Here is a 57130-nt window from a genome sequence, read left to right as displayed (position 1 = left end):
TACATGGTCAAACGCATGGTCGAGAACGTGGGCGGACGCATCGAGGTCCACAGCCAACTGGGGGCAGGGACCACCTTTTCCGTGTACCTACCCTACCCTTCCGAACCCGCGGCGCAAGTACCTTCCTCTAGCGAATAGCCTCTTCATATCCAAAGGAAAACGCCTGCGGCTGTTGTAGCATGCGGATCAACACGCTTTACCAGCCCAGCCATCCGTCTTTCTACTTGTGTAATCCGATCCAACCCATATAGCATGATATGAAAGCTATATATCCGCTAATTCCTTTATGGCTACTATCGTCCTGCCAAGATTCTACTTTCTCCAGCGAGACCATTGTTCATAAAGAAAGAGTTGTTCCTATTGCACCATTAGGAAATACAATCAAGGTGGTTAGGGACGATGCTCCGGCATTACCAAACAAGAAGTGCCCAATCGACACAATTGCGTTGTTAACAAATGCTCGACTTGAGTATTTACTCACGAAAACCTATAAGGAAAATTTAAAAGAGTATAAGAGAATTGAAAACATCCCCCCGCATGTGTTAAACTATTTAAAGTGCATTACCGGTGGTAATTTCTCCATCGCAGCTCAGGGGATGCCGTGGAATAGTACATGCAGCATTGATGAAGGGCTGCCAGATAGAAAATTAGATTACCTAGGCATTGGGAAAACTATCACGCTCATTACCTACTACACCGGAGGCTTCGGCAAAGTAAAGCATGCCATTATAATTGAAAGCAATAACGAAAATGTTAAGGACTTCTGGCATGGAGGAATAGATGATGTCACTAAGAATAAACTAGAAATTATAAACAACATCTATGATCGACAAAATCATGAGGATGCCATCAAGCGAGTATACTTCAACAAGCATTATATCTTAAATAAAGCCGATACGACAATTCCATCATTTGAAAAATCAAAAACTATCAGCCTCCACTTAGCAATTTAGTGGGCATCACTCGTTGCCTATTTTTAACAGCCTTTGACAACATCGAAAATATTAAGGCCTTCGGAGTACCGTGCTATAACTAGCGGTACCCCGAAGGCCTTTAAAGTTTAGAACAGGTCATTCGTGAGCTTACGCCCCTACCTGCTCCTCTAGCTTTACCGGCTCTACCCAGCGGCCATCCTCACGGATCAGGTTAATCAGCTCATCCACCGCCGCTTCTTCGGGCACCGATTTCTTGATAACCTCCTGCCCGCGGTACAGCGCAATCTTGCCGCGGCCCACTCCCACGTAGCCATAATCGGCATCGGCCATTTCGCCTGGGCCGTTCACGATGCAGCCCATGATGCCGATTTTGACGCCCTTCAGGTGGTCGGTGCGGCGGCGAATCATGGCCGTGGTTTCGGGCAGGTCAAACAGGGTACGACCGCAGCTGGGGCAGCTGATGTACTCCGTCTTGGACATGCGCGTACGTGCCGCCTGCAGAATGCCGAAAGAGAGCTGATTTAGCTGATCTAAGCGCAAAAGCCAGGTAGTCTGGTCGGCGTCGGACAGCTTTTCGGTGCTGAGCACCACGCCGTCGCCGAGGCCGTCGAGCAGCAGCCCGCCCACGTCGGTAGCGGCGTGGAGCTGGGTTTGCTCGGGCGCTTGCTCGGGGTACTGGCGGTTGATGATGACGGGGTTGGTCACCCCGTGGTTCATCAGCCGGAAGAACGCCCGGCGGATTTCGGGCATGGCGTGGGCGTTGTCCGAATACAGAATGATAACCGCCGTGCGGTCGGCCCGCAGCTTCTCGAGGGCCGGCGGCGTGAGCGACTCCTGCCTGTGGAACACGAAGTTGGCCTCGGGGTGCTTGGCAGTGGCTACGGCGTATTCGCTGTGAGTCAGTACCGGGAAGTGGTCTTGGCGCAGGCCACCATCCAGCCACGCCGAATAATCGACCAGCTCCTTCAAGCCGTTGGGCAACATGAAAGGCACCGGGCGCTGGCCGGTGTAAATGAAGTCGGCCCCGAGGTCGTTCATCTGGAATTTATCCAGGAAAGCCGAGTACAGGTGCCCCACACAGCGCAGATCGGCATAATCCAGCTGCGGCAGGCGCGACATATCGGCCAGCACGCGCGGCACATTTTGCCCGCCGATGTTCAGCACCTCGTGGGCGTGGCGGCGGTGGTACTGGAAGGGGTCGATGGGTACCTCCGTTACCGGCGCAATGGACTGGGCTTGGGCGGCGCGGTTGGTATACCGGTCGATGAGCATGCGGGCCACTGGGGCTTCGGCTTCGGGTGGCTCGGTAAGCGACACGCGTACGGTGTCGCCGAGGCCGTCCTCCAGCAGCGTACCAATGCCGACCGCCGACTTGATGCGGCCATCTTCGGCTTCGCCGGCTTCCGTGACGCCCAGGTGCAACGGGTACGGCTGCAGACCTTCGGCGGCGAGTTTCTGCACCAGCAGGCGGTAAGCCTGCACCATCACTTGGGTATTGGAGGCCTTCATCGAAAGCACCACGTTGAAGTAGTTCTCGTCTTCGCAGATGCGCAGAAACTCCAAGGCCGATTCCACCATGCCCAGCGGCGTATCGCCGTAGCGCGACAGAATGCGGTCGGACAAGGAGCCGTGGTTGGTGCCGATGCGCATGGCCGTGCCGTACTCCTTGCAGATCTGCACCAAGGGGCGAAACCGCTCCCGGATGCGCTCAATCTCGCCCTGGTACTCCGCGTCGGTGTACTCGATGGTCTGAAACTTCTTCTTGTCGACGTAGTTGCCGGGGTTCACGCGCACTTTCTCCACGATGCGGGCGGCCAGCTCGGCCGCGTTGGGCGTGAAGTGAATGTCGGCGATGAGCGGCACTGTGCAGCCGCGCTTGCGCAGCTCCTTCTTGATTTCGAGCAGGTTTTGGGCCTCCTTCATGCTCGGCGCAGTGATGCGCACGTACTCGCAGCCAGCCTCCACCATGCGCAGCGTCTCCTCCACCGAGCCCAGGGTGTCCATGGTATCGACGGTGGTCATGCTTTGCACCCGGATGGGGTGATGCCCGCCAAGCGGCAGGTCGCCAATATTGACGACGCGTGCCTCGCGGCGCTTGTATTCAGTAAGGCTGGGGCAATAAATCTTAGATGCGAAAGTCGAGCTCATGCGGGGTACCGAAGGGTCGGGGGCAAAACAGCGATGCGCGGGGCAAAGTTGCTTGCTGCAAAGGTACAGTAGCGCAGACTTAGCTACGCTTTCCTTTGGTTCAGTCCGCGTTAGTCAGAATAGCTCCCGGAAGAACAGTTTTATTTTGCTGCTGCCATTGCAAACGCAGGCTTAAGTTCAGTTCTATCGGCTCACTTCTCGCCTGCACGCTCAAACACGCTGCCCAGTGTATCCACCTGCACGCCCGGCGTTTCGTCCAGCGCGGCATTAATCATGGCTTGCGCCACGACGCGCCCGTGCGCCGGGCGAAACTGGCGCAGCGGTGGCAGCAAAGTCAACAGGCTGGCCACGGCTACACCTACTCGTTCGGCGGTGCGGGGCTCCGGGCGTGGGCCAGCTAAAGGTCCCGGCTGCAAAATGCGGACGCGCTGGAATGGTAGCTCCTTCACATCACGCTCCAACTCGCCCTTCATGCGGGTGTAGAAAATCTTGGAATTGGGGTTGGCCGAGGCCGACGACACCAACACGTACGTGGGCACGCCGTTGCGGGCCGCAGCTTCGGCGGTTTGGTACTGGTAGGTATAATCGACGCGGTACTGGTTGCGCTGGCTGCCGGCCTGCTTCAGCGTAGTGCCAAGCGTGGAAAAAAGCACGTCGCCTTGCAGCAGATGCTGCCATTGTTCCGGCTGATCGAAGTCTATAATATGCTCCTCCAACTTCGCCGGATTCTGGTAGCCGGTGGGGCGCCGGGCAAATACTTTAATGCGCTCAAAGCGCGAATCAAGCAGTAATTGGCGCAGTAGGTAGTCTCCCACCAAACCGGTGGCCCCGATGATAAGAGCAGTTTTCATGGGTTTGGATGAGGAAAGCTAGGGGCATTGCTTGTGTTGCTCATGCTTACCCGCTCGTACTGGATATGGTTATCGATTCTGCAACCGGGGTCCGAACCTTTATAGGCAAGAAAGGACCACTCAAGTAATTGTACAGCAAATGATCAGCTCTACTAGGTTGCTATGCCAAGCGCAGCCGAAGCACCAATGCACTTAAGCAGTTTCCAGAAAATTCAGGTTGGGCAAGACGTCGTTTTAGCATTAGCCCACTTACCGATTCACCCGCAGCACAATCTTGCCAATATGCTCACTGCTTTCCATAAGGCGGTGTGCCAGCTCGGCTTCGGACAGGGCAAACTTGCGGTACAGCACCGGCTTAAACCGCTTGTTGACCAGCAGCGGCCACACATGCCTTTCTACCTCCGCCGCCAGCATGGCTTTAAAGTCGGCTGAGCGCGGGCGCAAGGTACTGCCGGTGATGGTGAGGCGGCGGCGCATGACTTCTAGGGCGTTGAATTCGGCTTTGGGCCCGCGCATGGCATTGATGAACACCAAGCGGCCATCTTCCCGCAGTAGGTTTAGGTTTTTGGCTGTGTAGTCGCCGCCGATCATGTCCAGCACCACATCCACGCCTTGCGCTTGCAGCTCGGCTTCGAAGTCTTCGGTTTTGTAGTTAAAACACCGCGTGGCGCCCAAGGCTTCGCAGGCGCGGCACTTTTCATCGGTGCCCGCCGTGGCATACACCGGTGAGCCCAGCAGCTTGGCCAGCTGAATGGCCGTAGTGCCGATACCGCTGCTGCCGCCGTGCACCAGCAGCGTTTCGCCGGGCTGCAGGGCCCCGCGCTGAAATACGTTGTGCCACACGGTAAACACCGTTTCGGGCAGCGCGGCGGCTTCCGTCATGCGCCAGCCTTCGGGCACCGGCAAGCAGTGCCGCGCGTCCACCGCTACATAATCGGCGTAGCCGCCCGCGAAAAGCAAAGCGCACACTTCGTCACCTGTTTGCCAGCGGGTTACTTCACTACCCACCTGCTCCACCGTGCCGGCCACTTCCAGCCCAGGTACCATGCCGCTTACATCCCCGGCACCACCGTATTTGCCTTGGCGCAGAAACACATCGGGGCGGTTTACACCAGCCGCCAGCACCCTTATTAGCACCTCGTGCGGGGCCGGCTCGGGTCGATCAAGCTGTTGTATTTGCAGTACTTCGGGGCCGCCGGGTTGGGTTATCAGGATGGCTTGCATAAGTCAATTGGTAAGAGCAGTGCAGGTCGACGGGCGCGTGCACCTTGGAGGTTAAACCTGGTTGATATCTAAGCACTACATTTTAGAGTACGAGCAAAGAAAACACACGTAATGAAATGGTGCGGGGCTGCTTTACGCCGGGCACTATTTGATGGCTTTTCTGTTTCTTGGCACTGATGAACATGCCTTCCTTTTTTCCCCAATGGTTTAGCGCGGCCCGAGCCTTGGGCTTGCGGGCCTGGGAGTTGGGCCCGGTACTCCGGAAAGCCTACCAATCGGCCGTTGATTCGGTACAGGAAGTGCTGCGCGCCGAGGTGCAAAAAGGCAACACGAAGCTGGTGGCTGATTTTCTGCTCGACAAAGCCGCACCCGTCGCCAAGGCCATGCTCATCGACCGCATGTCGGCCAAGCTGCTTGCCCGCCTGCTGGCTAAAGTGGGCCTGCGCGGCGTGCTGGCCTCCAACGTAGCCGCTTGGGTGCTGCCTTTCGTCATCGAGAAAATCGTGAAGCTGGTGCTGCACACCGAGGCAGCTGCCCGCTTGCAGCAACACCCCACCGTCGCCAACGTGCGCCAAACCCTCGACGAGCTCAAAAACCGCTTGCGCCGCGCCGTCCTACCTGATTTTGGCTCCGGTGCCGAGGTATTCGACGGCCCCGAGCCACCGCGCATAGGCCCTTGATTACGCTTTTATTTTGGTCCTATTAACCCCACTGCACGGCGGCAATCGGCATCAGTTCTGTTTGGAGCTCTATATACTTTCGCTGGTACATCTAGCTTCGACGGCGGCTGTTTCCGCGGTCTTTGGGGCAGTGATTCCGACGGTGGCGCTGCCGACATTACCTGCTGCTCTTGTAATAGTGTCTGCCCGTTAGGATGCGGCGGCTGTGGCAGAGACTAGTCAGTTCATCAAAAAGTTAACAAAAAGATAATCACGTTTAACCTGTTTGCGGGCCACTTCGTGGGCGCTGGCGGGCAGAATGAGTCGACGACTTAAAGCGCCGGTCAACCAATTGGGAATATGTAAGGCACTAAGCGCTAAAGCCCCTGCTTAATGCTATAAAAACTCCGATTTGCGCATTTTTCACCAAACGAACGTTCGGAAAAAGTTGTGCAAACGTTTGCAGCCTCGGAAAAATCTCCTTAATCTTGGTGCACTAAATGAAAAAACCCGCCAGCTCCTACGTGCAATGTAGGGCCAACGGGCTTAGTGAGCGGGCCGGTCGAACTGCATTCCCACCCGAATTCGAACCGGCCTCGCTTGCAAGCTGCTAAGTTAATGCAAGAATAGCAGTTCGCGGTACTTTACCAGCGGCCAATCTTCATCGGCCACCAACAATTCCAGTTTATCGACCTGCCGACGGATGACGTCGAACAGCGGACGAATGTTTTCGCTGTACGCAAGGGCCCGCTCCCGGGTATCGTCCAGCTTGTTGGCTACTTTGCGCTGCTCTACCATTTCTCCCACCGTGGTTTTGATGGTGGCAATGCGGCGCGAAATCTCCTTGATGCTGTCGATGGTAACCTGCGTGTGTTCATCATCGAGGCCTAGCTCGCGCAAGCCGCGCACGTTGTCGATCAGCTTGCTTTGGTAAGCTACTGCCGTGGGGATGATGTGGTTGATGGCCAGGTCGCCCATTACGCGGCTTTCGATTTGCACGCGCTTGATGTAGTCTTCCAGCAAAATCTCGTGGCGAGCGTGCAGCTCCACGTGCGAGTAGATACCAAGGCGCTCGAACAGCTGTGAGGACTGCTCCGTTACGAAGGCATCCAGCGCGGGCGGCGTCGTGGGCACGTTGGAGAGGCCACGACCGGCAGCTTCTTCCTTCCACTCGTCCGAGTAGCCGTTGCCCTCGAAGCGGATGGCTTTTGAATCAATCACGTACTGACGCAGCACGTCGATGATGGCCATTTCCTTTTTGCGGCCGCCGTCGATCAGCGCGTCCACCTCCTGGCGGAAGGTTTCCAGCTGATCAGCCACGATGGAGTTCAGCACGGTCATCGACGACGAGCTGTTGGCCGACGAGCCCACGGCGCGGAACTCAAACTTATTGCCCGTAAAGGCAAACGGCGAAGTCCGGTTGCGGTCGGTGTTGTCGAGCAGAATGGGCGGGATCTTGTCGATGCCCAGCTTCAGGTACAGGTTGTCGCCTTTGTCGAGCGGCAGCTTGGCGTTGCGCTCCAGCTCATCGAGCACCTGCGTCAGCTGCGACCCTACGAATACCGACATAATAGCCGGCGGGGCTTCGTTGGCACCCAAGCGGTGGTCGTTGGAGGCCGAGGCGATGGAAGCGCGCAGCAGATCAGCGTGTGTGTGCACGGCCTTCATCGTGTTGATGAAGAAGGTCAGGAACTGCAGGTTTTCTTTTGGCTTGCGGCCGGGGCTGAGCAGGTTCACACCGGTGTCGGTGCTCAGGGCCCAGTTGTTGTGCTTGCCCGAGCCGTTGACGCCCGCGAAGGGCTTCTCGTGCAGCAGCACTTTGAAGTCGTGCTTATCGGCCACGCGGTCCATGATGTCCATCAGGAGCTGGTTGTGGTCGATGGCCAAGTTAGCATCCTCGAAGGTCGGGGCGCACTCGAACTGGTGCGGCGCTACTTCATTGTGGCGGGTGCGCAGCGGAATGCCCAGCTTGGTAGCCTCTTCCTCAAATTCCAGCATGAAGGCGTGTACGCGGGCCGGAATTGAGCCGAAGTAGTGGTCTTCGAGCTGCTGGCCTTTGGCCGGGGCGTGGCCAAACAGCGTACGACCAGTCATGACCAGGTCGGGGCGGGCCGAGTACAGAGCTTTGTCGACCAGGAAGTATTCCTGCTCGATGCCCAGCGTGGTAGTTACGCGCTGCACGTCCTTATCGAAGTACTGGCAGATGGGCAACGCCGCGCGCTCCAGGGCTACCAGCGACTTCAGCAAGGGGGCCTTGTAGTCGAGCGCCTCGCCGGTGTATGCCACGAAGATGGTGGGGATGCACAGCGTTTTGGCGCCGGCCGTCTCGATGATGAAAGCGGGCGAGGTGGGGTCCCAGGCGGTGTAGCCGCGGGCCTCGAAGGTGTTGCGAATCCCGCCCGAGGGGAACGACGACGCATCGGGCTCCTGCTGCACCAGCGCTGAGCCCTTAAAGTTTTCGATCGGACGACCGTCCGAGTTCAGGTCAAAAAACGAGTCGTGCTTCTCGGCAGTGGCGCCGGTCAGCGGCTGGAACCAGTGCGTGTAGTGCGTAGCACCCTTGCTCATGGCCCAGGTCTTCATGGCCCCGGCTACGGCATCCGCAACGGAACGCTCAACCGGCGAACCTTGCTTGATAGCAGATTGAAGCTTTTTGAAATAATCACCCGACATGGTGGCACGCATGGCCTCGAGGCCAAACACATTGCGGCCGAACGACTCAGAACGGCGTTCGGTAGACACGACCGGCATGGGTTTGCGCTGGTCGACCAGGTTTAGGGCTCTAAAGCGAAGCGTTGCCACAAAAAGGAGTTGTAAGGTAAACGGGGTACTATTTGATAGGCCAAAGGTATAGCACGAATATTTATTTATGCAACACCCCCTAATTTTTAGGGGTCTTTTTTCAGGAAACAACTTTGAATTTAAGCCCTACCCCCTTCTATTAACAGGGTCGCTTCGAAAAATTATCATAAAGACAACCTAGAGGTAACTCATTTGGAGCACTTTTGCTCCACTGCATGGCAGTTGCCGTCTGGTTACCTTTGCGGCTTCGCTCATTACTCGTGAGAAACCGCTTTTACTTTCAACCCTGGTACTTTCTATACTGGCTGCTGCTTTTCGCCATAGGGCGCGCGGCGTTTTTGCTGTACCACTACCCTCGCACCGCTGCCCTCAGCCCCGGCGACGTGGCCCGCACCTTTCTATATGGTGTGCGCCTCGATGGCTCGGCGGCAGCTTACCTCTGTCTACTGCCTTTTTTGTTGATGACGGCGGCCGGACTTGTTCCGCGCCTACCCGTGGGCAAGCTGATCGGCGGCTACACGGCCCTGCTGGGTACAGTGGTGGCCATGATGACGATATCCGACCTGGAACTGTACCGAGCCTGGGGCTTTCGGTTGGATAGCACCCCGCTACAGTACCTGGACTCGCCGGGAGAAATGGCCGCTTCTGCGGGCTCCTCACCCCTACTACTGCTCGCGCTACTGTTTGGGTTCCTGCTGGCGCTAGGTACGTGGCTGTATCGCCGGTTGTTGTCCCCTGTGCCGCCGCAGCCGCCTCGGTTTGCGCGGTGGCGGGCCGGACTGGTGGGCCTGCTATACACGGCATTGCTGGTGGTGCCGCTTCGCGGAGGGGTGCAGCAAATTCCGGTAAATCAGAGCGACGTGTACTTCTCATCCTCGCGGCCATTTGCCAACCACGCGGCTATCAACGTTCCCTGGAACGTGGCGCAGTCCCTGCCCCTGGGCGAAAAGCAGGGCAACCCCTACGATTACTTGGCCGATTCTACTGCTCAGCGGCTGGTAGCGCAGCTCTACCTGCCAGGCCCTGGTCCGGCGGCGCCGCGGCTGGTGCGCACACCGCAGCCCAACGTGCTTTTTATTATCCTGGAAAGCTTCACGGCCAAGCTCATCGGGCATCTGGATGGCGAGGCGGGCGTAACACCCACGCTGGATAGCTTAGCCCGCACCGGTGTCTCGTTCCGCAACATCTACGCCAGCGGTGACCGGAGTCAGAAAGGCATTGTGGCTTTGCTTAGCGGTTACCCCAATCAGCCCACCACCAACATCATCAAGTTTCCGCGTAAAACGCAGGAACTGCCTAACCTTGCCCGCTCTTTTGGTCAACGCGGTTACCAAACGGCCTTTTATTACGGTGGCGAACTGGCTTTTGCTAACATGAAGTCTTACCTGCTGGCCGGTGGTTACCAGCGCCTGGTAGAACGGCAGGACTTTGCCCGGCGCGACCAAAACTCCAAGTGGGGTGCCCACGACCATGTGCTCTTTGCTCGCGTGCTGCGCGACCTGAATCAACAGACACAGCCCTTCTTCACCACCGTCTTTACCCTCAGCAGCCACGAGCCCTTCGAAGTACCGGGCAAACCACGTTTTAAAGACGAAAACGAGCCGGAGTTCTTCCGCAATTCCGTAGCCTACACGGACCATAGCTTAGGTCAATTTTTGGCGGCGGCGAAGCAACAAGCCTGGTGGCAAAACACTGTTGTCGTATTGGTAGCGGACCACGGCCACCACCTGCCGGGCTACACCAACGTGCACGAACCGGAGAAATTCCACATTCCGCTGCTGCTAACTGGCGGCGCCCTCGCCCCGGCTTTCGCGGGTCGTTCGTTTACTACCTTTGGCAGCCAAACCGACGTGGCAGCCACGCTGCTGACGCAGCTAAACCTACCCACAAAGGGCTATATCTGGAGCCGCGACTTGCTGGCTCCTGATCCGGCGGCGGCGCCCGGCGGATTCGCTTTCTACTGTTATACCGATGGCTTTGGCATGGTAAGCCGCAACGGCGCGGTGACGATGGACAACGTAGCGCGACAAATCATTGACCGTGATTCTACTGTGAATGAGCAGCAGTTGCGCCAGGGCCAGGCATATCAGCAGAAATCGTTTGGGGATTATCTGCGGCGATAGGTGCTTTAACAGTTGATCATTCGGAGACCCACATAAGTTTTGTTTCACATGTCCGCTGAACTGCTTTTTGTCTACAATGCCAATTCCGGTGTGGGCCATGCTGTCTTGGACATGTTCCACAAGGTGCTTTCCCCAGACACCTACCCTTGCTCCCTATGCGGCATCACGTACAGCGCTACCAGCATGCGGCCGGAGTGGCGAGCGTTTCTGCGGACACTGCCGTTGCCTGCCCGTTTTCTGTATCGCGACCAGTTGCCAACTATCCCGCATTGCTGGCAGAGAAGCTACCAGCTATTTTCATCGAGCCTGAAGCAGGCGCGGTAGTCCTGCTTGTATCGGCAGCGGAACTGGGCAAGCTGGATTTACCGGGACTGATCAGCCTGCTTCGTCAGCGAATGGGCACCGATTAGCCGCTGCCCGCAGGCGCCACTGCGCCAAGCTTGCCGCGGCGCTAGCGCGTCTCGCTTTCGAGCAGCATGCCCATGCGTCCCATCTGGTAATCGCGCATGGCTTCCATGAGTTGCGTAGTGGTGTTCATCACGAAGGGACCCTGGCGGGCCACTGGCTCCTGTAGTGGAGTGGCGGCTCCCAAGAGCAGCACGGCATCAGTGGTAGCCCTGATTTCGACGGCGTTGCCATTCGTATCGAGCGGCACCAAATTGCGGTCGGTAGCAGCTTGGCCGTTGATGCGGACCTCGCCCCGCAACACATACACCAAAGCATTGCGCGAGCTGTCGACTTCCCATGCGTACGTACCGTCGGCCATCAGCCGGAGCAAAGCCAACTGCACTGGGAGCAACGGGCGCACGGGTCCTTGCGCCGGGTCCCAAGCGCCAGCAATTGCTGTTAGCTGCGCTTTTCCATCGGAGGAAACTACCACCGGCAGCGCTTCGGCGGGCAAGCCTTGGTAGGCCGGCTGCTCCATCTTCAGGCGGGCCGGCAGGTTGACCCACAGCTGGAGCAGCTCCAGCCGACCACCTTCGTGGCGCATCTCGCGGGAGAGGTTCTCAGCGTGAATGATACCCCGAGCCGCCGTCATCCACTGCACGCCCCTAGGTCCAATTACTTGGCGGTTGCCGCGGCTATCGACGTGAAGCACTTCGCCGGACAGCACCAACGTGACGGTAGCGAAGCCCCGGTGCGGGTGCGGGCCGAACGGCAGGCCGGCATTATACGGCTCCAATTCTAGCGGGCCGATGTGGTCGAGCAGCAGAAAAGGATCAATCTGCTCTACCTCACCAATGGGCAGCGCGTGATAAATCGGCAGGCCATCCACCTCGTTGGCGCGGGCAGTGAGGGGTACGAGGGCGGTACGGAGAGCAGGCATCGGCAAGGGGCTTGGGAAGCAGTAGTATAACAACGGGCGCCGGTTATATTCCTACGCGCTGCACATTTCCAACCGTGCTTTTGTCTGTAGCACTGCACCAGCGTGAAGTTTCGGAACCACTACCCAGCCCCGCGTTGTATCTTTGCCGATCCTATGAACACGCGCACCGTTGCCTTCTATACGCTGGGCTGCAAGCTCAACTTCTCCGAAACCTCGGCCCTGGGCCGGCAGTTTGAGGAGCGCGGCTTTGAGAAAGTAGCCTTCGAGCAAGGGGCTGACATCTACGTCATCAACACCTGCTCCGTCACCGACCACGCCGACCGCAAGTGCCGGAAGGTGGTGCAACAGGCTCTGAAGCACAACCCGGAAGCTTACGTGACCATTGTGGGCTGTTATGCCCAGCTCAAGCCGAGGGAAATTGCTGAAATCCCCGGCGTGCATGCCGTGCTGGGAGCGGCCGAGAAGTTCCGCTTGGTGGAAATCCTCGACGAAGTGAAGTTCGAAAAACCCGGTGCCGGGCAGCCGGGTCAGGTATTTGCCTCGCCCATCTCGGAAGCCACGGAGTTTCACAACGCGCACTCCTTTGGCGACCGGACGCGTACGTTTATGAAAGTGCAGGATGGCTGCGACTACTCCTGTTCGTTTTGCACCATTCCCTTGGCCCGCGGCAACAGCCGCTCGGGCAGCGTGGCTAGCGTCGTAGAACGCGTGCAACAGCTCGCTGCCACCGGCGTAAAGGAAATCGTGCTGACCGGCGTAAACCTCGGCGACTTTGGACTGCAGGGCCCGGAACGGCAGCGCCTCGAAACGTTTACCGATTTGGTAAAAGCGCTTGATACCCTAGAAGGTATTGAGCGGTTCCGCATTAGCAGCTGCGAGCCCAACCTGCTCACCGACGACATTATCCGCACGGTGGCGCAGTCGAAGCGCTTCATGCCGCACTTTCACATCCCGCTGCAGTCAGGTTCCAACAAGATTCTGGGGCTGATGCGTCGCCGCTACCGCCGCGAGCTGTATCAGGAGCGCGTCGCGCTGATCAAGGAGGTAATGCCCCATGCCTGCATCGGCGTCGACGTAATCGTGGGCTTCCCGGGCGAAACGGAAGCAGACTTTTTAGACACGTACCAGTTCTTAAACGAGCTACCGATTTCTTACCTGCACGTCTTCCCATATTCGGAGCGCGAAAACACGCTAGCCCCCACCTTGCCCGGCCGGGTGCAGGACCGTGTACGGCACGAGCGCACCACCCAGCTCCGCAGCCTTTCCGAAAAGAAAAAGCGCTTTTTCTACGAGCAGCACGTGGGCTTGGAAACCGAAGTGCTATTCGAAGATGACCTCGGACCTGACGGACGCATCGAAGGCTTCACCCCGAACTATATCCGCGTAGCCGCCAAGTACGACCCGCTGCTGGTGGGCGAGTTGAAAAAGCTTCGCCTGATGGAGGTCAATGCCAACGGCCTGATGGAAGCCGAAGAACTCGGATTTGAAATTCTCAGCCATTAGCCATTACAACATCAAATGCCAGCGGGGCGCTCATTCACCGTGAATGAGCGCCCCGCTGGCATTTGATGTTGGTCAACAAAGGTCTCTTAGCGTGGCTGCCTAAGGATTTCAACCATTTGCTGCAGCATTTTTTGTTGCTCCAGCAAGTGCTGGTTGCGTAATTCGGCTAAGGCTAGCTGATGCTGCAATTGTTGCGCGTACAGCGCCGCCTCCCAGCCCTGAGGTGCGGCAGCCTGAGTCATAGGTGCAGTTGCCGGTGCGGATGGAGGAGTTGCCGACGTAGCCGCTTGAGGCGCTGGTTCTTGGGTAGGCTCAGGCTGCAAAACCGGTTGAGCAGGAGCAACCGGTTGAACAGTTGCAGCTTCCGGCGCGGTGCTAGGCTGTGCTGAAGGCGTAGCTATTGATGATGCAAGGCTTGCGTGGGTTTGCTCATCTAGCTGTATTTTGCCATTTGAGAACATATTGCCATTTCCTTGTATAAGCCAGTCTTTTGAAACTTCTGGGTAAACTTCAAAGACCTTACTCAAAAGGTCAAATCCAGGCTTATTCCGTTCTTCCACTATGTGTTGGATTACAGTCGCGGTCTTATCCAAAGAAAGCGCAAAGGCATTTTTTGACATACCTAGCGTTTGGATAAGCTGACTGAATCTTTGACCTACGGTTGCTGTTTTTACCACTTTACCAAATGGTTTATTTGCCAATTGATACAAATATACACCAAATGAGAAAAATAGCAATAAAATGTTGTTTGACTTCTCTCCTTGGCTTAGCAAACCATTCGGCGCGAGCTAGCTCGGTCATTGCGTTGCTGATTAAGCCTGCATCATAGCTTGGTGGCTACTGTCAGCCACAGGATCAGCAAACTGCATTCTACTTTACTCTAGGGTTATTGCTTGGAGTGCAAGGACACCTACTCTTTTAAGATGCCATCTGCTAATAAAGCTTTCCGTACGCTCCTAAAATCAAACTGCTAAAGCTGCTCGTACTCTTGGCGCTCTTAGTTCAGAAGCCAGAGGTACGGTGGCAATAGGCCGTAAGGCAGTCCAGTTGCGGTTGTCGAACTGAAGGTTGGTTAAACAAAGCAGTTCTTCCGCTTCGTTGAGAATAAGTACAGAAAATAGATACGGCTCCTCAGCAGACCAGATCAAACAGGACGTTGCGGAAGGCTCAAAAGTCTTAGTCAGTTACTGTCCTCACAGTCGAAATCCCCTTCTTGTTGCCCAACAATTGGAGTTTACGCAGTATGCACCGGCTGCAGTTCCACCAGTAGCGTGAAGATGAGCCCATCTCCTACTCTACTAAGTAATGCATAGTTGCTCGGCGGCAAAAGCCTTGCTCAACGATAAATTGCCGAACGTCTGGCTTACTGATGCAAGAGACTTGCGGCAACGGCAATGTCTTGACCGGTTGAACTGAGGCTTACAAAAAATACGTGTAGGTAAGTAAAGCGCGGCACGACCACTCCCATGCCGCGCCCTATACATATTGAGGCAAGCTAGAACACTAACTCCTAATGCTGGGCGAGCAGGTTTAGACGAAACTGAAAGTCCGTGTGGTACTGCTGAAATCAGCGGCTGAACAACCAGCTCAAATCCCAAAAAAGTCAGGCCGGACATGCGCAACGGCAAAAGCAGGTGACGAATTGCTTTGTCATCGGTGCGGCTATCCGCATCCCACTACTCGTAGCGCAACGACTCTATGGGGTCGAGCTTCGCGGCTTTGCTGGCCGGGTAATAGCCCGAAGCCAAGCCCACGGTAACGCAGATGAGCAAGCCCAGCATCATCCACAGCCACGGCACCAAGAAGGCGCCCTCGCCCACGAACAGCGACACTGCATTGCCCATGCTCACTCCCAATACAATGCCCAGTGCGCCACCCAGCACGCAAATAACAATGGCTTCAATAAGGAACTGCTGCCGGATTTGCCGCGCCGTTGCGCCCAGTGCCTTACGTATGCCAATTTCCCGGGTGCGCTCTGTCACCGACACCATCATGATATTCATGAGCGCGATGCTGGCCCCGAGCAGCGTAATGAAGCCCACCAGGAAGCCCCCGATTTTGAGGTTGCCCGATAGCGCATCCAACTTGCCAGCCAGGGAGTCGCTGCTTTCCATCTCGAAGCTATCCTCCAAGCCTAGCCGGTCGCGGCGCACGGCGCGCATGATGCCGCGGGCCTGGTCCATGGCGAAGGGCAGGTTTTCGGGCAGCAACACGGCCGTTTTGATGTCGTAAGTGAGGGCGCGCTGCCGGGGCATCTGGTTGCCTGTTTCGAGCGGGAGCAGCACCATGCGGTCGGCACCGCCGCCACCCATGCCGGAACCGCTACGCTCCAGCGTGCCCACCACCAAAAAGCGTCGACTGAGCATGTAGATGTACTGCCCTACTGCGGAGGCGTCGCTATTGCTGCCAAAAAGCTTTTCGCGCACTTCAGCCCCGATAATGGCCACGTTGGCGCCGTTATCCAATTCCAGCTGCGAAAAGGCACGACCCGCGGATAGGTTATAGCTCTGGTTGAGCAGGTAGTTTTCGTCGCCGGCCACTACCTGGGTATTGGGGTTTGTTTCCTTGCTGCCCGCCTTCACTTTGGCCGCGCCGGCAATAAACGCTGAAATCCCTACCCGACCTTCGTTGCCAAACTGATCCTTGTATTGCCGGGCCTGCAGGTAGCTGATGGCGGGGTACGTTTTGCCGCGCACGCCGCCGCGCCGGAAACGGTTGCTGTAGCCTTTGGCCTGAATATCAAATGAGTTGGCACCGAGGCTGGAGAAGGTTTCGTTCAGCGAGTACTTCATGGCATCGATAGCCGTGAGAATACCCACCAATGACATGATGCCGATGCTCACGATAAGCGCCGTCAGCACGGTGCGCAGCAGGTTGCTCTGAATGGAACGGAATGCTTCCCGAATGTTTTCAAACCAATGCATACCCCGCCGCGACAAAAAAAGTCTTAAAGTCCTTCTACCAAAGTTGATCAGGCCAACGCCCATGATCGGGTAGCCGAAAGGTAGGAGCTTTCGGGCAAAGGTGCAGGTTGTTTCGCTACATTTGTTTGGGACGTGGGACGTTAGCCAGATGCGGGTTGGTAAGGCAGAACTGTTGTTGGTCACTCGTCTATGCGGTCCTTATAACCACCTCAACAAGATTCAGCCACTGCCCCCTGGCGGAACGCACACCGGTCGGGCGCCGTTTCAGTGCAACGTGCCGGCTGCTTTCTTTCTCTTTAGCTTGTGATTACCATGCCTCATAAACGCCTGCTGGCCTTTGGGCTGCTGCTCCTTACCTACCTGCTCCCGCTAGCGGTGCGCGCCAGTCAGGTCATCATCCCGATGGATGAAGCCCAGAAAGAGCACCTGAAAGCGTACGGCGCCGCTTACTGGCTACTGACGAAGAACGTCGAAGTCGACTGGCTGCTGAACTACCGCGGCGGGGCGTTTGCCTTTCCGGCCATGCAAGGCGCTGAGCAAGAGCTAGCCGTGCGCGGCGTGAGCTATCAGGTCATCAGCGACGCGCAGTATAGCGCCATCCTCGCTCAGATAGCCGATGCCAACGCCAACATGGACATCATGAAGCTGGAGAAGGCGCCCAAGATTGCGGTGTACACGCCCAAAGGCAAGCAGCCCTGGGACGACGCTGTGACGCTGGTACTCACCTACTCTGAGATTCCCTACACCGAGATTTACGACGACGAAGTGCTTGACGGCAAGCTCACTAAATTCGACTGGCTGCACCTGCACCACGAGGATTTCACGGGCCAGTACGGCAAGTTCTTCGCCTCGTACCGCAACCGCCCGTGGTACCAGCAGCAGCAGCGCGATTCGGAAGCGGCGGCCAAGCGCCACGGTTTCAGCAAGGTGTCGCAGATGAAGGGTGCCGTTACCACCAGAATGCAGGAATTTGTGGCCGGTGGCGGCTTCCTGTTTGCCATGTGCTCGGCTACCGATACTTACGACATTGCCCTGGCTGGCCTTGGCGTGGACATGGTGGACGTGATGTACGACGGCGACGCCCCCGACCCCCAGGCGCAACAGAAGCTGAATTATAACCGCACGCTGGCTTTCAAGGACTTCTCCCTGGTACGCGACCCCTACCAGTACGAGTATTCCAACATCGACATGCAGCCTTACGAGCGAGGAGTGGGCGAAGACAACGATTACTTCCAGCTCTTTACTTTCTCGGCCAAGTATGACCCGGTGCCCACCATGCTCACCCAGTGCCACACCAAGACGGTGAAAGGCTTTATGGGTCAGACTACAGCTTTCCGTAAAAGCCTGATTAAGCCTGATGTGCTAATCATGGGCGAAAACAAAACTTCTGGCGAAGCCCGCTACATCCACGGTGAGCTGGGCAAAGGCACCTGGACGTTTTATGGCGGCCACGACCCGGAGGATTATCAGCATCTGGTGGAGGAAGAGCCTACTGATTTGGTATTGCACCCCAATTCGCCGGGTTACCGCCTGATTTTAAATAACATACTGTTTCCTGCGGCGAAGAAAAAGAAGCAGAAAACCTAAACCAGGAATCCATTTACTGGAGCGCCCGCGCCTCGCTGCCCGATTGTAGGCAGCGGGGCGCGGGCTTTTTGTGTCGCCCTGATTCAGCAAAAAGTAGGCGCTTTCGTAAACCCCACCCGCTGTCTGCTTGTAAAATCCGTAAGACAGCAATTGTTGAGTTGCCACCAGTCTTCACCTTACCTGCCAGCATGGACACCGAACACGTCAATTATGCCCTTTCCGTCAGCGAGGACGAGAAACATACTACTGAGGAGGCCGTCAACCCGCTCCCACGGGCCGTGTTGCGGCTAAATACCCACTTGCTGCTCGATGGGCAGTGGCGTTTTGCCCTTGACACGGAGGACTCCGGCCTGCGCGAGGCGTGGTACCTGGGCTTTGACTACGAGCACACGGCTGACTGGCCAGGCTCAATTGAAGACCATATGGCCCAAGCCAAAGGCCACACCGTACCCTCGCGCTGGCATGATAAAGTGGTGGCGTGGTATGAACGAGAATTCACGCTGCCCGCGTGCGACGCGCCGGAGGGCCGCTCTATGTTTCAGCTCACCTTCGGGGCATGTGGCTACGAGACGCGCGTGTGGCTCAACGGCCGCCCGCTCAGCACCATCGAAGGCGATAATGTTCACTACGGCGAGTATACATCCTTTTCTTTTGAGCTAAACCCCGAGCACCTACGGCCCGTCAACCGCCTGACGGTGCGCATTGCCGATACGATGGAGGGCGATGCGCCGCGCGGCAAGCAGGAGTCGCACGTGTATAAGCGCGGCGGCATTTGGTACCAGACCTACACGGGCGCCGTGCGCAGCGTGTGGCTTGAAGTGGTGGAGCGCAACCGCCTCCGCTCCCGCGTGGGGGTGGGCAGCAGCGTGGAAGACCAGCTCGTGCGCTTCACCTTTACTACCCGCATCCACGACCCCGGCCACTACACCCTGCGCGTGAAAGTGTACGAGCGTAACGGACTCAATGCACCCTTGCTGGCCACTTCCGACTTTCCCTTGCGGCTAGAAACAGGCGAGAAACGGCAGCGCGTGGTGGTGCCCCTACCAGATGCGCAGGCATGGTCGCCGGAATCGCCCAAACTATATCGGCTGGTAGCCCAGCTAATAGATTCCGACGGCTACGAAGCTCAGATAGAATCACACTTTGGCCTGCGCCACATTGAAGCCCGCGGCAAGCGCATCTACCTGAACAGGGAACCAATTTATCTCGATGGCATTCTGTACCAGCCCGGTACGGCCACCTACGAGGAAACCCAACGGCACATGCACGCCATGAAGGAGTTGGGGTGCAACCTAGTGCGGGTGCATATCGCCGGCGTAGACCCGCGCATTTACAACCTGGCCGATGAGTTGGGTCTGCTGCTGTGGGTGGAAGTACCCAGCCCACACATCTCCACTCCGCGCAGCCGCGAAAACCACCGAGCCGAGCTCTTGCGCATGCTGGCCTTGATGGAAACTCACCCTTCGGTGATTATCTGGAGCTTGTACAACGAAGATTGGGGCGCGCAAGACATTGCCACCAACCCCGATACCCGGCGCTATATCGTTGACACTTACCACTACATGCACACGGAGTATCCGCACTTCTTAGTGATAGACAACGACGGCTGGCACCACATTTCCTACGAAGGGCGCTTGAAGTCCGATATGCTCACGGCCCACTTATACACGCCGGAGCTGGACCAATGGCGCTCCATGCTGGATCGGCTGGTGGAGGGTGAGCTGATTGGGGTGGCGGCGCACCCGCTCGTGGTCGGCGACCCATTCTTCTACCGTGGCCAAGTGCCGTTGTTGGTCAGTGAATGGGGCGGCTTTGGCTTTTCTGATTACGGGGGACCGGAAGACTCCGCCGCCCGCACCGAGCGCATTCGCGCCTTCAAGCAGGAGTTGCGCAAGCGCCCTATTGCTGGCGACGTGTACACCCAGGCCACCAACATCGAAGACGAACGCAATGGCTTGATCGACCCACACACGGGCGAGCTATCGGTCCCAGCCGACCTGCTGAACTCGCGCAATGACAACCCTTACGCGCAGCCCGCGCCGGATACACGCCTGCTCGATGAAAATCCACCCACGATAGATACGCCCCGCAGCGGCGTCTGACCGAGTCTGCGTTCTAACGCTTCATGCGCAGCGTAGCGGCCGTTTTTTTCAAGGCCGGCATCAGGTCGGGCTCCGACGCCGGAGTTTTGACCGGTGCTTTCGCCGGCACTGACTTGGCTCCTTTGGCCACGGGCGGTGCCGGCGTTGAAGCCTTGGGCAGGGGCGGAAACGTGAGGCCGTCAAAAAGCAAGGTGGCTTCGTCATCGGTTCGGATGATCTGGTACCACGCATTACGGCGTCCTTGTAGCGTACTCGTGGCGCTGACTTCGTACGAAAAGGCATTGGCGACTTGCAGTTGACGTTCCTCCGTCTTCAGCACAGCACCGGGGGTGGTTCGGTCTTGGGCAATCAGTAACAGCCGTTGGCGCATGTCGGGAAAAGGCGTGGGCCGCAACACCTGCACTGTAAACCGGGTAGCCAGCGGATCGAGCGTGGCCGACGCCTGGTTCGCCAGGCCGAAGGTGTAGCGTTTGCCGTCGTCGCTGACTTCGTGCAGCTTAAAGGGTGTGCCGCTCAGGTCGATAAAGAACGGCGCCAGCTCCAGGGGCGGCACCTTGCCGCGGGCATCGTACCAGCCGGTGAGCAGCATCTGACGCAGTTCAGCCTCAGATTGGGTATCGTTGTCCTGATACAGGCCAAACACGAGTGTGATAAAGGCCGAGTCACCAAAGGCCAGCACCATAAGGCTCTTGCCGGGCTCAATGCTTTCCCCCTCGCCGTACACGGCCGGGTAAGCGTTGAACATCAGCTCTTTCTGTACTTCTACCCGGGCACCTTTTTCGGCCAGGTACTGACGCACAATCAGGCTGCGCACTTTCATAAAATTGGCTTCCGGCACGCGCATCACTTCCAGCAATGCTCCGTTGGCCTTTACCAAGCCGTTGAGCGACTCTTCGGCCACGTAATCGGCGTGTTTGCGCACGTAGAACGTGGAACCCGGTACGCGCACGTGCCGAGCCGTGATGGAGGTTTTGATGGAATCAGGAAGCACCAAGCCAGCGGGTATTTCCTGCGCCGCTGCCGGCACACCCAAAACCAGCACCAACAAGCTCGTTAGTAGCCCAAAGAGGAAATCATTGCTGTTCATTGCCGCAGCAGCGGCGCGGACGAGCCTAATGCATTCGGTCATCCCGTACTGGTAAGTTGGTGACTATGTCGCCTTCAATTTTGAGCAGTTCCTGCAGGCGGGCGTCTACTTCCTGCGCATCGCAGTATTCCTTGGCCAGATCCACGTAGGCCACGAAATGCCCAGCTTCGGACACCATAAGCTCGTAGTAGAATTTGCTTAGCTCAGCGTCGGGAATGTGCTTCCAGAGCAGCTTAAACCGCTCGCAGGAGCGCGCCTCAATAAGCGCCGACACCAACAGCTGATCCATGAGCTGCCGCTCACGGGAACCACCGCGGCGCACGTGCTTCATCAGTTCCACCACGTACTCGTCGCGGCGCGGGCGGCCCAGCGGCAGGTTGCGCTTGCGCAGCTCCTGCAGCACCCGCTCGAAATGGCTCCACTCCTCGGCTACCAGTTCGGTTAGCTCGTCTACGAGCCGGTTTTTTTCGGGGTAGCTCACAATTAGCGAAATGCCCGTAGAGGCAGCTTTCTGCTCACAGTAAGCGTGGTCGACGAGGATGTCGCCAATATTTTTAGCTGCAATATCTACCCAGCGGGGGTCGGTATTGAGCTTGAGTTTAAGGATGGTTTTTTCGCGTTTCTGGGCTTCTTCAGCCGAGGGCAGAGCGAAGGAATGATCGGTCATGCGGCAAGAAAACGTAATCAAGTAATTGTTAAGACAAACTCAACTATCAAGCATCAAGCTAGTAGCTTACGCATTCATTTTTAGTCGAAGAAGTCCCACTTAAGGCCCACCTGAAAGCTACGCGGCGTGCCCGTGAAGTAAGGCGAAGCGAAGTGACCGTCACGGCCCAGTCCTTGGTTGACGTAAGCCATTTTGAGGAACACCGAAACGGTTTTGATGTCCGCCGTTACAAACACATCCACTATCGGAAAGCTGCGCGAGGTGAATTCGTTCTGCACGAAAAACTGCTGCGTGCTGGGCGAGAAACCGTAGGGCTGGAAGCGCGAGCGGAAAAAGGTCTCGACGCCTACCTGGCTGAACAAGGCCTTTTTAAACAGAAAGCCTTCGAAGTATAAGCGGGAGTTGGCCACGATGGGCGGAATACGCAGCCCTGGCCCGTCGCCGCCCTGGGTAAAGGTGGCCTCGTTGTCGGCCCGAAAAACGCCGTAGCGGAACTGGTGCCGTACCATACCGATGAGCAACTGCTTGTTGGCATCGTCGCCGCGGAGCTGTTGCGGCTCGGCGCGCTCGTTGTAGAACACGAGCTGGTTGATGTTTACTACCGTGGCCGACGCCAAAAAGCGCTGCTGCAGGCGGGCCCCGGACCTGCCCAGCGTTTGGTCCAGCGCCACCCGCAGCTGGTTGACCGTGGTGTTATTGAAGGCACTCGTGTTGTCCCAGTGGTAATGGTTGCCGGTGAAGCGCTGCTGGGTAAGGGTGGGTTCGTAAGAGGCATACAGTAGCTCGCCGGTAAGCGGGCCGAAGCGAACGGAACCGCGCAGCCAAGCCTCGTCGAAGAACTTATACTCGCCGGCAACCTGTACCCCAAATAGTTTGCGCCAGCGGAACGCCACATCGCCACCGGCAAAAAACTGCTGACGGTTCAAATCAAATTCGTGGGGAAGCCCTTCCCGAGCGCGCCCTGAACGAGACTGCAGCCATGCACCACGGTAGCGACCATACACGCGGTACTCCAGAAAATCGGTTCGCCCGAGCAAGCCGAAAGTGTTTTCTATCTGCCGGTATACCGCGCTATCGTTGGTACGGGCCGAGTCCAGCCGCGCACGCGGATAAAACTGCAGGCGGTTGTTAAGAAACCGCAGCTGAGCATCGGTGTATTTGTTTTCCTGCTGACGCAAATCCAGCACCTGAAAGGCCGTAAGGCCGCGTCCCAGGAGTTGGTACGTTTGGGCCAAGTGGAAGCTGTTGCGCTTTTCTGCGTTGATGGCCTGCGTGAGCTGCACCTGTTCAGCCCGGTAGTCAAACAGTTGACTCAGCAAGCTGTCGTTGGGCCCGGGCAGGATTCCTCCCTGCTCGGCTACACTGTGCCGGGCGGTATAAAAGTTTGTCAGTAGGTAGTATCGGTCGTTTTTGGACTGATAGCGCCCGAAAATGAGCACACCGGAGTGCGCTACTTGCTGCTCCCGCGGATTTCGGGCCGCTAGTTGCTTGTTGGCCCCAAACCGCTCGTACGCCACGCCTACGTTGAACAGCTTCTTAATGCTGCGGCTGTACCCTCCTTCGAAAACCTGCTCCCCTTGCCCGCCCTGTACAAAGCGGAAGAAGGTGTACGGCGAGCGGGTGTCGTAATACGGAATGTTAGCTGGGTCGCGGAAGTACCGGTCAAACGCGTTACGGCCGAAGCGGGCCCCAATGCGCGTGTTGGTTTCCCATAACAGCCGACGCGAAGCAGTGCCTACGTTACCCAAGTCTTGTTGGAAGGTACTGTCGTAGTACCAATTGCGCGTGTTCTGAATGCCCGTTAAGGTGGTATCCAAAAAAGTGCCTTCGGTCAGATTGCGCAGCACCTTGGCCTCACGAACTACCAGCGTAGTTTTGGGACCATAAATAGCTTTGGTAGAGTCATCCACTACTTGGCCACGGCTCAGCAAAGGCAGCACGACCAGCAGGCAGAGCAGCAGAAAGCGGCTAGGCCGCAGCAAAAAGCAGAAAGCAGAAACGTCAGGCAACGGCACGGGGCGTAAGCTGGGGCGGCGCGAGCAAGGCTTGGAGGCGCTCAGCGCCATCGGCCAGGAAGCTCACACGAATGGGAACGTAGAATAACGGCAAAGTTGCCACGCTGGTACGTAGCGCCCGCTCGCGCAGGCGGGCCGCGTCTTTTTCAGTGGTAATAACGATTGCGCCTAGCGGCAGACCAGCCGCTACGGCGGCCAACTCACTCGGCGTAAATGCGTGATGATCCGCAAAGTTATGATGCTGCACCACGCGCCAGCCGCGCCGTCGCAGCTCTGCCAGCAGCGGTTCGGGTTGAGCAATTCCCGTTACCACAACTACTTCTTGGCCAGCCGTTGCCGGTACCGAGGTTACCAAGTCAGGCAGCACCGGTACTGGCTCGCCATAACGATAGGTAGAGAACAGCACGGGCACGCCGGGCCGCAGATAACGGCGCAACTGCCCGATGGCGGCTTCCTGTTCATAATCAGGCCAATCCGGCGGGCATTTGCTCACAATAACAACATCAGCGCGCCGTGCGCCGCCACGGCTTTCGCGCAGGCGGCCAGCCGGCAGTACATAATCTTCCCAAAACGGTCGCGCTTGTTCGGTGAGCAGAATGTTCAGCGTGGGCTGCACGCGACGGTGTTGAAAAGCGTCATCCAGCACCACTGCCGTAACAGCTGGCACCAGCTGGCTCAGCTGAGCGAGACCATGGCGGCGGTCCTCGTCCACGGCCACCGGCACTTGCTGCTCAAAACCATGAAAGTGCTGCCAGGGCTCGTCACCGATGCTGGCAGCCGTATCAGCAGTGGTGGCGAGGCGGAAGCCGCTGGTGCTACGGCCGTAACCGCGGCTCAGGATGGCCGGCTTATGGCCAGCTTCGCGAAGGTACTGCACCAGCCAAGCCACGTGCGGCGTTTTGCCGGTGCCACCCACCCGCAGGTTGCCCACGTTGATCAGCGGAACTGCAGCCCCGGTGCTCTCCCAGCGGCCCGAATCGTACAGCCAATTGCGCACGGCCGCCACGCTGGCGTACAACCAGCTCAGCGGCAAAAGCAAAAAGGTCAGCAAACGGGCCATGAAACGGAGGATACTTTGTCGGCAGCAAAAGCGACGGGCCGCAAAAATACGCGAAATGCCCACGGCCCGGCCGCTTCCACCTTGGCTACGTATGGAATTTGCACATGAGCCCTCCCAATACCTTCGCCGACCGCCTGCTGCCCTTCCTCACCGGCTTCCCCGCCTCGCCACCGCTGCCCGATAGCGTCGAGGCCGTAAATCCGTACTGCCAAAGCCCGGCGCAGGAGCTGCTAACCCGTTTTGCGCAGCGCTTTTACGCTGACAACCAGTCACGCGTGGCATTGCTGGGCATCAACCCTGGGCGGTTCGGCGGCGGCACTACCGGCGTGGCTTTTACCGATCCAGCCGCGCTGCAGACGCACTGCGGCATTGCGCACGAGTTGTCGAGCCGTGGAGAGGTCTCCAGCCAATTCGTGTACAAGGTGGTCGATAATTTGGGCGGTGCAGCCTCATTTTACCAACACTTTTATCTCGGCTCGCTTTATCCGTTGGTGTTGACGCGCAGCGGACTAAACTACAATTACTACGATGCCCCGGCCTTGACGCAGGCCCTCTGGCCTCATATCCGGCAGGCTGTAGAGCATCAGGTAGCCTTGGGGCTACGCCGCGACGTGGTGGTAAGCCTTGGCCGCCGCAACGGCGACTATTTAAATTTGCTTAATAAAGAGCTGAACTTGTTTGAGCGCATTATCATTTTGGACCACCCTCGCTACCTCATGCAGTACAAGCGTCGGGAGGTACCGGAGTATGCGGCTCGGTATGCCCAAGTGCTCGGGGAGCTGATTTAAGGTGGCTCACGTTGGCTTAGCCCGTTGAAGGCACAGAGCGCAGCGCCTTCCGTGCAACCTTCTGCGGCTTCTGCGAGCTAAAAACCGTCCGAACCCTACCTTCGCCACATGTCCGTCACCGTTCAAGACCTTACCCGCGCCCTTGAGGCTTGGGCACCGCTGCCCTACCAGGAAAGTTATGACAACGCCGGCCTGCAGTGCGGCGACCCACAAATGCCCGTCAAAGGCGTGCTGATTGCCCTGGACTGCACCCCGAGCATTATCGACGAGGCTGTGCGCCGTGGCTGCAATGTGATAGTGGTGCATCACCCCGTCATATTTCAGCCACTGAAGCGCCTCACAGGCTCCAACGAAGTGGAGCGCACTATTATGCGGGCCCTGCGTCTGGACGTAGCCGTGTACGCTGCGCACACCAACCTCGACAACGTTCGGCACGGCGTCAGCCACAAGCTGTGCCAGAAGTTGGGCCTGAACAATACTCGCGTGCTCGACCCCAAAAGTGGTTTGCTTGGCAAGCTGGCCGTATTCACACCGCCCGAATACGCAGAGGCCGTCAAACGCGCCATGTACGACGCCGGGGCCGGCCATATTGGGCAGTACCGCGATTGTAGCTTCCAGGTGGCTGGCCAGGGCACCTTCACGCCCGGCGCCGACGCCAACCCCTTCGCCGGCGAACCGGGTAAACACGAAACGGCCGCCGAGCTGCGCGTGGAGGTGCTGTTGCCCCTGCACCGGCAGCACCAAATAATTCAAGCTATGCGCCGGGCGCACCCATACGAAGAAGTAGCTTACGACCTTGTCAAGCTCGAAAACCAGCACCAGGACGTGGGCTCGGGCATGATTGGCGAGTTGCCAGAGCCACTGCCCGCTAAAGAGTTTCTGCGCCTGCTGCGCGAACGGCTGCAGGTGCCGGTGGTAAAGCACACCGAATTCCAAACCGAAATTCACAAAGTAGCTGTTTGCGGTGGGGCTGGCTCCTTTCTGACGAAGAAAGCCGTGGCCGCTGGTGCCGATGCTTACGTCACCGGCGACATCAAATACCACGAATTTTTCGCTCCCGAAGGCCGCCTTTTGCTCTGCGACGTGGGTCACTACGAAAGCGAACAATATACAAGTGAGTTGTTCCGGGAATTGCTTACCGAGAAATTTGCGCGTACTTTTGCGGTCTTGTTAGCAGAGACCCCCACGAACCCTGTTCGCTATGATTTCTAACTCCGCTTCGGACATCACCGTAGCCAGTAAGCTGGAAGCCCTTCTCAACCTGCAGCGCATCGATTCGCAACTCGATGAAATCCGGCGCGTACGCGGCGACTTGCCCGAAGAAGTTCGCGACCTGGAAGATGAAATTGCCGGGTACGAGGTGCGCGTGGCGAAATTCGACGAAGAAGTTGCCGCTCTTAACGAGCAGATCAAAGCCCGCAAGCAAGCCGCCAAGGATGCTGAAGCGCTGATCCGCCGCTACGAAGACCAGCAGCAGAACGTTCGCAACAACCGCGAGTACGAGGCCATCGGCAAGGAAATGGAGCTGCAAAAGCTCGAAATCCAGATTTCGGAGAAGAAAATCCGCGAGGCCCAGTACCAGATCGACCAGAAAAACCAGGAGATCAGCGGCACCAAGCAGCGCCTCGACGAGCGTCGCAAGGACCTCATCAACAAGCAGGCTGAGCTGCAGGTAATTGTGGGTGAGAGCGAGGCCGATGAGCAGAAGCTCATGACCGAGCGCGACACCGCCGCCCAGCCCGTAGAGGATCGACTGCTGTCGGCTTACACCCGCATCCGCGGCAATGCCCGCAACGGCCTCGCCGTGGTAATGGTGAAGCGCGACGCCTGCGGCGGCTGCTTCAACACGGTGCCTCCACAGCGCCAGGCCGACATCATCGCTCACAAGAAAATCATCGTGTGTGAGCACTGCGGCCGTATCTTAGCCGACGTAGAAAGCCGGGCTTAACCGCTTCAATTTGATTTCAGGAAAAGGAACGGCCTTAGTGTCGTTCCTTTTTTGTTATTATGCCCATGTGGATTGTTGCCGAGTTGCGCTGTGGGGTGAGTATGGTTGCGCTGATCGTGGCTATGCTGCTGGTACCTGCCATGCTGGGCACCAGTGCTACTTCGGCTACGCACCGCGCTGTTTCGCAGGAAGATCCAGGCAGTCAGCTTCCTGGCGAAGCCGCCAACAGCCCCGATCAGCTTTCCGCCGCTGCCCGCCGGGCTTACGCTGAACTCACCAAACTGCGCACGGCGTCGGCCCGCGCCATTATTGCGCCGGAGCTGCGCGCCCAGCCGCGAAGTGCCGGCGCATTGCTGGTCGACGAAGGCATTGCCTTTACGGAACTCATTGTCAGCCAGGACCCGGCCCGTTACGATGGCCTGATAGCTACGCAAGACCGCTACCTTAAAACCCTGGGAGAGCTACCCCGCTCGGCCCTGCGTGATTATGCCCTGGCCGAAGTGCGGCTGCACCAAGCAGCCTCTCAGGTGATGTTTGACCACGAGTTCCAAGGCGCTTGGAGCCTGCGGCAAGCGTACCTGCAGGTACAACAGAACGCCAAACGCTGGCCGGCTTATTTGCCTACCCAAAAAACGTTGGGGTTGTGTCAGTTTCTGATTGGCTCGGTACCGGAAGGCTACCGGTGGTTTCTCAACCTGCTCGGCTTGCCTGGTAATACCAATACCGGTCTGCAGCACCTGCGCGCGGCCGCGCTCCGCCCCCACGACTTCCAGCTGGAGTCGCAGATTCTGCTGGCTCTCATTCGTCAGACCTACTACAGCGCCAGTGGGGAAGCCGTAGCCCTCTCCGACCGCCTGCTGCGCGAACAGCCCGACAACCTGCTTTTCAGCTACTTGGCCATGTCGATTCATAAAAAGCAGCACCACGCCGATAAAGCACTGGCAGCTTACCGCGCCCGCCCCACCGGTACGGCTTACCTGCCGGCGCCTTACCTCCATCACATGGCGGCCGATCTGTTGCTGTATCAAGGTCAATATGCCGCTTCCGTCAAGACCAATCAGCAGTTTATCAGCGAATACCGCGGCGTGCACTACCGAAAAGACGCGTGGTTTAAAATGTACCTTGCCCACTGGCTTAATGGTGACCAAGCCGCCGCTGAGCGTTGCCGGCAGCAGATAAACGCTGGTGGTCAGACAGTGGTTGAGGAAGATAGGTATGCCCAGCGTTTCGTCGACGACAAGACGCCGCTCAACCGCTACCTCACTCAGGCCCGCCTGCAGCTTGATGGCGGCTATTACCGCCAGGCCCTGACTACGCTTACTTATTTCCGTGCCAGCAGCAATACGCCGCTACGCGACCAGCTGGAAGAGCCTTACCGCCGGGCCCGCGCCTATCACGGTCTCGGGCAGATCGATTCAGCCCGGCTGTTTTACGCCCGTACTATCGCGCTCAGCGGCTCGGCGCCTTACTACTTTGCCCCGCAATCGGCACTGCAGCTTGGGTACTTTTACCAAGAAACCGGGCAACTCGCACAGGCCAAAGCGTATTTTCAAAAAGCCTTGAGCTACAGCAAACACGAATACAAAACCAGCACCGACGCTAAAGCAAAAGTGGCACTGGCCAGCTTAAAATAATGCCCACGCCTGCCTTTTCCCCAGCCCAGGCTTTGCGCTGGGCAGCCCAGTTTCCGTATTGTGCCTATTTCGTGCCCACCGCTGATACCGCCTGCGCGGGCGGCGCTTTTGAGCACGTGCTGGCCGTGAGCACGCAATCTACTGCTGGACCTGCATCCTTGGCAGAGCTGGATACCTGGCTGCAGCAGCAAGTTGCCGACGCCCCGCGTTGCGGCTTACTGACCTACGACCTCAAGAACGAGGTCGAGCCGCTGCTCCACAGCCGCCACCCAGATGGACTACAGTGGCCACTGCTGCACTTTTTTCTGCCTGACAAGTGGCTGCGCTGGCGTCCCGATGGAACTACAGAAACGCACGGCCTGACCGCAGCCGATTATGCGGCTATCGAGCTGCCCTTGCCTGGCCCGTCGCGGCTTGCCCCGCTACCGCCGCTGCGGCCCCGTCTACCCAAGGCCGATTATTTAAAGGCCGTAGAGTTCGTTCGGGAGGACATCCTTAATGGCGAAGTATACGAGCTCAACCTCTGTCAGGAATTCTACGCCGAGGGTGTTGACATTGACCCGGTCAATTTGCTTGATCGACTGCTAACAGCCTCGCCTACACCCTTCGCCGGCTTTTACAAGTGGCAAGACCGCTACCTACTTTGCGCCTCACCCGAACGGTTTATCCGCCGCGAAGGCGACCAGCTGCTCTCTCAGCCGATAAAAGGCACCATCCGGCGCGGTACTACCGCTGCCGATGATGAAGCCCGCCGTCAGCAACTACTACACGACGAGAAGGAACGCGCCGAAAACCTGATGATTGTGGACCTAGTGCGCAATGACCTCGCTCGCGTGAGCCAGCCAGGCACAGTTCGCGTGCCTGAATTGTTTGGCTTATACCCGTTTCGGCACGTTTGGCAAATGATTTCGACGGTGCAAAGTCAGCTGCAGCTTGGCACCTCGCTGGCCGACGTGTTGCGCGCCACTTTTCCCATGGGCTCCATGACTGGTGCCCCCAAGGTGCGCGCCATGCAATTGATCGAGCAGTACGAGCGGACCCGTCGCGGCTTGTACAGCGGCTCTATCGGCTACCTCTGGCCCTCCGGTGACTTTGATTTCAACGTCGTTATTCGCTCGCTACAGTACCGCGCCAGCACTGGTTACCTGAGTTTTCAGGTCGGCTCGGCCATTACCTACGACTCCGACCCGGAACGCGAATACGATGAGTGCCTGTTGAAAGCCAAAGCGTTGCTGGAAGTGCTGGAAACCGGAGTTGTTGAATGATTATACGCCTACACGGTTGATTTTACAAAACGATCAGCCACCTAAGCGTTTAGCCCTTCATCCCTTTGAAAGCTCTGCCAAACTGTCATTTCTCATTGGCAAGCCGTACCTTTGCCTTCCTTCTGTTGAAACTTCGAGGCCATGTCTCAACCCATCATTACGCTTGATTTCCTAGATAAGGCCGCCGCTCCTAGCACCGCTGAGCAGCTTCCCGCCGATGTGCGCGTGACCGAACCGACCCATACGGGTCGGCAGCGTCGGCTTTACATCGAGAGCTACGGCTGCCAGATGAACTTCTCCGATTCTGAAATCGTATCTAGCATCCTTTACGACGAGGGTTTTGATACGACCAATGAGTTGGCCGAAGCGGATTTGGTACTGCTCAACACCTGCTCCATCCGGGAGAAGGCCGAAATCACGGTGCGTCAGCGCCTTAAGGAGATTAACGCGCACAAGCGCAAGCGTCCAGGTCTGCTAGTGGGAGTGCTGGGCTGCATGGCCGAGCGCCTGAAAAGCAAGTTTCTGGAGGAAGAGCAAATTGTGGACCTCGTAGTAGGCCCCGATGCGTACCGCGACCTGCCCCGTCTGATCAAAGAGGTAGATACCGGCCAACGCTCCGTGAACGTGCTGCTGAGTCGCGAGGAAACCTACGCCGATATCACGCCGGTGCGCTTGAACTCCAATGGGGTCTCAGCCTTCATCAGCATCATGCGCGGCTGCGACAATATGTGCTCCTTCTGCGTGGTGCCTTTCACCCGCGGGCGCGAACGGAGCCGAGATGCGCATAGTATCGTGCGCGAAGCAGAAGACCTCTTCAACAAAGGCTTTAAGGAAGTCACGCTACTGGGCCAGAACGTAGACAGTTATAAGTGGCAGTCCGAGGATGGAGTGGAGTTCGTAAACTTCGCCCAACTGCTGGAGCGCGTAGCCCTGGTAAGCCCCGAATTGCGCATCCGTTTCTCTACTTCGCACCCCAAGGACATCACCGATGAGGTGCTGCACACCATGGCCAAGTACGACAACGTGTGCAACTACATTCACTTACCGGCGCAAAGCGGAAACTCGCGCGTGCTCCAGTTGATGAACCGCACCTACGACCGGGAGTGGTATCTCGACCGCGTAGCTGCCATCCGGCGCATCTTGGGCGAAGACTGCGGCATTTCCACCGACATAATTGCCGGATTCTGCACCGAAACCGAAGAGGAGCACCAGGAGACCCTGAGTTTGATGGACCATGTGAAGTACGACATGGCCTATATGTTCTTCTACTCAGAACGCCCCGGCACACTGGCCGCCCGCAAGCTGGCAGACGATATTCCGCTGGACGTAAAAAAGCGTCGGTTGGCCGAAATCATTGAGCGTCAGCAGCAGCACAGCCTGATCCGCAGCCAGATGGGCGTCGGCAAAGTGCACCGTGTGTTGGTGGAGAACGTGTCGAAACGCAGCACCGAGCACCTGAGCGGCCGCAACGACCAGAACAAGGTTGTCATCTTCCCGCGCAAGCACTACCAAAAAGGTGATTACGTGAATGTATTCGTGACCGAATGCACTAGTACTACTCTGCTGGGCGAATCAGTAGAGTAGTAATTACGCTCCTGTCATCCTTGCAGAGGCCAAGAGCCCGGATGCGTTGAATTGTTGAAGTTTGATACTCAACGCCCAACGTATTTAATCTCTTTGGTCTCCGCCCCAGGATGACAGTTGTTTTTGGCGCGGCATAAAATATTTGTTGCCGCTTTTCGTCTACTCTACGAAAACCACCCCCGCACTTGACCCCTTCCGAAATACAAAGCATTAAGCAGCGCTTTGGCATCATTGGCAATGCCCCGACGCTGAATCACGCCATTCAAGTGGCGGCTCAGGTGGCCCCTACCGACATGACCGTGCTTATCACGGGTGAAAGCGGCTCGGGCAAGGAATCATTTTCGAAGATCATTCATGCCCTGTCGCCACGCAAACACGGGCAGTTTATCGCTGTGAACTGCGGTGCTATTCCCGAAGGAACCATTGATTCTGAGCTGTTTGGCCACGAGAAAGGCTCTTTCACGGGTGCGACGGAAGCTCGAAAAGGCTACTTTGAGGTAACCAACGGCGGCACCATTTTCCTCGACGAAATCGGGGAAATGCCACTGGGTACGCAGGCTCGCCTGCTGCGCGTGCTCGAAAACGGCGAGTTCATCCGCGTTGGCTCCTCGAAGGTGCAGAAAACCGACGTGCGCGTGGTAGCCGCTACCAACGTGAACTTGCTCAACGCCGTGGGCGAAGGTCGGTTTCGCGAAGACCTGTACTACCGCCTCAACACCGTACCCATCACGGTACCGCCCTTGCGCGAACGGGGCGACGATATTTACCTGCTGTTCCGCAAGTTTGCCACCGACTTTGCGGAGCGCTACCGCGTGAAGCCCATCACACTTTCGTTTGAGGCTGTGCAGGAGCTGCAGCGCTTTCGCTTTCCCGGCAACATTCGTCAGCTCAAGAACATAGCCGAACAAATCTCGGTGCTAGAAACTGACCGCGAAGTAGATGTGCGCCGCCTGCGCCAGTACTTGCCGCAGGATCAGAGTTCTAACCTGCCGATGCTGCTGGGCGCCACCGCCGATGGTACCGCGCCCCAAGGCGTGTCGGAGCGTGACCTGCTGTACAAGGTGCTCTTTGACATGCGCCGCGACATGACCGATCTGAAGCGACTGGTGCTGGAAATTGCCGCTGGTTCGGCCCGCGGCGACGGCAGTCAAGCGCAGGAACTAGTTCGGCAGAACAGCCACCTTTTCAGCAGCTTGAGCGTCGCACCTTATGAAGGAGGCGGCCGTCTGGCCCGTCCGACCGAGCCCGCCGATTCATTTATCATCGACACCCAAGCCTCTGCCGACTACGACGAAGAGGAAGACGAAGTGCAGCGTGTAGAGGACATTACGCACGAAACCGAGGAAGAAAGCCTCTCGCTGGAAGCCAAGGAAAAGGAGATGATCATCAAAGCGTTGAAAAAGCACCACAACAAGCGTAAGTACGCGGCTCAGGACCTGGGCATCTCGGAACGCACGCTGTACCGCAAACTCAAGCAGTATGATTTGGAATAAGTTAACCAGCGCCCAGAGCTTAGGGTTGTGGCTGGCACTCCTGCTGAGCATGCTGCCGCTGGCGGGCTGCGGCATCTATTCCTTTACCGGCACGACCATCGACCCGGCCGTTTACAAGACGATTTCGGTGGCGCAGTTTCAGAACAATGCGGCCAATGGGCCTTCATTTCTGTCGCAGCGCTTTACGGAGGACATCAAGGATTACTTCCAGCGCAACACCACATTAAAAGTGGTACAGCGCGACGGAGACCTGCAATTTGAAGGGCAGATCATTGCTTACGATTTCGCTCCCGCCGCTATTCAAAGCCAGGATGGGCGTGACCAAGCTGGTATCAACCGCCTGACCATTCAGATTCGGGTCCGATTCACCAATACCAAGGACCCCAAGCAGGACTTTGAGCAGACCTTTCAGAGCAACGCCGACTTTGCGGCTACCGAGAATGTAGCCAGCATCGTCAATGACCCGGTAGCCAACCGCCGCATTACCGACCGCATTATCACCGACGTGTTCAACAAGTCGGTAGCGAACTGGTAAGAATGGGCCAAGGCTGTGGTTAAATGGCTAAATTGCTGTATTGTTGCGACCCCGCAACGGGTTTGTTTTCTGATTATTTAAGCCACTGATCTTCGATAACTTTGGTTCTCAGTCAGTTCGCTTCCCACTCCTGTTTTTTCGCCGATGACCCGCGCTTCGCTGCTTAATATCCTGGACCACGTGACCGGCATTTCGGAGGCCGAAGTCCGGGAATTGGAGCAGCTCGCGGCGGCATTCCCCTACTGTCAAACGGCGCACTTGCTGCTCGCCAAAGCAGCACACGACCGCGGCAGCATGCTCGCCAGCCAGCGCCTGCGCCGCGCCGCCACCTACGCTGCTGACCGCGAATTACTGCGCCGCCTGATCGAAATGCCCGTGCCGGTTGCCGCCTCGGCAATTACTTTTGAGGCCGGCACTGCGGTGCCATCGGCGCTAGCCTTTCCCCAGGAAGAGCCTGTAGCTCCTGCGGCGGGTTCTGATTTCCTTACAGACCCAGCGGAGGTTATCGAGCCCGCTCCGCTTGATAATTCAACCGTTGATGCGGCTGAATCTGTTATCGGCGATACCCAATCAGAAGCCGATGTGGCCGCAGCAGAGCAGCCCGAGCCCAACCACGAGGCGCCCACGGCACCTGCCGATGAGCCGTTGGTTTCGGAACTGCCCGACGAGCTAGCGGAAGATGCAGCTTCCTCTTCAGAGACTGACCCGGCCTTCGCAGACCATCCGACGATAGAGGAAGCCCCGGTAGGCACTTATGCTGAGGAATCAGCAGTGGACGACGCGTTTCCCGATGAAGCTGACATTGAATCAGATAATGGCGAAGCATTCCGCTCCACAACGCATATTCCGTCGGAGGAAGAAAGTGAGCTTGCCGAAACAGCTGCAGAGGCTCCGACTTCGGAAGTATCGGAAGTAGACGTAGTTACAGCAGAGCAAGCGGACAACGATGCAGTTGGAGAGCTACTGCCAGAGACAGTAGAAGCCGATACAGCAACTGGCACTGCTCCGCAGGCAGAGTTGGTATCGGAGCCCATCGCCGCCGAAGAACCGGTTGCTCCCGTTGCGCTGGTCGCAGCAGAAGAAGTTGCTTATGCTGCGGAGGAACTGCCGGCCGTCGCTCCGCCCATCCGTCCGCCGGTAGAAGCTGGTAGCTCCCGTTTCGAGTTTGGCTTGGCCGAAGCCCGGATTCCTTCTCCAGTATACCAGCTACCGGGCCTCAATGATGATCAAGCCGAAAATGCGTTGGACTCTATTCCGCCATTTCAAGCCGACGAACACCTGGCTTACGCACTATCGGCAGGCAGCCGCTTGGGCTATTGCCTGACCCAGCGCGAAGCACCACTGACGCACAACTTGCCCGTAGCCAGTTTGTGGCATCCGGATGCCGTAATGCTGCGCCATATCGTCGACCACAAACCGGCAACGCCTCCCCCGCCCACCTCTATCGCCCTGATCGACAAGTTTCTGCGGGCCCAGCCCCGGATCAAAAATGCGGCGTCACGGGCTGTAGCGCCTGAAGCTCCACAGACCGATTTGTCGGTGCGCAGCACCAGCGCACCACCTAGTCTGGCCTCCGAAAGTCTTGCCAAAATCATGGTAAAACAGGGCAAAAAGGCTCGGGCAATTGAAATTTACGAGCAGCTAATGCAGCGCCAACCGGAAAAAAAGGCGTATTTTGCCGCTCAAATTGACTTACTGAACCAACAGACGGAGTAGATGTACACCGCTATTATTGTCCTTGCCCTCTTCGTATGCCTCCTGCTAGCCCTTGTGGTGCTGGCTCAAAACTCGAAGGGCGGCGGATTGGCCGGCGGCTTCTCGGCCGGCGGTACCGCTCAGCTCATGGGCGTAAAACGCACCGGCGACCTACTGGAGCGCCTGACCTGGGGCTTTGCTATTGCCTTGATCGTGTTGTCGCTCGGCTCGCACGTAGTGCTGAGCGGTGAAAGCGCCGGTCCGATGCGCAGCGTAAACCAGCAAAAAGCTTTGGAGACGCGTTTGCCCGCCGCGCCCATCACTACGCCAGGTGCACCCGCTCCTGGTGGAGCCGGCACTGCGGCACCCGCTACGGCTCCAGCCCAGCAAACGCCCGCCCCAGCAGCTCCTGCTCAGCAGCCCGCTCCGGCCCAGGGCCAGTAATAATCCTGTTCGGAACGGCCTTACCACCGGCGGCTTTTCGCACTAGCGAAAAGCCGCCGGTGGCTTTTTCGAGGGTTTAGTTTTCTATACTTGCGGCCACTGAGTCTGCCATCACTCTGCCAACTCTGTCAGGGAGCGGTGCCATTTATCCGGCAAAAAGTTCCTAGAGGCGTTCATTCTGTCAGTTTTTGGCACTCTTGCCTAGGCTGGCACAAGAAGTGCCCACGGGCTGCCGACTCTTCTTAAGTCGCTTTTCCTTTTTTGTCATCATACCGTTCAAACCCAAACCAGCAGATGGCTATTAGCATCAAACCGCTGGCCGACCGCGTGATTATCGCACCGGCCGCTGCCGAAGAAAAAACCAAATCTGGCATCATCATCCCCGACACGGCCAAAGAGAAGCCGCAGCGTGGTGAAGTGGTAGCCGTAGGCGCTGGCAAAACCGAAAATGGCACGCTAGTTAAGCCGCAGGTATCGGTAGGCGACCAGGTGCTGTACGGCAAGTATGCCGGCACCGAAATTACCGTCGACGGTCAGGACTACCTCATCATGAAGGAGTCGGACATCTTCGCCATTCTGTAAGTTTTACCTCAGACCAAACATCGTAGCACAGCCCTATGGCAGCTAAAATCGTTCAATTCGACATCGAAGGCCGCAACAAGCTGGTGGCCGGCGTAGATAAACTGGCTAACGCCGTAAAGGTGACCCTGGGCCCGAAAGGCCGCAACGTGGTTATCGACAAGAAATTCGGCGCGCCCACCATCACCAAAGACGGTGTGACGGTAGCCAAAGAAATTGAGCTGAAAGACCCGGTTGAAAACATGGGCGCTCAGCTGGTAAAGGAAGTAGCTTCCAAAACCGCTGACCAAGCCGGCGACGGCACCACTACCGCTACTGTACTGGCCCAGGCCATCTACCGCGCCGGCCTGAAGAACGTGGCTGCTGGTGCCAACCCAATGGACCTGAAGCGTGGCATCGACAAGGCAGTACACGCCGTAGTGGCCAACCTGAAGGCTCAGTCGAAGAAGATTGAAAACTCGTCGGAAATTGCCCAAGTAGGCACCATTTCGGCCAACAACGACGCGGAAATCGGCCAGATGATTGCCGATGCCATGGACAAAGTGGGCAAAGAAGGCGTCATCACCGTAGAGGAAGCTCGCGGCACCGAAACCGAAGTTAAAACGGTAGAAGGCATGCAGTTCGACCGCGGCTACCTCTCCCCTTACTTCGTGACCAACGCGGAGAAAATGGAAGTGGAGCTCGACTCGCCTTTCATCCTGATCTACGACAAGAAAGTAAGCACCATGAAGGAGCTCCTGCCCGTGCTGGAGCAAGTGGTGCAGACGGGCAAGCCCCTGCTCATCATTGCTGAAGACGTAGACGGCGAGGCCCTGGCTACGCTGGTAGTAAACAAGCTGCGCGGCTCGCTGAAGATTGCTGCCGTAAAGGCTCCGGGCTTCGGCGACCGTCGCAAGGCTATGCTGGAAGACATTGCAGCTCTGACGGGCGGCACTGTTATCAGCGAAGAGCGCGGCTACAAGCTGGACAACGCTACCCTCGACTACCTCGGCCAAGCTGAGAAGATCATCGTTGACAAGGACAACACGACCATCGTAAATGGTCGCGGCGGCAAAGAAGAAATTCAGGCTCGCGTAGGTCAGATCAAAGCTCAGATCGAAACCACCACGTCGGACTACGACAAGGAGAAGCTACAGGAGCGTCTGGCCAAGCTGTCGGGCGGCGTAGCTATCCTCTACATCGGTGCTTCGACTGAAGTAGAGATGAAAGAGAAGAAAGACCGCGTAGACGATGCCCTGCACGCTACCCGCGCCGCCGTTGAGGAAGGTGTGGTACCCGGCGGTGGCGTAGCCCTCGTACGCGCCTTGGATTCGTTGGAAGCCGTTGACACCATCAACAGTGACGAGCGTACCGGCGTAAACATCATCCGCACGGCGCTGGAAGCTCCCCTGCGCACCATCGTGGCCAACGCTGGTGGCGAAGGCTCGGTAGTGGTACAGAAAGTGCGTGACGGCAAAGGTGACTTCGGTTACAACGCCCGCGAAGACCGTTACGAGAACCTGATGGCCGCTGGAATCATCGACCCGACCAAGGTAACCCGTCTGGCCCTCGAAAACGCGGCCTCTATCGCCGGCCTGCTGCTTACGACTGAATGCGTGATTTCGGAAGAAGCCGAAGAAGAGAAAGCCGGTGCCGGCGCTGCTGGCATGGGCGGCATGGGTGGCATGGGCGGCATGATGTAATCAGCCCGCCTGAGCTAACCGCTCTGGTAAGAAAAGCCCCGCTGGACTTGGTCCGGCGGGGCTTTTTGTTGTGGCCCTGAAATACTGCTCAGGGCAGCACCGCTAAGGTGTCTCAGTATTAGCTTGCTTGCGTAAAGACATTACCAGTCCACAGCTATGTCTGAGCTACTTCTCTACGCCTGCGGTGCCTACAATTTGCTGTTTTTCGTTTTCCACGCCATGTTCTGGCGCTTGTTTGGTTGGCGAAAGCAACTGCAAAAGATCAAACCGGTCAACCGGGGCATCATGCAGATCCTGAACCTGCGGCTGATGTACGTGTTTCTGGTCTTTGCCGCGCTGTGCTTCTTTTTCCCGACCGCGCTGACGACACCCGGAATCGGGCGTTTTCTACTAGTTAGCATGATTCTGTTCTGGCTCGGCCGGTTGATTGAGCAGTTCATTTTTCTGCGCATTCGCCACCGTATGGTGCATGTACTAACGGCTGGCTTCTTCTTTGGCTCAGTGTTGCACAGCTTGCCGCTGCTGCTGAGCATGCTGGCCGAGAAACAGTAGGCCCTGGCACTCTCCAGGTGCTTTCAACGAAACAGCCCCGCCGGATACATCCGGCGGGGCTGTTTCGTTGTTAGTGCTATCGATGCTTAGCCGCGGCCGTGCATCATGTGGAACAGCTTCTTGGAAATGGCAATCAGCACGAGACCAGCCAGGATTACAAAGCCGGCAATCAGACCGAATACCTTCAAGGCACCCAATTCTTCCACGTAAGCGGCGATGTAGCCACCGGCAATCTGGGCCACGAAAGGCGCCAAAAACCACACGCCCATGAGCATAGACGTGAGGGCCACCGGCGACAGACGCGACACCATCGAGAGGCCGATGGGCGACAAACACAGCTCGCCGATGGTGTGGAAGAAATAGGTAGCAAGTAGCCATAGGATGCTGGCTTTGATGGTGGTGTCTTGTACGTCGCCACCACGCTGCATTACAGCGCCTACCATGAACAGGAAGCCCGCACCCAGCAAGATCATGCCTAGGCCCATTTTAACGGGAATGCTGAGGTCCTTGCCCTTGCGACCCAGGCTCAACCAAATGCCAGCCGTAACCGGCGCAAAAGCCACGATAAACAGCGGGTTTACCGACTGGAACCACGAAGTTGGGATAGTCCAGCCAAATACTTCGCGGTCGATGTAGCTATCAGTATACAAGGTGAGCGACGAACCGGCCTGCTCGAAGCCGGCCCAGAAGAACACCACGAAAATCGTGATGATGAAAATCACGGCCATACGGTCGGTTTCTTCCTTCGTCAGCGGGACTTTTTCAACTTTCTTGTTGTCGGCACCTTGGCCTTCGGGGTACAGCCCCACGTCGCCGAGCAGTTTCTTACCGAGCAGGTTAAAGGCCAACTGACCTAGGATCATGCCGATACCGGCAGCCAAGAAGCCGTAGCGGAAGCCGTAGCTGGTGATGGCGCCGGCAGCATCTTTAGTAGCAAACAGGTCTTCGGCAAGGTAGCCGCACACCAGCGGAGCGAAGAATGCGCCCACGTTGATGCCCATGTAGAAGATTGTAAAGGCAGCATCGCGCTTCGGGTCGCCCTGCTGGTAAAGCTTACCAACGATGGTCGAAATATTCGGTTTAAAGAAGCCATTGCCGATGATTAGCAACAGCAGACCTAGCGCTGTAGGCCAAGGCATGCCAAAAACAGCCGCTTCGGTGGATAAGCCCGGCTGCATAAACAGGCAAAGCTGGGCAATAGCCATGGTGATGCCACCAATAAGAATAGCTCGGCGCTGACCAATGAACTTGTCGGCGATGTAACCGCCGATGATGGGCGTGAAGTACACAAAGCCCGTGAAGTAGCCATAAATGAGCGTGGCGCTGGCACTAGGAATGCCCAAACCGCCTTGAACGGCCGTTTTGGTGAGGTACAGTACCAGCAAACCGCGCATGCCGTAGTAGCTGAACCGTTCCCACATTTCGGTGAAAAACAGCAGATACAGGCCGGGCGGGTGCTTGGTGCTCGTCGGGGTCGGCGGCGCCTGAGCAGTTGCTACTTGCATGAGTGCGTGGGGGATAAAGATTGGTGAGGAATGGTGGAAGAAACAAAAAAGCCCGGCAGCAGCTATATACAGCTGGGGGCTTACGGGTAAATCTAACAAATTTTCCCAACTGAATAGGGCCTCCTGGCGTAAATGCGCCCGCCCCGAGACCCTCATGCGAATCTGGCTGCCTAGAGCCGGCGGTTCGGATTTTCGCCTATTTTTGTCTCAACATTCTCCCATTCCCACCTTTTTCTTACCCATTTTCTCTGCGTTTATGATGGAAACCTCTGCTTCCACCGCCGCAATGAACCGTCTCAAACCGCTAGGCATCAGCCAAGCCAAAGAGGTGTGCCTGAACCTGACGCCTGCTGAACTAGTAGAAGAGGCGCTCAAAAACGGTGAAGGCACGCTGACCGATACGGGCGCGCTGATGGCCGACACGGGCAAGTTCACTGGCCGCTCGCCCAAGGACCGTTTCGTTGTGAAGGACGAAAATACCGCCGACTCCGTTTGGTGGGGCGACATCAACATTCCGTTTGACGCGCAGAAATTCGATCAGCTGCACGAGAAAATGGTGGCCTACCTGGCCGACAAGAAGATCTACGTACGTGACGCCTACGCCGGCGCCCACCCCGATTACCAGCTGAAGCTGCGCGTGGTGAACGAAATGGCCTGGCACAACCTGTTCTGCTACAACATGTTCCTGCGCCCCGAAGCAGGCGCTGACACCAGCTGGACACCCGACTTCTCCATTATCTGCGCCCCCGGCTTCGAGGCTGACCCCGCCGTAGACGGTACCCGCCAGAGCAACTTTGCCATCCTGAACTTTACCAAGAAGATGATTCTGATTGGGGGCACGGGCTATGCCGGCGAAATGAAGAAGGGCATCTTCGGGGTGCTGAATTACCTGCTGCCGCACGAGAAAAACACGCTGTCGATGCACTGCTCGGCCAACGTGGGCAAGGACGGCGACACGGCCATCTTCTTTGGCCTGTCGGGCACGGGCAAAACGACTCTGTCGGCTGACCCGAACCGTGGCCTGATCGGCGACGATGAGCACGGCTGGATGCCGGGCGAAGACGGCATCTTCAACTTCGAAGGTGGCTGCTACGCCAAGGTTATCGACCTGAGCCGCGAGAAGGAGCCCGAAATCTGGGATGCCATTAAGTTCGGCTCGATCGTAGAAAACACGCGCTTCATCCCCGGCACGCACACCGTGGATTACGCCAATAAGTCGGTAACGGAAAACACCCGCACCGCCTACCCCATCAACTACATCAACAACGCTATCGAGCCTTCGGTGGCTGGCGTTCCGAAAAACATCTTCTTCCTGACGGCCGACGCCTTCGGCGTGATTCCGCCCATCAGCAAGCTGGATAAGTCGCACGCCATGTACCACTTTATGTCGGGCTACACCGCCAAGGTGGCCGGTACGGAAATGGGCGTAACGGAGCCGCAGACTACGTTCTCGGCATGCTTCGGCCAAGTGTTCCTGCCCCTGCACCCCACCAAGTACGCCGAGATGCTGGGCCAGAAAATGGAAGAGCACTCTGACGTAAATGTGTGGCTGATCAATACGGGCTGGACTGGTGGTTCGTACGGCGTGGGCTCGCGCATGAAGCTCAGCTACACCCGCGCTATGATTACGGCTGCCCTGAATGGCGAGCTAAACGACGTAGAGTTTGTGAAGCACCCCATCTTCGGCGTGGAAGTTCCGGCATCGGTGCCGAACGTGCCCAACGAAATCCTCGACCCGCGCAATACCTGGGAGGACAAAGAGGCTTACGACAAGACGGCCGCTTCGCTAGCGGAGAAATTCGTAGCCAACTTCCAGAAGTTTGCCGATTTCGCTAGCGAAGAAATCATGGCTGGCGCTCCGAAAGTAGAGGCTGTGGCCAACGCTTAAGAGCCCAACATAAGAAGCAAAAAGGCCCCGCCGGCATGCCGGCGGGGCCTTTTTTATAGCCTAGAGTCAAAGAATATTATTGGCGCGGGCCAGCCTGACTAGCGGCACCAGCGGTAGTCGGTGTGGGGCAGCCAGGTAGCGGTACATATCAGTACCAGCAAACTCAAACTTGTTTCGCGACAGGTTGGTGAGCGGGTGAAACCGGTCTATCAGGCGGAAGGTGGTGTCGCGGCAGTAGTCGTACACGCGGGAGGCGGGCAGCGGTTGGGCATCGGTGCCGGCAAAGCCGATGCAGCCGCCCAAGGACAGGCACGAGTGCCCTTCGGCCCGAAGCAATTCCACCAGCATGGCCACGACGGAAAGAAACACGCCCCAAATTTTGGTAGGCCCCAGCCGGAACTGGTGGAGTTGGTAGCCTTTTAGCTTACCGCCTTCGTACCAAGGGTCAAGCACCAGAAAGCCAATGGGCTTGCTTTCCGGCCCTGCCAGGATGGAGAAAAAGCGTACATCGGGCTCCTGCGCAAACTTCATGGCGCGCGAGATGAATCCTATTTCCTTTTTGGAGGGAGAAAGACTGATGAATTGCTCGTTGATCTGCTGCAACTGAGTTAATTCTTCGGCCCCCGTCTGCGACAAATTCCGCTCCAGCAGTTCCAGCTTGGCTTTACGCGCCTTCTTCAAAGCGCCCTGAATAGCTGGGGAGAACGAGGACTGATCGGTCAGGTCGATGCAACGCTCTACCCCAATGCGTACGAACCGCATGCGCCGCCGGGGCACCCGGGCCAACGCGGTAGCGCCTGCCTCGCTCAGGTACCCAAAAACGCTGTTGGGATGCGCTTTGAGAAAATCGGCCAGCACCTCTCCCACTTTGGCAGGGTCGGCAATGGGGTCACCGAGCACGACATTACCCGCCAGCGCCCGCCGATACGTCAGGTAACCGTGCGGATGATCATAGTAATGTAGCTTAGGCTGGAGGGTAGCGTAGGCGTTGGGGTCGGCCGCCCAACGCCGAAGTTTGTCCAGACGTTCTTGCTCGATCATAATTCGTCAGTAATTAATCAACTAATATAGCTGTGACGCTCCTTGGCTGGTGCAGCAAGCTCGGCTCCTTAAGAAAAAAGTACTGGCCGGATGCTTCTAATGCGAAGAACACCCGGCCGTCACCAGCATTCATTGCAAGGGCAGCAATTGGGCATTCTTGGTGAGCCAAGCGTCAAAGGATTGCAGCGAAGGATTTAGCTCTTTGGAGAGTTGAACATCACGCGACTGCAGGCACACTTCGGCGAAATCGCGCTGAAACTGGAACATGTTGCCCAGATCTTCGGCGCCCGGAAAACCAAAGCTACGATAGGCATCCGGTGTTACTTCGTTGTAGCTCACAGATTTGCCCAATGCTTTGGTAAGCGAATCGGCCATTTGTTGAAAGGAAAGCTGTTCACCGGCAATGCCTACCGTTTTGCCAATCATGGCTGCTCCCTTTTTAAAAATGCCGTAGGCGCACTTGCCGATGTCTTCCGCGGCTATGCTTGATAGCTTCTTGTCGCCGAAAGGGAAGGTAATGGCCAAGGAGCCGTCCGGCCCAGGTTTCGGGCCCAGCCCGAAGTAAATCAGGTTCTCCCAATAAAAGGAGGTCAGCAGGAAGGTGGTGGGCACGCCGGCTTCGGTAAAGTAGCGGTTGGCTTCGCCTTTGGCATCGGTATGCGGGACTTTGTACTTGCCCATGAGGGTGGGCATGCGGTCGTCACTAAGCGGCACCCATTGGCGGGAGTCTTCCAGCGTCGACCAGATAACATGCTGCAAACCGGCTTCTTTTGCGGCCGCTGCCATGTTCCGTACTTCTTCGTCTTCGCGCTCGGGCGAGAAATGCTCCCAGAAAAACGTCAAGAAGAAGGCTCCGTAAGCGCCCGCCAAAGCCAGCTGCATACTTTGCGGATCATCGATATCGGCGGCTACCATCTCGGCACCCATCTGAGCCAGGGCCTGCGCCTTCTCGGAGTTTGGGTTGCGCGTGACGGCCCGCACGGTAAATTCACTGTTGGGGTCATGTAGAATGGCGCGGGCAAGGCCGCCGCCCTGGGCGCCGGTAGCCCCAAACACGACAATGATTTTTTTGTCTGACATGGCTTTGAGTTTACTGTCAAGCAATTAGCAATGCCTGAAGGTATAGCCCCTTGCCAAGATCAGGTATAGCATATAATGGGGATGCTACCGAAGGGTTCAGTATAGTCTTAGGTTTATGGTGCGGGTTTTCAACGATGCTGGTGCAGTAAATCCAGACTCAGTGCGCCAGGTGCTTCTGACGGCTGTCACATCATTGTGCGGTTGATGCTACAGCACTCGTCAACCACCTTTGTCAGCATCATAGATAGTTCTGGCGCCTTTTCTGCCGGCTCCCTTCCCTTTCCCGATGTGTACTTACCGCCATGCAGCCAGCTTTTCCTACTAGTCCGATTGTCACCGTCAAGCGGCGCATCATTATTCGGACACCCATTGCCGAGGCATTTGCCTTTGGGGCCGACCTACGTAACGATGCCCGATGGCGCGCGGAAATAAATCATACCGAACTCGATACCCCGAGTCCGGCAGTAGGAACCATTGCGGTAGAAGACGCTTATTTATCGGCTAAATTTCCCCACGCACTTACCCACTTGGGGTACGTGGCCTACGAGCCCGACCACTACATGCGCTGCACTGCCGTAGCCGCTAGCTCAACCTGGACAGATGTAGAGCGCTCCTTCCGCTCGCTTGGCCCACAACTCACGGAATTTACCTACAGCTTGCAGTTTGAGCAGCTCGTGGTGCAACGGGCCTTGGGTTTTGCGCCGCCGCTATGGTTTCTGCGCTGGTACAGCAGCTGGATGATGGGGCGGTACATGCGCCGGCTGAAGCACCTGTTGGAAAACGCCCCTGCCCGGGCATATTCAGAAGTCACCCAAGTGTCTCTAACGCAACATGCATGAACGCTGCTTCTTCATGCTCCTAAAGCACGAAAGGGCGGCTCCCGGATCGGGAGCCGCCCTTTCGTGGCGCGCTGACGAGCTTATGGCAGGTCGTCGCGGCGGGTTTGAGAGTAGCGGTGGTCATAGCCGGCGGTGGTAATGGGATCTTGCCGCTTGGCCGCATCATCTTGCCACGGCGCAGTGCCAGCTTCCCCTTGGCCATTAGCGTCGTAGCTGTGGGGCGCGTAGGTATTGTTGCGCTGACGCGTTTTGCTTAGCCAAGTAGCCAGCGCCAGGCCAGCGCCTACCGCCAATGCGGTTTTGAGCACCGGGCTCTTGCTGGTGACGGCCTCGGTGTAGTAGCTGGTTTCGCGGGTATGGCCGGGGTAATTGCCCCGCTCCTGCAGCTCGCCCATGGGACGGTCGAGCGCATTCTGCTTGATGGGCCGCGGCGGGGAATCGGCTTTTTCCTGATGGACAAAGGACGTCTCCATGAATTTATCGTAGAGTTCAGGCGTCCAGCGCTGCATACCGATAAAGGCGCGGCCACCACCTCCCACCACAACGCTGCGCTCGGGCGTGGCGCAAGCGTGCAGGATGGCTTTGGCTACCGTTTCGGGGGCGTAGGCAGGTGGAGCGTGTTTGGCTTCGCGCTCCATATAGTTCTTGGCATGCACAGGATATGGCGTGTCGATAGCGGCGGGCTGAATGAGCGTCACCGAAATAGGAGCCTCATCCATCTCCAGCTCCATGCGCAAGCCGTCTGTAAAGCCTTTCACGGCGTGCTTGCTGGCCGAGTAGATGGTTTGCAAAATGGCCGTAACGTCAGACAAGATGCTGCCCACGTTGATAATGGCCCCACCCCGCGCTTTGAGGTGCTTTGCAGCTTCCAAGGAACCGTTGACCAAGCCCCAAAAATTAACCTCAAACAGCTGACGCATGTCGTTTATAGGCACTTCCTCCACCTTACCGTAGATGCTCACGCCGGCATTGTTGATCCAAGTGTCGAAGCCGCCGAACGAGGCCTGCGCCTTTTGCGCAATGGCTTGCGCCGCATTTGGTTGGCTTACGTCAATGGCCAAGTACGTTGCCTGGCCCCCGCTTTGGGTGATTTCGTCGACGAGGTGCCGCAGTGCTTCTTCGCTGCGGGCCACCAGCACCAGCTTAGCGCCCTTTTTGGCCGCCATACGGGCCGTCACCAGCCCGATACCCGACGAAGCCCCGGTGATGACAATAACTTGCTCGCTCAGTTTTTTTAGTTTGAGTGCCATTAGATGTGGGTTTAATAATGCGGTATCCTTTTTCGTACGGCTCCAGTCAGTTTGTGATTCAAAAATTCCACCTTCGGAACCGCTGATTCTCAGCCAGAAGCTTCTTTCCGCACGCTCACGCTGGCATTTGCGTGCAACGGGTGCCAGAAAAGCGCGTGTTTTGCAACTCCATTAGCGGCTGCTTAGCGCAGCCGCACCTTTCCGCCCCGTCCTAGCTGCCATTCCCATGCGCTCCTTGCTCCTTTCCTTTTTCGCCCTCTTACTTATTGCGCCGCTACACCTGTGGGCCTGGGGCGGCGAAGGGCACCGCACCGTCGGGCTGATTGCCGAACAGCGCCTCTCGCGCAAAGCCAAGCGGGAAATCCGTCAGTTGCTCGGCAACACCAACCTAGCCGATGTATCTACTTGGGCCGACGAAGTCCGTAACTCCCCTGAGTACAAACACACGGCCCCCTGGCACTTCGTCAACCAGCCCCTCGGCCTCGATTACGCAGCTTACACCCAGCAGCTCAAGGCTAAAACCGAGCAAAACGCCTACCAGGCTCTCAACGACAACCTGCGCCTGCTCGCCGACAGGCAGCAGCCCCGCGAAAAACGCCTAGAGGCGCTGAAGTTCGTGGTGCACATCGTCGGCGACGTGCACCAGCCCATGCACATCAGCCGGGCTGAGGACAAGGGCGGAAACGACATCAAGCTGCGCTACCAGGACCACGACTCCAACCTGCACCGCGTGTGGGACAGCGAAATGATTCGGCAGCAAGGCCAGACGCCCGACCAGATGGCTACCGCCTACGGCCGCCCCGAGCGCCGTGACGCCAAGCAGTGGCGCCGCTCCAGCATCGAGCAGTGGCTGTTCGAGTCGTACCAGCTCAGCGAGAAGCTGTACGCCGAAGCCCAGGCCGGCAGTGAGTTATCCGACGCGTACTATGCCGCCAACATCAAAACGGTGCAGTTGCGCATGCAACAGGGCGGCGTCCGGCTGGCCGAGGTGCTGAATAAGGCGCTGAAGTAAGCTACTGAATGTTTTTTTAGTTTTCGAAGACCGGGATGGTTCCTTGTGCTCAGGGTTACAGTTCCGGTCTTCGCGTTGTTCTCGCTGCTGAATCAAATATGTCACAAGTTGAACCTGATCTGCCGGATGAAATAACCGCAGTTGCGAACGAGTTCTGCCGATCGGTTTTGCTCAACAGCTGTGTTGAAAGCTATGGCATTTGGCACCAGATTCCCTTCATTCAATTCAGAACGGACGAAGGCGAAGACCCTTGGCTAAGCTTGGATACGCACTTGACGTTAGAGCCTTATCAAAAACCTGCAGGTTTGTCTGTTGAAGAGCTTTTACTTCTTTTTATGCATCAGATTAACTGACTGCAAGTAGTGGAAGTACGATGCTCTGCTGAAGCTGATTTAGTTATACAGTTCGCTAATAATCAAATTTTAACGGTTACTGGCACCTCATCAGCCTCGCAAACGGTTGAGCCATGGCAGCTCAGCAACGGGGTACCTGTCAACGAAGGAGGACGGTTGCTGGTCGCGCATTCAGGCGGGGGCTTTGCCATCTGGCAGTAATGTTTATATACCTAGCCTACTGAGAATCTACCTTTGCCTTCATGCCTCACACCTTCTACGCTCCCGACCTCGCCGGCCTCACCTACACCCTACCCGAAGACGAAAGCAAGCATGCCATCCGCGTGCTGCGCTTGCGCCAGGGCGAGGCCGTGGAGCTGATCAACGGCCGGGGTGGCGTATTCCAGGCCGAGGTAGCCGGCGATAACCCCAAGCGGTGCCAGCTCCGCATAGTGCAGGAGCAGCAGGTGCCGCGACGTCCGTATTTCGTGCACGTGGCCGTAGCGCCCACCAAAAACCTGGACCGCATGGAGTGGCTGGTGGAGAAGGCCACCGAAATCGGCATCGACCGGCTGAGCTTCCTGCGCTGCGCCCGCTCCGAGCGCCGCGACCTGAAGCTGGACCGGCTGGAGCGTATTGCTGTCAGTGCCTTGAAGCAATCGGGGCAGGCTTGGCTGCCGCAGTTGGATGAACTGACCGAATTCGCGGCTTTTGTCCGGACGCTGGCGCCCGAAAATGCGTTTATTGCCCACCTGGCCGAAGGCGCGCGAACGGAACTGGCTCAAGTGGCGGCGGCCGGCGCTGGCTGCTGCATCCTCATCGGTCCGGAAGGTGACTTTACCCCGGACGAAATCGAGCTGGCACTTGGCCGGGGCGTTCGGCCCGTAGCGCTGGGCCAGACGCGGCTGCGCACCGAAACCGCCGCCCTGGCGGCTTGCCATACGGTGCATGTGGCCCGGGAATTAGTGCAGCGCTAAGTTTGTCGTTAGCGTATGCTGGGAGGTGTAAACCACCCGAGCTTGATTTGCGGAGCGGCGCCCATCCGCGACCTTTTTTGATTAGTACTCTATGAAAGTAATCCTGCGCCTGTTGTGCCTGCTGATGTTGTTCCTGCCCATTACGGCAGCCCGTCCGGCGGCACCTTATAGCTTCCAGATTGCGCGCCTGCAGTACGGCGGCGGTGGCGACTGGTACGGCAACAAGACCTCCCTACCCAACCTCATCCGCTTCTGCAACCAAGCCCTGAAGACTAATATCGCCCCGGAAGAAGCCGTGGTGGAAACCGGCTCAGCCGAATTGCTGCAGTATCCCTTTGTGCACATGACCGGCCATGGCAATGTCACCTTCACTGACGCCGAAGCCAAAAATCTGCGCCGCTACCTTACCGGTGGCGGCTTCCTGCACATCGACGATAACTACGGGCTGGACAAGTACATCCGTCCGGAGATGAAAAAAGTATTTCCCGAGCTGGACTTTGTCGAGCTACCTTTCACCCACCCCATCTACCACCAGAAGTTTCCGTTCCCAAAGGGCTTACCAAAAATTCACGAGCACGATGGCAAACGCCCTCAAGGCTTTGGCATCATCTACAAAGGCCGCTTGGTGTGCTTTTACACTTATGAATGCGATCTTGGGAACGGCTGGGAAGACCCAGAAATTTACAAGGACCCCATCGAAAAGCACGAAGCCGCGCTCCGCATGGGCGCCAATCTGCTGGCCTACGCGCTGACGCAGGAATAGCTCCGGCTTGTTGGCTCAAACCACCTACGCGCTGACAATGTCAGTAGTCGTGGCGCCGCTGCAGCACCTCGGCCAAGATAAATGCTGCACGCAAATCGGCCGGGTTACGCAGTTTTGCCGCCACATCCGCGCCCGAAGGCGTAGGAGGCACCGGCTGGGCTGGCCGGCTCCAGTAATCTTCGTTGTTAAGTACTGCAGTTGCTCTGGGCATGGCCGCTGCCCGGCGCACCTCCCGCACGGGTGCTTCCAGACTTCGGGCCGGGCGAGTAAGCGCTTTTTCTTCTAGGCTGCGTGCCTGTGGCTGCGGCGCCTCCAACGTGCGTGGCTGCGAAACCGTGGGCCGTTCCGCGCGCCGCGCTACTGGTTCAGCCTGCGCCGGACGGGCCACGGGCGGTGCCGGGTTCTGCCCGCGCTGGTTCTGCTCCTGCATCTGACGAATCAGGTCCTCAAACGTTGGGGCACCGGGCGGCCGCACCGGTTTGGTACTTATCGGGCGCGCATCGGGGCTGGGCAACTTCCGCTCCTGCGCGTCGCGGCGCATGGTCTCCTGCGCCTTGCGCCACATACGCACCACGAAGAAAATCAGGCCGAACAGGATCAGCAGTAGGGTTTGAAGCTTTTCGGGCATGGGGCGGGCAGATTGAAAGTCAGCGGCGGAGTACGGGCCGCTGCCCAATCTACGCAAGTTGGGCGGCTTGCAGCTCAGTTTGGGCCATTTCCCAACCGATCAGGGCCTTCTTGGTGGTCGAGCCCCAGCGGTACTCTCCCAGCGCGCCTTCTTTTCGAATCACGCGGTGGCAAGGAATCAGCACCGCTACCGGGTTGGCCCCTACTGCCGAACCAACGGCCTGCAACGCTCTGGGCTGCCCAATGGCCTGCGCCACGTGCTGGTAGCTCACCAGTTGCCCGCTGGGTACGCGCAACAAAGCTTCCCATACTTTCACCTGAAAATTGGTGCCGCGCACCAGCAGGTGTAGCGGCTGGCCGGCCTGCGGCGCAAACGCCCGCGCCAGTAACGGAGCTGTCCACTGCTGATCCGGCACCAGTTCGGCCTGTGGCCAAGCCCGTTGCAAAGCCGACAGCGCTGTTGCGGCATCAGGTTGGTCTGGAGCCAGCAAGTGCAGGCCGCATACGCCCCGCTCAGTGGCAGCTAATAAGGCCGGGCCAAAGGGCGTCGGGTGCACGCCGTAGCGAATCCGAAGGCCCGCACCGCCAGTCCGAAACTCCTGCGGGGTCACGGCTTCGAGCGTCACAAATAAGTCGTGAAGGCGCGAGGGCGCCGACAGGCCTGCCTCCTCGGCTACTTGGCTTAGGTTTCCGGCCTCGGCCAGCCGCGCCTTCAAAAAGTCGGCCGTGAGGTACTGCACAAAGCGCTTAGGGCTGATGCCCGCCCACTCGCTGAATAGCCGCTGGAAATGGAACGGGCTCAGGTGAACGGCTTCGGCTATTTCCTCCAAGCTAGGCTGCCGACGGAAGTTGTCTTCCAGAAACCGAATGGCCTGGGTGATACGCTGGTAATCAGGGCAGGAGACGACGGCTGACATAGGGTGGGCAGGTTAGAAGCTGTACAAATCTAACCGCCGAATCTGCCATGCTCAACCCGAATCTTGCGGAGTTTCACCAAGCGTTTCAGGCCTGCATCAGCCAAGGCTAGCGAATCCCTTTTTCCGGGAACTTGCCTTTTTTGGTGCGGTAGAAGGCTTTAATCGTCTCTTCGTCCTCCTCGTAATTGCCGGTAGGATATACCGCCGGGCCTACGCCGGCTTCCTTTTTGGCGTAGTCGAGGTAACCCAGCAAAATGGGCACATTGGCTGCCTGAGCTGCGAAGTAGTAGCCCCGGCGCCAGCGCGGCTGGTATTTGCGGGTACCTTCCGGCGTGATGAGAATGATCAGATCAGGGTATTTTTTAAACAGATCAGCCATGGCATCCACCATGCTGTTGTTTTTGCTACGGTCGATGGGCAAGGCGCCGAGGCTCATCATCAGCTTGCCGAGCACCGGAATTTCGGTCCACTCCTTTTTTACCGTGAAGCGTACGTTGCGGCGCATCAGGAAGAAAGCGGCGCGGGCGTGCATAAAGTCCCAGTTGCTGGTGTGCGGCGCGGCAATCATCATGGCCTGCCGGATGTCGGCCGGAACGCTCGAGGCCAGCCGCCAGCCGACCAACTTAAACCAAAACTTAGAAAACGCCAGCCAAAAGCCGTTCATACTGGAGCGGGTAAGAAAACCGTAAAAAAGCCGTCAAAGCTAGCCAAAATCCGCATTGGATTCCGGACTAAGCCAGCAAGGCTTCCAAATCGGCCGCTCGACTCAGGGTATACTCATAGCCGATAGCATAGAGCTCAGCCGCGTGGCGTAGATCTGTGACGCGGAAGCGGCGCAACTCTGGCGGCTGCAGTACCAGTTCGCACTGCTTGAGCCGCGGGGCTGTGTTAGTGCCGATGGCAAGCATAAACGTGCGCTCTGCCACATGCCTGATAGACGTCAGCGGTGCTTCGGTATTCACGACGTTGGTGTGCGCACCTACCAGCGCCAGGTCGGGCTGGTCCAGCAGTGGCTCAATGGGCAGGTTGTTTAATAAGCCGCCATCGACCAATACGCGCCCTTGGTACTCGATAGGTTGGCAGAGCACCGGCACCGCCCCAGTGGCCAACAGCGGAGGCACCAGCGGGCCTTCGCTGAAAAATACCGTTTTGCCGGCAGCCAGGTCCGTGGCCGATAGCGTGACGGGAATGCTGAGGTCAGCAAAGGTTTGGTTCCCAGGCAAGTGGGCAGCAAACAGCCGTTCCAGCAGGGCTAGGCTGAGCAAGCCGCGCTTGTAAGCCGGCCGCACCAGCCGCAGAAAACGGGTATCGGAAAGCAGGCGCAGCACCTCACGCGGCGGGATGCCGGCCGCATAAAACACTGCCGCCACCCCTCCCGAACTCACGCCTGACATGGCGCCAATGGGCAATTGCAGCTCGTAAAGTGCTTGCAGGGTACCCAGGTGCGCAATACCGCGCGCCGCACCACCCGACATTGCCAGGCCTATTTTTCGGTTTGTCACGGTACGTTTGAAGCTTTATAAGTCGGCCACTTTCAGCGACTCCGCCAAGCGCACGCCGCGGTCAGTCATTTGTACGGTGCAGGCCTCGGTGTGGGCATCGTGCTCCAGCACCAGCACCCACTGTTCGTCGGCAGCCCGTTGCAGCACGGTTTCTTTTTCCGCCAGCGTCTGGAGCGGGCGCACGTCGTAGCTCATCACCCAAGGCATGGGCAAGTGCGCCGTGGAGGGCAGCAAATCGGCCATAAACGCCAGCTGGCGACCTTTATAGTTAAGCACCGGCACCATCATTTTTTCGGTATGACCATCGGCGAATACGATGTCGCGCAACATGGGCAGTTCGGCGGGTACTCCCTGCGCGGGGTCGATAAAGCGCAGGTGGCCGCTTTCCTGAATGGGCAGGATGTTTTCCTTTAAAAAAGATGCCTTTTCGCGGGCGTTGGGCTGCACGGCCCACTGCCAGTGCGCCTCGTTCGACCAATAAGTAGCATTCGGGAAAGCCAGCTCCAGCTTGCCGTCGGCGGTGCGCTCCACTGAGCCGCCACAGTGGTCGAAGTGCAGGTGCGTCAGCAGCACATCGGTAATATCGGCTGCAGTAAAGCCCAGCTGGCGCAGCGAGCTTTCTAGAGAACCTTCGCCGTGCAGATAGAAATGCCCCCGGAATTTTTCGTCCTGTTTGTTGCCGATGCCGTTATCGACGAGCAACAGGCGGTTGCCGTCCTGCACCAGCAGGCAGCGCATAGCCCAGGTGCACATGTTGTTATCGTCGGCCGGGTACTGCCGGCTCCATAAGGATTTGGGCACAACGCCGAACATAGCGCCGCCATCGAGCTTGAACAGGCCGGTATCGAGGGTGTATACATTCATGGTCGCAAGATGCGCAAACGCCCGCATCTGCCCACAAACCAGCCAGGCTGCAGGGCACCGACAATTTTAGTTACAACCTGGCGTGGGTGGTAGCCCTGCATCACATCATCATGTGATACCTCAGCCGGCGTACGCTGCGTTACTTTACCGGTTTAAGAACAACTGCACCCGGGCTACATTTCCCATGGATGACTCTTACTTACTTGCGCTCGGTTTTGAACGATGGACTAGTGCGCTGGCCCTTCAAACCGCCATGTACGTGTACACTCAGCCCGCCCGGGACGGTGCCAAGCTCTACATTTCGCTTCCTGCGGCCAAGCGCGGACACTCCACTGGCTTGAATCTGAATGAGCAACAATGGCTGGAAAGGGCCATTCAATCGTTCTTCCATAAGCATGGAGGCAGGCTACCTGCCCGGCAAGAGCGCCTAATTCCAGTGGCCTAATGGTGCACCAACTCACCCATTTATGTGATGGCGCCCTACCCAATGCCCCGCTACCTTTGTCGCTGTGCAGCTAATGCACTTGGTGAATAATGGTGCAAGCCTCGGCCTTCGGGCTGGGGCTTTTTTCGTGCCTAGCTGCCAAGCCCTACTCAGTGGCGTGTTGGTTGAAGTAGCTACACGCGCTGCCACCCGTAACTAAGCCATCAACTATGCGAGCCTCTTCCGCAAGAACAAACCTAGCTCAGTTGCACGGGGCACAAACGCAAAGCGCCCCGCAGCAGGTGCTGCGGGGCGCTTGATGCGGTTCGGACGGGACTCGAACCCGCGACCTCCGCCGTGACAGGGCGGCATTCTAACCAACTGAACTACCGAACCAGGGTTGCAATACCCGGGGCGTTTCCCCGATTGCGTTGCAAAGGTAGTAGGCTGAATTTACACTGCAAATATTTTTTACCGTCTCAGGCCCTGCGAAGGCCGATTTAAACCCCAAGTATCTGAGAAGCAGTGGGGCTGTTGCCTAAAAAACAGCAAAATTATTCGTAGCTAGCTGCACAAAGCATCTTCAGGTGGTGCTCTTTCCTGTTTAGTCACCCTACCCAGTGGGTAAGCGGTTGCTGAACGTTTCCCAAAGCCAACCCACACCTCCGACAGGAGACAATACTTGAGGCACCGAACATTCTAGCCCGGCCTAGAACTAGCCACCGAACCTAGCTCAGTTGCACGGGGCACAAACGCAAAGCGCCCCGCAGCAGGTGCTGCGGGGCGCTTGATGCGGTTCGGACGGGACTCGAACCCGCGACCTCCGCCGTGACAGGGCGGCATTCTAACCAACTGAACTACCGAACCAGGGTTGCAATACCCGGGGCGTTTCCCCGATTGCGTTGCAAAGGTAGAGGGGCATTGAAGCTCGTTGCAAGCCCCGGGGCAAAGTTTTTACCAAATTGTTACCCCCAGCGCTGTTCAGCTCTGATTGCCAGCGACAAAAATTTTACGAGCGTTTCTAAAAAATTGCGGCTGCGCGCTTGCCCTCCGTCGCTTACCTTTGCCCTCCCCCATTCCTCACCGTTTAAGAACGACTGCGCGGCGGACCTGCTCCGCTCCGTTTGGCTATGCTGCTCGACTTCGAACAACCCATTGCCGCCCTCGAAGGCAAGCTCCGCGAGATGCAGAAACTGGCTCAAGAAAGCCAGGTTGATGTATCGGAGGCTGTTGAGGCGCTGGAAACCAAGATCAAGGCCCTAAAAAAGGAAACCTACGCCAACCTCACGCGCTGGCAACGCGTGCAGCTTTCACGCCACCCCGACCGGCCCTATACCCTCGACTACATTGAGGGCATGAGCCAGAAGTTTGTGGAGCTGCACGGCGACCGAACCGTGGCCGATGATAAGGCCATGGTGGGCGGCTTTGCCGAGCTGGACGGCCGTACGGTGATGTTTATCGGTCAGCAGAAAGGCCGAAACACCAAGCAGCGGCAGATGCGCAACTTCGGTATGCCCAATCCGGAGGGCTACCGCAAAGCGCTGCGCCTGATGAAGCTGGCCGAGAAATTCGGTAAGCCCATCGTGACGCTGATCGACACGCCGGGTGCTTTCCCGGGCCTGGAGGCCGAGGAGCGTGGGCAAGGCGAAGCCATTGCCCGCAACCTGAAGGAAATGTTCATGCTGAAGGTGCCGGTTATCTGCATCATCATCGGCGAAGGCGCTTCGGGCGGGGCCCTGGGCATTGCCATCGGTGACCGGGTGCTGATGCTGGAAAACACCTGGTATTCGGTGATTTCGCCGGAATCGTGCTCCAGCATTCTGTGGCGCTCCTGGAACTATAAGGAACAAGCGGCTGAGGCCCTAAAGCTTACGGCGACAGACATGCTGAAGGCCGGTCTAGTGGACGGCATCGTGAAAGAGCCCCTGGGTGGCGCCCACACCGACCCAGCCCGCATGATTCAGACGCTGAAAAAGACGCTGGTAAAGTGCCTCGACGAGTTGGAAGCACTGCCGGCCGATGAGCGCATTTCGCAACGCATCGACAAGTTCGGTAAGATGGGCGTGGTGGTGGAATAAGCCCCCTCTGCTTTTCTTAATCGACTAGACCAAAAGGCCCCGCATACCTGCGGGGCCTTTTGGTTTTGAGCAATCAATCGAAAGCAAACAATGCCTTCAGGACAGGGCACTTTGTTTCATGATTTTACCTCTGCTCGACCGATCAGGCTTGAACGGCTACAGCCATGCGCGCAGCCAGGTCTTCAATGTCGGAGCGGCGAGCAAGGACGGTCAGCCACTCGGGCGGAATGGCGGCTTCGCCGTAGTAGAGGCCGGCTAAACCGCCTGTAATTGCACCAGTAGTATCGGTATCGTCGCCGAGGTTGACAGCGGCCAGCACGGTTTCGGCGTAGGTTTCGTGACGCAGCAGGCACCACAGGGCCGCCTCGAGAGAGTGCATCACGTAGCCCCCGCTGCGGATGTTCTGTCGGGGCAAATCCGCCAACGAGCCGTCCAACAGGTAATCAAACTGTTGCTTTTCCGACTCCGTAACGTTCAATTGCGCCAACTGCTCAGGGGCCTCTTTACAGAGGAGAGCATAGGCTTCGTCAGGCGTTTGACCAGCAAGCAGATGGCGAGCTACTTCCAGGTACAACCAGCACGCAATGCCCGAGCGAATGTGCCCGTGGGTAATGGCCGATACGTCGTAGATAAGACGAAAACGGCTTTCCAAGGGCAAGTTTGCTTGGTAGAAAGCCAGGGGCAGGATGCGCATCAGCGCGCCATTGCCGTTGCTGTACTCGTCGGTGCCGCCAGCAAGAATTAGGTCTGGGTTGGCGCGGAGGCGCGCCAGGGCTTCGCGGGTGCTGATGCCCACGTCAAACACTGAACCGTGGGGC

50 protein-coding genes and 2 tRNA genes (2 of these 52 only partly in view) are annotated in these 57130 nt (G+C 57.5%); 29 read left to right on the top strand and 23 right to left on the bottom strand.

The window, feature by feature from the left end; all coding sequences use genetic code 11:
* Positions 1-138 carry the final stretch of a PAS domain S-box protein gene (locus AC5FXY_RS10175; protein WP_493556561.1) on the top strand. It extends 3096 nt beyond the left edge of the window, so 138 of the gene's 3234 nt are visible here — the last part of the coding sequence; its start codon lies beyond the left edge, outside the window; its stop codon occupies positions 136-138.
* Positions 139-257: 119 nt separating this feature from the next.
* Positions 258-953 carry a hypothetical protein gene (locus AC5FXY_RS10170; protein ID WP_493556560.1) on the top strand — a complete coding sequence of 232 codons (696 nt, stop codon included), beginning with the start codon at positions 258-260 and terminating at the stop codon, positions 951-953.
* 129 nt (positions 954-1082) lie between these two features.
* Here the strand turns inward: AC5FXY_RS10170 and ispG are convergent, their stop codons facing one another.
* The 3 genes from ispG to AC5FXY_RS10155 form a co-directional block, all read right to left on the bottom strand.
* Positions 1083-3083 (bottom strand): (E)-4-hydroxy-3-methylbut-2-enyl-diphosphate synthase, encoded by a 2001-nt coding sequence (gene ispG, locus AC5FXY_RS10165; RefSeq protein ID WP_493556559.1) that lies wholly within the window; start codon positions 3081-3083, stop codon positions 1083-1085.
* A gap of 191 nt (positions 3084-3274) precedes the next feature.
* The gene (locus AC5FXY_RS10160) at positions 3275-3934 is read right to left on the bottom strand and encodes an NAD(P)H-binding protein (protein ID WP_493556558.1); all 660 of its coding nucleotides are present in this window, start codon (positions 3932-3934) and stop codon (positions 3275-3277) included.
* A gap of 249 nt (positions 3935-4183) precedes the next feature.
* On the bottom strand, positions 4184-5158 hold the full coding sequence (locus AC5FXY_RS10155; RefSeq protein ID WP_493556557.1) for an NAD(P)H-quinone oxidoreductase: 975 nt from the start codon (positions 5156-5158) through the stop codon (positions 4184-4186).
* Positions 5159-5340: 182 nt separating this feature from the next.
* Here AC5FXY_RS10155 and AC5FXY_RS10150 point away from each other — a divergent pair, with 182 nt between their 5' ends.
* Complete coding sequence (locus AC5FXY_RS10150) at positions 5341-5838, top strand: hypothetical protein (protein ID WP_493556556.1); 498 nt, start codon at positions 5341-5343, stop codon at positions 5836-5838.
* Between the two features lie 594 nt (positions 5839-6432).
* Here AC5FXY_RS10150 and AC5FXY_RS10145 read toward each other — a convergent pair.
* Positions 6433-8619 carry a glutamine synthetase III family protein gene (locus AC5FXY_RS10145; RefSeq protein ID WP_493556555.1) on the bottom strand — a complete coding sequence of 729 codons (2187 nt, stop codon included), beginning with the start codon at positions 8617-8619 and terminating at the stop codon, positions 6433-6435.
* A gap of 260 nt (positions 8620-8879) precedes the next feature.
* On the opposite strand from AC5FXY_RS10145, the gene AC5FXY_RS10140 reads away from it, so the two are divergent.
* Together AC5FXY_RS10140 and AC5FXY_RS10135 are read left to right on the top strand one after the other, a co-directional pair.
* On the top strand, positions 8880-10742 hold the full coding sequence (locus AC5FXY_RS10140; protein WP_493556554.1) for an LTA synthase family protein: 1863 nt from the start codon (positions 8880-8882) through the stop codon (positions 10740-10742).
* A gap of 155 nt (positions 10743-10897) precedes the next feature.
* Complete coding sequence (locus tag AC5FXY_RS10135; protein ID WP_493556553.1) at positions 10898-11152, top strand: hypothetical protein; 255 nt, start codon at positions 10898-10900, stop codon at positions 11150-11152.
* Positions 11153-11193: 41 nt separating this feature from the next.
* Here the strand turns inward: AC5FXY_RS10135 and AC5FXY_RS10130 are convergent, their stop codons facing one another.
* Positions 11194-12069, bottom strand: coding sequence for a pirin family protein (locus tag AC5FXY_RS10130; RefSeq protein WP_493556552.1), 876 nt, complete (start codon positions 12067-12069; stop codon positions 11194-11196).
* 153 nt (positions 12070-12222) lie between these two features.
* On the opposite strand from AC5FXY_RS10130, the gene mtaB reads away from it, so the two are divergent.
* Positions 12223-13572 (top strand): tRNA (N(6)-L-threonylcarbamoyladenosine(37)-C(2))-methylthiotransferase MtaB, encoded by a 1350-nt coding sequence (mtaB, locus tag AC5FXY_RS10125; RefSeq protein ID WP_493556551.1) that lies wholly within the window; start codon positions 12223-12225, stop codon positions 13570-13572.
* Between the two features lie 86 nt (positions 13573-13658).
* Here mtaB and AC5FXY_RS10120 read toward each other — a convergent pair whose 3' ends face one another.
* Positions 13659-14345, bottom strand: a complete 687-nt coding sequence (locus AC5FXY_RS10120) for a hypothetical protein (protein ID WP_493556550.1) — start codon at positions 14343-14345, stop codon at positions 13659-13661.
* Positions 14346-15248: 903 nt separating this feature from the next.
* Entirely contained in the window at positions 15249-16496 is a 1248-nt protein-coding gene (locus AC5FXY_RS10115; RefSeq protein WP_493556549.1) for an ABC transporter permease, read from the bottom strand.
* A 312-nt stretch (positions 16497-16808) separates the two neighbouring features.
* Here AC5FXY_RS10115 and AC5FXY_RS10110 point away from each other — a divergent pair, with 312 nt between their 5' ends.
* Both AC5FXY_RS10110 and AC5FXY_RS10105 read left to right on the top strand, forming a co-directional pair.
* Entirely contained in the window at positions 16809-18083 is a 1275-nt protein-coding gene (locus AC5FXY_RS10110) for an asparagine synthetase B (protein ID WP_493556548.1), read from the top strand.
* A 188-nt stretch (positions 18084-18271) separates the two neighbouring features.
* A complete protein-coding gene (locus AC5FXY_RS10105) occupies positions 18272-20185 on the top strand; it encodes a glycoside hydrolase family 2 protein (RefSeq protein WP_493556547.1) in 1914 nt (637 codons plus the stop codon).
* A gap of 13 nt (positions 20186-20198) precedes the next feature.
* Here the strand turns inward: AC5FXY_RS10105 and AC5FXY_RS10100 are convergent, their stop codons facing one another.
* From AC5FXY_RS10100 to lpxK, 4 genes are all read right to left on the bottom strand, one after another.
* On the bottom strand, positions 20199-21272 hold the full coding sequence (locus AC5FXY_RS10100; protein ID WP_493556546.1) for a hypothetical protein: 1074 nt from the start codon (positions 21270-21272) through the stop codon (positions 20199-20201).
* Between the two features lie 25 nt (positions 21273-21297).
* Entirely contained in the window at positions 21298-21939 is a 642-nt protein-coding gene (locus tag AC5FXY_RS10095) for a MiaE family protein (RefSeq protein WP_493556545.1), read from the bottom strand.
* 80 nt (positions 21940-22019) lie between these two features.
* Positions 22020-23948 carry a putative porin gene (locus AC5FXY_RS10090; RefSeq protein ID WP_493556544.1) on the bottom strand — a complete coding sequence of 643 codons (1929 nt, stop codon included), beginning with the start codon at positions 23946-23948 and terminating at the stop codon, positions 22020-22022.
* Positions 23941-25014: a tetraacyldisaccharide 4'-kinase gene (lpxK, locus tag AC5FXY_RS10085; RefSeq protein ID WP_493556543.1), complete on the bottom strand. Its 1074-nt coding sequence runs from the start codon at positions 25012-25014 to the stop codon at positions 23941-23943. Before lpxK ends, AC5FXY_RS10090 begins: the two co-directional genes overlap by 8 nt.
* A gap of 104 nt (positions 25015-25118) precedes the next feature.
* Between lpxK and AC5FXY_RS10080 the strand changes: the two genes are divergently transcribed.
* The 13 genes from AC5FXY_RS10080 to AC5FXY_RS10020 all read left to right on the top strand — a co-directional run bounded on the left by AC5FXY_RS10080 (position 25119) and on the right by AC5FXY_RS10020 (position 39213).
* Positions 25119-25802 carry a uracil-DNA glycosylase family protein gene (locus AC5FXY_RS10080; RefSeq protein WP_493556542.1) on the top strand — a complete coding sequence of 228 codons (684 nt, stop codon included), beginning with the start codon at positions 25119-25121 and terminating at the stop codon, positions 25800-25802.
* Between the two features lie 108 nt (positions 25803-25910).
* Positions 25911-27014 (top strand): Nif3-like dinuclear metal center hexameric protein, encoded by a 1104-nt coding sequence (locus tag AC5FXY_RS10075; protein WP_493556541.1) that lies wholly within the window; start codon positions 25911-25913, stop codon positions 27012-27014.
* The gene (locus tag AC5FXY_RS10070; protein WP_493556540.1) at positions 27004-27750 is read left to right on the top strand and encodes a zinc ribbon domain-containing protein; all 747 of its coding nucleotides are present in this window, start codon (positions 27004-27006) and stop codon (positions 27748-27750) included. The genes AC5FXY_RS10075 and AC5FXY_RS10070 overlap by 11 nt, the downstream gene beginning before the upstream one ends.
* Positions 27751-27815: 65 nt before the next feature.
* Positions 27816-29384 (top strand): tetratricopeptide repeat protein, encoded by a 1569-nt coding sequence (locus AC5FXY_RS10065; protein ID WP_493556539.1) that lies wholly within the window; start codon positions 27816-27818, stop codon positions 29382-29384.
* Positions 29384-30649, top strand: coding sequence for an anthranilate synthase component I family protein (locus AC5FXY_RS10060; RefSeq protein WP_493556538.1), 1266 nt, complete (start codon positions 29384-29386; stop codon positions 30647-30649). The genes AC5FXY_RS10065 and AC5FXY_RS10060 overlap by 1 nt, the downstream gene beginning before the upstream one ends.
* A gap of 141 nt (positions 30650-30790) precedes the next feature.
* On the top strand, positions 30791-32233 hold the full coding sequence (gene miaB, locus AC5FXY_RS10055) for a tRNA (N6-isopentenyl adenosine(37)-C2)-methylthiotransferase MiaB (RefSeq protein ID WP_493556537.1): 1443 nt from the start codon (positions 30791-30793) through the stop codon (positions 32231-32233).
* 185 nt (positions 32234-32418) lie between these two features.
* The gene (locus AC5FXY_RS10050; protein ID WP_493556536.1) at positions 32419-33726 is read left to right on the top strand and encodes a sigma-54 interaction domain-containing protein; all 1308 of its coding nucleotides are present in this window, start codon (positions 32419-32421) and stop codon (positions 33724-33726) included.
* Positions 33713-34261, top strand: a complete 549-nt coding sequence (locus AC5FXY_RS10045) for an LptE family protein (RefSeq protein WP_493556535.1) — start codon at positions 33713-33715, stop codon at positions 34259-34261. The genes AC5FXY_RS10050 and AC5FXY_RS10045 overlap by 14 nt, the downstream gene beginning before the upstream one ends.
* A 144-nt stretch (positions 34262-34405) precedes the next feature.
* The gene (locus tag AC5FXY_RS10040) at positions 34406-35977 is read left to right on the top strand and encodes a DUF8458 domain-containing protein (RefSeq protein ID WP_493556534.1); all 1572 of its coding nucleotides are present in this window, start codon (positions 34406-34408) and stop codon (positions 35975-35977) included.
* A complete protein-coding gene (secG, locus tag AC5FXY_RS10035; RefSeq protein ID WP_493556533.1) occupies positions 35978-36400 on the top strand; it encodes a preprotein translocase subunit SecG in 423 nt (140 codons plus the stop codon). It begins immediately after the preceding gene.
* A gap of 294 nt (positions 36401-36694) precedes the next feature.
* Positions 36695-36982: a co-chaperone GroES gene (groES, locus tag AC5FXY_RS10030; RefSeq protein ID WP_493556532.1), complete on the top strand. Its 288-nt coding sequence runs from the start codon at positions 36695-36697 to the stop codon at positions 36980-36982.
* Between the two features lie 35 nt (positions 36983-37017).
* Positions 37018-38661 carry a chaperonin GroEL gene (gene groL / locus AC5FXY_RS10025; protein ID WP_493556531.1) on the top strand — a complete coding sequence of 548 codons (1644 nt, stop codon included), beginning with the start codon at positions 37018-37020 and terminating at the stop codon, positions 38659-38661.
* A gap of 156 nt (positions 38662-38817) precedes the next feature.
* Entirely contained in the window at positions 38818-39213 is a 396-nt protein-coding gene (locus AC5FXY_RS10020; RefSeq protein WP_493556530.1) for a hypothetical protein, read from the top strand.
* Positions 39214-39299: 86 nt separating this feature from the next.
* Here the strand turns inward: AC5FXY_RS10020 and AC5FXY_RS10015 are convergent, their stop codons facing one another.
* Positions 39300-40718 (bottom strand): peptide MFS transporter, encoded by a 1419-nt coding sequence (locus AC5FXY_RS10015; RefSeq protein WP_493556529.1) that lies wholly within the window; start codon positions 40716-40718, stop codon positions 39300-39302.
* A gap of 286 nt (positions 40719-41004) precedes the next feature.
* Here AC5FXY_RS10015 and pckA point away from each other — a divergent pair, with 286 nt between their 5' ends.
* Positions 41005-42606, top strand: coding sequence for a phosphoenolpyruvate carboxykinase (ATP) (gene pckA, locus AC5FXY_RS10010; protein ID WP_493556528.1), 1602 nt, complete (start codon positions 41005-41007; stop codon positions 42604-42606).
* A gap of 66 nt (positions 42607-42672) precedes the next feature.
* On the opposite strand, the gene AC5FXY_RS10005 is transcribed toward pckA, so the two are convergent.
* A complete protein-coding gene (locus AC5FXY_RS10005; RefSeq protein WP_493556527.1) occupies positions 42673-43647 on the bottom strand; it encodes a phosphatidylglycerol lysyltransferase domain-containing protein in 975 nt (324 codons plus the stop codon).
* A 129-nt stretch (positions 43648-43776) separates the two neighbouring features.
* Positions 43777-44727, bottom strand: a complete 951-nt coding sequence (locus AC5FXY_RS10000; RefSeq protein WP_493556526.1) for an NmrA/HSCARG family protein — start codon at positions 44725-44727, stop codon at positions 43777-43779.
* Between the two features lie 302 nt (positions 44728-45029).
* On the opposite strand from AC5FXY_RS10000, the gene AC5FXY_RS09995 reads away from it, so the two are divergent.
* Positions 45030-45566, top strand: a complete 537-nt coding sequence (locus tag AC5FXY_RS09995) for an SRPBCC family protein (protein ID WP_493556525.1) — start codon at positions 45030-45032, stop codon at positions 45564-45566.
* 80 nt (positions 45567-45646) lie between these two features.
* On the opposite strand, the gene AC5FXY_RS09990 is transcribed toward AC5FXY_RS09995, so the two are convergent.
* Positions 45647-46816 (bottom strand): SDR family oxidoreductase, encoded by a 1170-nt coding sequence (locus tag AC5FXY_RS09990; RefSeq protein WP_493556524.1) that lies wholly within the window; start codon positions 46814-46816, stop codon positions 45647-45649.
* A gap of 226 nt (positions 46817-47042) precedes the next feature.
* On the opposite strand from AC5FXY_RS09990, the gene AC5FXY_RS09985 reads away from it, so the two are divergent.
* The 4 genes from AC5FXY_RS09985 (at position 47043) to AC5FXY_RS09970 (ending at position 49900) form a co-directional block, all read left to right on the top strand.
* Positions 47043-47828: a S1/P1 nuclease gene (locus AC5FXY_RS09985; protein WP_493556523.1), complete on the top strand. Its 786-nt coding sequence runs from the start codon at positions 47043-47045 to the stop codon at positions 47826-47828.
* A 98-nt stretch (positions 47829-47926) separates the two neighbouring features.
* Positions 47927-48181, top strand: coding sequence for a hypothetical protein (locus tag AC5FXY_RS09980; RefSeq protein WP_493556522.1), 255 nt, complete (start codon positions 47927-47929; stop codon positions 48179-48181).
* Between the two features lie 242 nt (positions 48182-48423).
* The gene (locus AC5FXY_RS09975; protein ID WP_493556521.1) at positions 48424-49137 is read left to right on the top strand and encodes a 16S rRNA (uracil(1498)-N(3))-methyltransferase; all 714 of its coding nucleotides are present in this window, start codon (positions 48424-48426) and stop codon (positions 49135-49137) included.
* A 91-nt stretch (positions 49138-49228) separates the two neighbouring features.
* On the top strand, positions 49229-49900 hold the full coding sequence (locus AC5FXY_RS09970; RefSeq protein ID WP_493556520.1) for a DUF4159 domain-containing protein: 672 nt from the start codon (positions 49229-49231) through the stop codon (positions 49898-49900).
* A gap of 40 nt (positions 49901-49940) precedes the next feature.
* Here AC5FXY_RS09970 and AC5FXY_RS09965 read toward each other — a convergent pair whose 3' ends face one another.
* The 5 genes from AC5FXY_RS09965 to AC5FXY_RS09945 form a co-directional block, all read right to left on the bottom strand.
* Positions 49941-50528, bottom strand: coding sequence for a hypothetical protein (locus tag AC5FXY_RS09965; RefSeq protein WP_493556519.1), 588 nt, complete (start codon positions 50526-50528; stop codon positions 49941-49943).
* Positions 50529-50577: 49 nt separating this feature from the next.
* Positions 50578-51444: a bifunctional transcriptional activator/DNA repair enzyme AdaA gene (locus tag AC5FXY_RS09960; protein ID WP_493556518.1), complete on the bottom strand. Its 867-nt coding sequence runs from the start codon at positions 51442-51444 to the stop codon at positions 50578-50580.
* Between the two features lie 106 nt (positions 51445-51550).
* Positions 51551-52108: a 1-acyl-sn-glycerol-3-phosphate acyltransferase gene (locus AC5FXY_RS09955; RefSeq protein ID WP_493556517.1), complete on the bottom strand. Its 558-nt coding sequence runs from the start codon at positions 52106-52108 to the stop codon at positions 51551-51553.
* 67 nt (positions 52109-52175) lie between these two features.
* Positions 52176-52946: a patatin-like phospholipase family protein gene (locus AC5FXY_RS09950; RefSeq protein WP_493556516.1), complete on the bottom strand. Its 771-nt coding sequence runs from the start codon at positions 52944-52946 to the stop codon at positions 52176-52178.
* Positions 52947-52961: 15 nt separating this feature from the next.
* Positions 52962-53810, bottom strand: a complete 849-nt coding sequence (locus tag AC5FXY_RS09945) for an MBL fold metallo-hydrolase (RefSeq protein WP_493556515.1) — start codon at positions 53808-53810, stop codon at positions 52962-52964.
* Between the two features lie 184 nt (positions 53811-53994).
* On the opposite strand from AC5FXY_RS09945, the gene AC5FXY_RS09940 reads away from it, so the two are divergent.
* Entirely contained in the window at positions 53995-54255 is a 261-nt protein-coding gene (locus tag AC5FXY_RS09940) for a hypothetical protein (RefSeq protein WP_493556514.1), read from the top strand.
* Between the two features lie 301 nt (positions 54256-54556).
* Here the strand turns inward: AC5FXY_RS09940 and AC5FXY_RS09935 are convergent.
* Both AC5FXY_RS09935 and AC5FXY_RS09930 read right to left on the bottom strand, forming a co-directional pair.
* A tRNA-Asp gene (locus tag AC5FXY_RS09935) sits at positions 54557-54630 on the bottom strand.
* Between the two features lie 397 nt (positions 54631-55027).
* Positions 55028-55101: transfer RNA gene (locus AC5FXY_RS09930), tRNA-Asp, on the bottom strand.
* A 263-nt stretch (positions 55102-55364) separates the two neighbouring features.
* On the opposite strand from AC5FXY_RS09930, the gene AC5FXY_RS09925 reads away from it, so the two are divergent.
* The gene (locus AC5FXY_RS09925) at positions 55365-56312 is read left to right on the top strand and encodes an acetyl-CoA carboxylase carboxyltransferase subunit alpha (RefSeq protein ID WP_493556513.1); all 948 of its coding nucleotides are present in this window, start codon (positions 55365-55367) and stop codon (positions 56310-56312) included.
* A 142-nt stretch (positions 56313-56454) separates the two neighbouring features.
* On the opposite strand, the gene AC5FXY_RS09920 is transcribed toward AC5FXY_RS09925, so the two are convergent.
* On the bottom strand, positions 56455-57130 hold the 3' portion of the coding sequence (locus AC5FXY_RS09920) for an ADP-ribosylglycohydrolase family protein (RefSeq protein ID WP_493556512.1). The gene runs 284 nt beyond the window's last position; the window shows 676 of its 960 coding nt (coding positions 285-960); its start codon lies off the right edge, out of view; the stop codon is at positions 56455-56457.

The organism is Hymenobacter sp. FMD4 (assembly GCF_058932745.1).
This window is presented reverse-complemented; position numbering and strand designations above follow the sequence as displayed.

Excerpts from the sequence above, each read along its gene's own strand:
- AC5FXY_RS10100 (WP_493556546.1), bottom strand. The coding sequence starts at position 21,272 with ATGAACAGCAATGATTTCCTCTTTGGGCTACTAACGAGCTTGTTGGTG.
- AC5FXY_RS09975 (WP_493556521.1), top strand. The coding sequence starts at position 48,424 with ATGCCTCACACCTTCTACGCTCCCGACCTCGCCGGCCTCACCTACACC.
- AC5FXY_RS09990 (WP_493556524.1), bottom strand. The coding sequence starts at position 46,816 with ATGGCACTCAAACTAAAAAAACTGAGCGAGCAAGTTATTGTCATCACC.
- AC5FXY_RS10110 (WP_493556548.1), top strand. The coding sequence starts at position 16,809 with ATGCCTCATAAACGCCTGCTGGCCTTTGGGCTGCTGCTCCTTACCTAC.
- lpxK (WP_493556543.1), bottom strand. The coding sequence starts at position 25,014 with ATGGCCCGTTTGCTGACCTTTTTGCTTTTGCCGCTGAGCTGGTTGTAC.
- AC5FXY_RS09965 (WP_493556519.1), bottom strand. The coding sequence starts at position 50,528 with ATGCCCGAAAAGCTTCAAACCCTACTGCTGATCCTGTTCGGCCTGATT.
- AC5FXY_RS10060 (WP_493556538.1), top strand. The coding sequence starts at position 29,384 with ATGCCCACGCCTGCCTTTTCCCCAGCCCAGGCTTTGCGCTGGGCAGCC.
- AC5FXY_RS10070 (WP_493556540.1), top strand. The coding sequence starts at position 27,004 with ATGATTTCTAACTCCGCTTCGGACATCACCGTAGCCAGTAAGCTGGAA.
- AC5FXY_RS10045 (WP_493556535.1), top strand. The coding sequence starts at position 33,713 with ATGATTTGGAATAAGTTAACCAGCGCCCAGAGCTTAGGGTTGTGGCTG.
- AC5FXY_RS09995 (WP_493556525.1), top strand. The coding sequence starts at position 45,030 with ATGCAGCCAGCTTTTCCTACTAGTCCGATTGTCACCGTCAAGCGGCGC.
- groL (WP_493556531.1), top strand. The coding sequence starts at position 37,018 with ATGGCAGCTAAAATCGTTCAATTCGACATCGAAGGCCGCAACAAGCTG.
- AC5FXY_RS10150 (WP_493556556.1), top strand. The coding sequence starts at position 5,341 with ATGCCTTCCTTTTTTCCCCAATGGTTTAGCGCGGCCCGAGCCTTGGGC.
- AC5FXY_RS10040 (WP_493556534.1), top strand. The coding sequence starts at position 34,406 with ATGACCCGCGCTTCGCTGCTTAATATCCTGGACCACGTGACCGGCATT.
- AC5FXY_RS10130 (WP_493556552.1), bottom strand. The coding sequence starts at position 12,069 with ATGCCTGCTCTCCGTACCGCCCTCGTACCCCTCACTGCCCGCGCCAAC.
- AC5FXY_RS10115 (WP_493556549.1), bottom strand. The coding sequence starts at position 16,496 with ATGCATTGGTTTGAAAACATTCGGGAAGCATTCCGTTCCATTCAGAGC.
- AC5FXY_RS10160 (WP_493556558.1), bottom strand. The coding sequence starts at position 3,934 with ATGAAAACTGCTCTTATCATCGGGGCCACCGGTTTGGTGGGAGACTAC.
- secG (WP_493556533.1), top strand. The coding sequence starts at position 35,978 with ATGTACACCGCTATTATTGTCCTTGCCCTCTTCGTATGCCTCCTGCTA.
- AC5FXY_RS10105 (WP_493556547.1), top strand. The coding sequence starts at position 18,272 with ATGGACACCGAACACGTCAATTATGCCCTTTCCGTCAGCGAGGACGAG.
- AC5FXY_RS10005 (WP_493556527.1), bottom strand. The coding sequence starts at position 43,647 with ATGATCGAGCAAGAACGTCTGGACAAACTTCGGCGTTGGGCGGCCGAC.
- AC5FXY_RS09945 (WP_493556515.1), bottom strand. The coding sequence starts at position 53,810 with ATGAATGTATACACCCTCGATACCGGCCTGTTCAAGCTCGATGGCGGC.
- ispG (WP_493556559.1), bottom strand. The coding sequence starts at position 3,083 with ATGAGCTCGACTTTCGCATCTAAGATTTATTGCCCCAGCCTTACTGAA.
- AC5FXY_RS09955 (WP_493556517.1), bottom strand. The coding sequence starts at position 52,108 with ATGAACGGCTTTTGGCTGGCGTTTTCTAAGTTTTGGTTTAAGTTGGTC.
- AC5FXY_RS09970 (WP_493556520.1), top strand. The coding sequence starts at position 49,229 with ATGAAAGTAATCCTGCGCCTGTTGTGCCTGCTGATGTTGTTCCTGCCC.
- AC5FXY_RS10075 (WP_493556541.1), top strand. The coding sequence starts at position 25,911 with ATGTCCGTCACCGTTCAAGACCTTACCCGCGCCCTTGAGGCTTGGGCA.
- AC5FXY_RS10065 (WP_493556539.1), top strand. The coding sequence starts at position 27,816 with ATGTGGATTGTTGCCGAGTTGCGCTGTGGGGTGAGTATGGTTGCGCTG.
- AC5FXY_RS09940 (WP_493556514.1), top strand. The coding sequence starts at position 53,995 with ATGGATGACTCTTACTTACTTGCGCTCGGTTTTGAACGATGGACTAGT.
- pckA (WP_493556528.1), top strand. The coding sequence starts at position 41,005 with ATGAACCGTCTCAAACCGCTAGGCATCAGCCAAGCCAAAGAGGTGTGC.
- AC5FXY_RS10080 (WP_493556542.1), top strand. The coding sequence starts at position 25,119 with ATGAGCCCTCCCAATACCTTCGCCGACCGCCTGCTGCCCTTCCTCACC.
- AC5FXY_RS09980 (WP_493556522.1), top strand. The coding sequence starts at position 47,927 with ATGTCACAAGTTGAACCTGATCTGCCGGATGAAATAACCGCAGTTGCG.
- AC5FXY_RS10020 (WP_493556530.1), top strand. The coding sequence starts at position 38,818 with ATGTCTGAGCTACTTCTCTACGCCTGCGGTGCCTACAATTTGCTGTTT.
- mtaB (WP_493556551.1), top strand. The coding sequence starts at position 12,223 with ATGAACACGCGCACCGTTGCCTTCTATACGCTGGGCTGCAAGCTCAAC.
- AC5FXY_RS09925 (WP_493556513.1), top strand. The coding sequence starts at position 55,365 with ATGCTGCTCGACTTCGAACAACCCATTGCCGCCCTCGAAGGCAAGCTC.
- AC5FXY_RS09985 (WP_493556523.1), top strand. The coding sequence starts at position 47,043 with ATGCGCTCCTTGCTCCTTTCCTTTTTCGCCCTCTTACTTATTGCGCCG.
- AC5FXY_RS10155 (WP_493556557.1), bottom strand. The coding sequence starts at position 5,158 with ATGCAAGCCATCCTGATAACCCAACCCGGCGGCCCCGAAGTACTGCAA.
- AC5FXY_RS10000 (WP_493556526.1), bottom strand. The coding sequence starts at position 44,727 with ATGTCAGACAAAAAAATCATTGTCGTGTTTGGGGCTACCGGCGCCCAG.
- miaB (WP_493556537.1), top strand. The coding sequence starts at position 30,791 with ATGTCTCAACCCATCATTACGCTTGATTTCCTAGATAAGGCCGCCGCT.
- AC5FXY_RS10095 (WP_493556545.1), bottom strand. The coding sequence starts at position 21,939 with ATGACCGATCATTCCTTCGCTCTGCCCTCGGCTGAAGAAGCCCAGAAA.
- AC5FXY_RS10170 (WP_493556560.1), top strand. The coding sequence starts at position 258 with ATGAAAGCTATATATCCGCTAATTCCTTTATGGCTACTATCGTCCTGC.
- groES (WP_493556532.1), top strand. The coding sequence starts at position 36,695 with ATGGCTATTAGCATCAAACCGCTGGCCGACCGCGTGATTATCGCACCG.
- AC5FXY_RS10015 (WP_493556529.1), bottom strand. The coding sequence starts at position 40,718 with ATGCAAGTAGCAACTGCTCAGGCGCCGCCGACCCCGACGAGCACCAAG.
- AC5FXY_RS10135 (WP_493556553.1), top strand. The coding sequence starts at position 10,898 with ATGCGGCATCACGTACAGCGCTACCAGCATGCGGCCGGAGTGGCGAGC.
- AC5FXY_RS09960 (WP_493556518.1), bottom strand. The coding sequence starts at position 51,444 with ATGTCAGCCGTCGTCTCCTGCCCTGATTACCAGCGTATCACCCAGGCC.